Genomic DNA, 57164 nt, shown 5'->3' on the forward strand with positions numbered 1-57164 from the left:
CGCGGCACTGACCGCCTGAACCATCACAACGAAGAATCACACGACGACGTCGTACACCACGTCAAAGGACTTGACCCAGCTTGACGGTGGGCTGGCCCATCGACAGGGCACCGTCTTCGGCAAAGCCTATCGAGAGGTTGCCAATCTGTAAGTCCCCCGATGGTTCGTACGCCCCGCGACATTTTGGGCTGCTCGTCTGGCACATCACAAAGTCTTCCAGCGTGTCAACGTCGGTGCGCACATCATCTCTGGGACACGCCGAGGGGATTCATGCCGGGGCACGCTCGGAATCAAGGTTGGCCAGACGAGCATGCAAGGCGGTCATTGGCACATTCTGCACCGCCGAGACCGCGGTGGTGGACAAGCCCGTCGAGGTCGATCCGCACGCCGGCCACGGTCACGCGCACTAGACGCGGAGCCACGCGAAGCGCCCCCGGCGGGGGCGTTTTCGTTCGGCCTGCGTGAGCCGGCCGGTACATGATCGCGGCTCGTGCTGGCGTGCCGAAGACGTTCGCTGGCAGGATCGAGACGTCCCAAGCTGCGCGAGCACGCGATCACCGCAGCGGCAATCGAGTGAGGTCGACGCGATGGAAGAACCGCTGCTCTTGCAACACCGCGATGATCGCGGCGTCGTGACAGTGACCCTGAACCGCCCGCAGTCCTTCAACGCGCTCTCGGAGGCGATGCTCGCCGCCCTGGCCGAATCCGTTGCGGCGCTTGGCAACGACGCGGCGGTTCGCGCGGTCGTGCTTGGGGCATCCGGCAAAGCCTTCTGCGCCGGCCACGACCTGAAGGAGATGCGGGCCGAGCCGTCGCTGGAGTACTACCAGCGCCTGTTCACACAGTGCACCGACGTGATGCTCGCGATCCAGCGGCTGCCTGTCCCGGTGATCGCGCGGGTCCAGGGTCTGGCCACTGCTGCGGGTTGCCAGCTCGTCGCGATGTGCGATCTCGCGGTGGCCGGCCAGGACGCGCGCTTCGCGGTGAGCGGCATCAACGTCGGGCTCTTCTGCGCGACGCCGGGGGTGGCGCTCTCGCGCAACGTGCCACGAAAGACCGCCTTCGAAATGCTCGTCACCGGCGACTTCGTCACCGCTGAGCAGGCCCGCGTCATGGGGCTGGTCAACAAGGTGGCGGCACCCGAGGCGCTGGACGACGAGGTCGAGGCGCTGGTGGCCGGAATCGTCGCGAAGCCGGCTGCCGCCATCGCCATGGGGAAGGCCTTGTTCTACCGCCAGGTCGAAACCGGCATCGAGTCGGCCTATGCCGACGCGGCCGCGACGATGGCCCGCAACATGATGGATCCGAGCGCGCTCGAGGGCGTCGCGGCCTTCATCGAGAAACGCCCGCCCAACTGGCCGGTGCAGGCGCCCAAGACATAGCCCGGTCGGCGGGCACAGCGGGTTGGCGCGAGTACAACTAACGCCCGTAGGGGCCGAATCGGCTGAGGCAGGGATCGAACACGTCGATCCACCCGGCACCCGGGCAGTACTGCTCGACCAGGTGGGGACCGTCGCCGTCGGGCACCAGCCGACACTGGCGCACCGACGGCATGATGCAGTCGGATCCGTAACCCGGCGCTGCCCAAGCGGGCGGTGCGAAGACCGCCACGACCACACCGACCGCCGCGAGGATGGCGCCTACGTTCACGGCAGGGCCTTTGCGGAGTCCATCAGTTGCCGTTCTCCTTCGGTTTCATCGCTCTCGGCGGGGATTAAACCGCGCCGTACCGACAGCACGCCGGTCACGGCCACCGGCACCGGATGGTTCGCGGCTGCTGACCTGCGGCCGCGCAGCCACTAGCGTCGCTGAACATGGACGCCGTCTGGCAGTGGGTGTGGGACCGATTCAGAGCGCATTACTCCTGGGCGGTACTCGCTGTCGGGATCCCGATTTCGCTGCCGTCCTACCTTCTCTGGTCGTGCCTGATCGTCGCGGTGGAGCAGTCCCACAAGTACGTCGAAGCGGCCGTCCTCACCACGGTTGCCGTGCCGTTGCTGGCCTATCTGAACACCCTCCCCGGCCTGGGTTGGAGTGGTGTGCTGGATCGATGGGCTGCCGGCCGCGATGTCGATCCGGCCAGGGCGCTGGCTGCCACCTACGCCTGGACCCGGGGAGCGGTCGCCCGAATGGTGGTGGGCAACGGGGTGTGCGTGGGCCTGTTATCCGTCGGCGTTGCGGCGGTCGCTGAAGCGACGGGGTGGCGCCTGGCGCAATACGGGATTCTGGGCGCGTTCGTGGGTGTGGCCATGGGGCTGAGCGCGATGCACAGTCTGGCCGAGGCGACGGTCCGGCCGGCCAGGCTGGCCATCGCCGGTGACACCGATATCGGCGACTCGCTGCCTCGCTCGCGTCCGACCTTCGCTGCGTGGTCAAACGTATTCGTCATCGCGATCGTGTTCCTTTTCGCCGTTGACGGTGCAATGCTGGCGGCCGCATTCGATCGAGCACGTGAGCATCCGCTTCTCCCGGTTGCGATCGCGGGTGCGTTGACGCTGTGCTTTGCCGTGCCGATCAGCATCGGCACCAGTTTCTTGCCGTCCCTGCGGCCGATTCGTGACCTCGCCGAAGGGACCGAACGCGTTGCTGCCGGCGACTACAGCCGACGTCTGCCGGTGGTGCAAGACGACGACCTCGGGGCGCTGGCGGCGTCATTCAACCGAATGCAGGCGGGTTTGGCTGAGCGGCAACGACTTCAGGCCGCTTTCGGCACATACGTCGACCCCGCCCTGGCGGCTCGGCTGCTCGAACAGGGTGACGACGTATTCACCGGTGAGCGTCGCGAGGTGACGGTGATGTTCGTCGACATTCGTGACTTCACGCCGTTCGCCGAGGCGAATACCGCCGAGGACACCGTCGCGCGCCTCAACGCCCTGTTCGAGATCGTGGTGCCCGCCGTCGTGGACGCCGGCGGGCACGTGAACAAGTTTCTTGGCGACGGCGCGCTGGCCGTCTTCGGTGCGCCCAACGACCTTGCCGATCACGCCGACGCCGCGCTGGGGGCGGCGCTGTCGATTCATCGCCTGGTGGCCGAGCGCTTCGGCGCCACGCTGCGGATCGGCATCGGCATCAACACCGGCCAGGTGATCGCCGGCACGATCGGCGGTGGCGGCAAGCTGGAGTTCACCCTGATCGGCGACACCGTCAATGTCGCAGCCCGCGTCGAGCAGCTCACCAAGACCACCGGTGATGCCATCCTGTTGACGCAGCAGACCGTCGACGCCTTGGTGCGACCGCACGGACTTGCCGACCGTGGGGCTTACGCGCTGAAGGGCAGGTCCGCCCCCACAACGGTCTTCGGTGCTGGTCCGATGGGATCAGCGGGCGAAGTGGGACGCGGTTCTTCTCCGCGACGGTGACTGCGACGACGGGCCGCCGACGCGTGCCTTGACGCCCCGCCCCGGTGAGGCGCAGTGTGATATCCGTCATAAGACGACGGCTGAAGGCGGCAAGCTCATGACCACCAGGGATAAGTACACGACGGTGCCCGAACCCTATTCGTGGCAGGTCGCCAGCGCCGGCGACGCGTGCTTCACGTGGGAATACGACGAGGGGCGGTCACGGCTCCTGTCGCTGTACCAGAAGGGCAAGGACAAGCAGTGGGATGCCCAGTCGCGCATCGACTGGAACCAAGACGTCGACCCGCTGAATCCGCTCGGGTTGCCTGACGACTTCCATCCGCTGTTCGGCAGCCCCATGTGGGACGCCGCAGACGAGGCGCGTCGCGCCGAGATGCGTCAGCACCACCAGTCCTGGCAGTTCTCGCAGTTTCTGCACGGCGAGCAGGGCGCGATGGTGTGCGCAGCCAAGATCGTCGAGGTCGTTCCGGACTTGGATGCGAAGTTCTACGCGGCCACCCAAACCATGGATGAGGCCCGGCACGTCGAGGCCTTCTCCCGATTCTTGCAGGACAAGGCCGAGATGGTCTACCCGATCAACACGCACCTGACCGCCCTGCTGGACGACACGTTGCACGATTCACGTTGGGACATGCCCTATCTGGGCATGCAAGTCCTCATCGAGGGGCTTGCGCTGGCCGCGTTCGGCGTGCTGCGTGACGTGTCGGCGGAGGGCTCGCTGGCCAAGCAGATATTGGCCTACGTGATGCAGGATGAGGCACGCCATGTCGCCTTCGGCCGGATCTCGCTGAAGGACTACTACGCTGCGCTGACCGAGGCAGAACGCGACGAGCGCGAAGAGTTCGTGGTGGACGCGTGCTACCTGATGCGCGACCGGTTCCGCGGTGAAGAGGTGTTCGAAACCCTGGGCCTGAACGTCAAGGAGTGCGCCGAGTGGGTCGACGCGTCACCGTTGATGATCCAGTTCCGCTCACATCTGTTCAGCCGGATCGTGCCGATCGTCAAGGACATCGGGTTGTGGGGCCCCAAGGTGCAGAGGGCGTTCCGGGACATGGGTGTGCTCGACATGGCCGGATTCGACATCGACGCGCTGATGAAGGCCGACGAGGACCAGGCCGAGGCCCTCGACAGGGCGCATGCCGAAATGGCCGAGCGGGCCGTCGAGGTCGACGAGGTGATCGCCGCGGGCGCGGGCTGACCCTAGCCGGAACTGGCCAGTAGGCCGGTCGAGGCGAACTTCAGGCCGGCGCGCAGCTCGTCGAGCGAGATGGGATCGTCGGACTCGATGTAGCGCATCGTGGTCGCGACGGCCATGTTGAAGAACAGCCAGGCCAGCGCGCTCGGGCTCAGTTCGCCGCGGTAGTGGCTGCGGTAGTGGCTCATGTGCAGGGTGGTCATCGCCAGCAGGGTGGCGTTGAGCCCGGAGACGTTCGCGAAGGCCCGCAGGTTGTCGGGCCGCTGGGCCAGATAGCGGATCAGCCGGCGGTTGGCGATCGTGTAGTCGATGAGGATGTCGATCGAGGCTTCCATCGCCGCGGCCGGCCGGTCCAGGGTGATCGCCCGGAGCATGCCCTCGATCGCGGGTGCCTGTTCGGCGGCCAGCCGCTCCACCGCGGCATCGATGATCTGCTCTTTGTTCGCGAAGTACTGGTAGATCGAGCCCTTGCTGACATCAGCCGTCTCGGCGATCAGGTTGGTGGTGATCTCCTCGGGCGGATGACGGTGCAGCAGGGCGGTCGTCGACGCCACTATTTTTGCGACCATCTCACGGGAGCGTGCCTGCTGCGGGGATTTGCGACGCTTTGAACTGGGATTATTTGGGTTCACCGAAGTTCCTAACGCGACTTGTATGCGACCGTATGTGCACATTAGCGTCGGCGCGCCAGCACGTCGACGACAGGGGATGCCGATGACCTCCACGCCCGATCTCCAGGCCGACCGGCCGGCAGCCGACCTCGAGGAGCGTGTGGAGATCGAGCTGGTTCCGCCGGATTCACTGGCCGCCGAGCACACCGGGCGCTGGACCTACCTGATTCTCGAGGGCGCGGCGTTCATGATGCAGGCCATGCATCCGATCATCGCCGAGGTCACCGGCCGCTATTCGGCGGCCTTCCACGGCGATTCGGCCGGCCGGGCGATCCGGTCTGTCGACTCGGTATTGCGCTGGACCTACGGCGGAACCGAGGCCAGGGCCGAAGGGGACCGGGTCCGGGCGCTGCACAAGCCGATCACCATGAAAAGCGCCGAAACCGGCAAGCAGATCAGCGCCTTGAACCCGGAGGCCTATCAGTGGGTGATCGCCACCGCCTACATCATCAACGCCCAGGCAGGCCGCTTATTGATCGGCCGCGAGTTCACCGACGCCGAAAAGGATGAACTGCTGCGCGACAACCGCAGGTTGGCACGGCTGCTACACGTGCCAATGCAGGGTTACCCCGAGTCGCAGCGGGAAATGGCCGATTACTTCGAGCGCATGGTCGAGCGATTGCGCGCTACGCCCGAGGCGCTGCGTTTGCTCGCCGACATGCAGGCCGGTGCCCCCGAGCTGCCCCCGACGGTGCCGAAATTGGTGGCACCGCTGATTCGAGCCGCACTGCGGCCCGTGATGCGGTTCAACTACCTGTCGGTGGTCGGGCTGCTGGACCCGCGGCTGCGCGCGAAGCTCGGTGTCGGCTGGAGCCCGGCAGAAGAGCGCAAACTCACCCGTATCTACACCGTCATTCGGATCGCCTACCGCGTGCTGCCCGACCGCCTCACCTACTTCCCCCTGGCCTATCACGCCCGCAAACACCACCAGTGCCTGGAGAAGATGAAGCAGCGCCAGGAGAAGTCCTTCGCCTACCACCTGCCCAAGGCAGCCGAGTAACTGCGCGGACACTGCTGAGGCCGTCCGGCGACAGCTCCCGCAGGACGTCCTTGTTAACGCCGCACCCGGGACGGCGAATGCATTGCATTGATTATCAATTTATTTTTTGGCCCGGTACGACGCACTCATGTGACCGGCGATTAGCCGCCGACGAAATGGGGTATCAATCCACCGCGGCGCCGACCACGGCGGCGCTCACGGTGTTGAAAAGGAGATCACCATGGACGCAATGGCGGCCACCGAATTCCTGGCACGTTCCACAACGTTGACCAGTGTGGGGTGGATCGGCTATATCGTGATCGGCGCTATTGCCGGCTGGATCGCGGGCATTGTGATGAAAACCAAGTATGGCCTGCTCACCGATGTGGTCGTGGGTGTCGTGGGAGCCCTGATCGGCGGATTCCTGCTCAGTTTCGTCGTCGACACCGCGAGCGGCGGCTGGTGGTTCACCTTGTTCACCGCGGTCCTCGGAGCGATCATTCTGCTCTGGCTGCTGCGGCTCTTCGGGCGCGAGGCGTAAGGAGCCGCCATGATGAAAAACGTTGCGTTGGCAGCCCTTGCGCTGGGAGTCATGTTCTCCGGTGCGTGCTCGGCCTCCGAGGTGATCAACACCGGCGGCGACACCCGATGCAAGGACTTCGTCGATCACGACGAGAAGAAGCAGGACGACGAGATCACCAAGATGCTCAAAGACCGCAGCGGCACCGATCCGGCCACGCTGGAGGTCTCGGCAACGCGGCTGTCGGTGTCGACCTACTGCAAGACCCTGGGCAAGCCGGACAGCAAAATATCCGAGGCGCCGCACGGCTGAGCTGACGTTTGCACCACACGGCACGGTAATTGCGCCGTGTGGTGCGAACGTTTTGGCCGGTGCCGTCGCGGCGGGCCGCGTCGCGACGACGTGCGCGCGGGGCGGTACCCGCTTCGCCGAGACGCGACCGGTTCACCCGCACTACCGGGGGGCGAACAGCCCCCGGGAAATCCGGGGGCTGCTCGGGGATACCCACGGGCCGCGGACGTGAGGCCGCCGCACCGGTTGGGGAAGTAGTTAGCCGCTGGGCCGCAAGTTGCAGCGCAACGCCGCGTGCCGCTCGGCTTCGGACATGCCGCCCCAGATGCCATAGGGTTCGCCCACGGCGAGCGCGTGCGCGCGGCACTGCTCGAGCACCGGACAAGCGCGGCACCACTTTTTGGCATTCTGTTCCCGCTGTGCCCGCGCACGGCCCCGTTCTCCGTCGGGCGGGAAGAACACCGAGGAGTCGACTCCCCGACATGCGCCGCGGAGCTGCCAATCCCAGACGTCCGCGTTGCGGCCGGGCAACTGCTCAACCTGTGGCATGGGGAACCCCTCTCCAAACGCTGGTCGGGCCGGGTCCAGCGACGGACGGCCTGGCGAGCGTTCTCTTCAGGTGCTGCGCGTAAAACAGCGCCGGCTGAATTCCGGCGCCGTGGGGACGGTAACGAAACGATCTGAAGTAATACCAACGCGAGGATTAAGAAAGGCTGGCCTAAAAGGGTGGACATTCCGTGAGAGTGGATGTTATTCCGTATTCTGTGGATTGGTGAAGCTATGTCACCTGCGCGTAACGTCGCGCATCGATGATCGAAGACTCAGAAGCCGTTCTGGCCGCAGCCGCCTTCGGAGATGAACCTGGCCGCTGGCCCTTGCCCGAAGCGGCCAATCCGCGCCAGCGGTGGCTGCGTGCCGTCGCCGCCGGCGGCCAGGGTCGGTACGCCAGCGCCGCGGCCGATCTGGACGCGTTGTTACGCGCCGTTCCGGCGGGGCCGCTGGCCTCCCACGCCCACAGCACGCGAGGTTCTTTCCTGCGCCAGCTCGGCGGCCACAATCTGGCCCGCGGCTTCGACGGCCGGGCATTGGCGCTGGCCGGCGACGATCCCGTCGCCCGCGCCGACGCGCTGGTGGGGTTGGCGGCCGACGCCCTGGGTGTCGGGCGGTTTGCGGCATCGGCGGCACTGCTGGCCCGGCTGGCACCCGAGCCGGCCGCCGCGCCGCCGCGCCTGGCGGTCCGCCGACACTGGGTGACCGCGGAACTGGCGATGGTCACCGGCGATGGGTCGGCCGCGGTGCGCAATGCCGAGCGGGCCGTGGCGCTCGTCGGCGACGGCATGGCGCGACACCGGGTGAAAAGTCAGGTGGTGCTGGCCGGGGCGCTGTGCTGCGCGGGCAACGTCGACCGGGCGCGGGTGGTGGCCGAGGACGCGATTGCAGAGACCGGGCGGCTGGGGCTGATCCCGTTGCGGTGGGCGCTGGCCTGCATGCTGGCCGACATCGGCAGCCCTGGGTGGACCGCTGCGGAACTGCGGGAGTTGCGTGAAGACGCCGCGGCGCTGGTGGGCCACCGGGGCGGGAACTGGCAGCCGCGCTGATCAGCGGTAGCCGTCGGCTTCCGAGGTCGCCCCGTTGAGCGACGCGTCGGCGTAGCCGCGGCAGTAGTCCCACGTCACGTAACTGTCGGGCTCGGGGTCGTAGGCCGGCTCGTGCGGGCGGACGGTGCCGTCGATGAGCAGCTGCAGCAGGTTGGCGCGCAGCATGTCCCAATCGTGGTAGTGATCCTGCTGGCAGTCGTCGCAGCACACCACCAGACCGCGAATTCCCCTGTGGGCCAGCAACGCTTCGTAGACCGCCAGATCGGCGAGGTCGGCCTCGACCGCGCTGCGCTCCTGCGGATCCAGCGGCTGGCCCGGTTCCACCGCGTCCAGTGCGGCAGACGGGTCGTGAGGATCGTCGGCGAACGGGTCCGGTGGCAAACCGGGTGGCAGGTGGTCACGCACGCCCATCAGGGTACGCAGTCGCCATGACCGAACGCCAGCGGCAGGTCGCGGCGCACCCGGCGCGGCGGTCAAGGTGGTGGCGGGCGAAGCCGCCGGCGCGCCGCGATTAGGATGGTCTTCTCACCCCGGCTTTGTAGTGGAGGCTCCCAGATGGCCGTTGGTTGTCCAAACCGGAAGTCAGTGCCCAAATGACCGGCCAGTACGCCGCCGGACCGATCGATGACGCGGTGTACGCCGGCGGTGCGCTCGACGGGCAGGCCCCGAAGATCGCCATGTTGGGGCTGACCTTCGACGATGTGCTGCTGCTGCCGGCGGCCTCCGACGTGGTGCCGGCCACCGCTGACACCGCCAGCCGGCTGACCCGCAACATTGAGCTCAGGGTGCCGCTGGTCAGCTCCGCGATGGACACCGTCACCGAGGCGCGCATGGCGATTGCGATGGCCCGTGCCGGCGGCATGGGCGTGCTGCACCGCAACCTGCCGGTCACCGAGCAGGCCGGCCAGGTCGAGACGGTGAAGCGGTCCGAGGCGGGGATGGTGACCGACCCGGTGACCTGTACCCCGGAGAACACCCTGGCCGAGGTGGACGCCATGTGCGCCCGCTTCCGCATCTCCGGGCTGCCGGTCGTCGACAAGCAGGGTTCGCTGGTCGGGATCATCACCAACCGCGACATGCGCTTCGAAGTCGACCAGGCCAAACCGGTCGCCGAGGTGATGACCAAGGCGCCCCTGATCACCGCGCAGGAAGGGGTCTCCGCCGATGCCGCGCTGGGCCTGCTGCGCCGGCACAAGATCGAGAAGCTGCCGATCGTCGACGGTCACGGGAAGCTGACCGGGCTGATCACCGTCAAGGACTTCGTCAAGACCGAACAGCACCCGTTGGCCACCAAGGACAGCGATGGCCGGCTGCTGGTCGGGGCCGCGGTCGGTGTCGGCGACGATGCCTGGATACGGGCCATGACCCTGGTGGACGCCGGGGTCGACGTCCTGGTGGTCGACACCGCCCATGCTCACAACCGCGGTGTGCTCGACATGGTCGGCAAGCTCAAAGCCGAAGTCGGCGAGCGCGTCGAGGTGGTCGGCGGCAACGTCGCCACCCGCGGGGGAGCCGCCGCGCTGGTCGAAGCCGGTGCCGACGCGGTGAAGGTCGGGGTGGGCCCCGGCTCCATCTGCACCACCCGGGTGGTCGCCGGGGTAGGTGCCCCGCAGATCACCGCCATCATGGAGGCAGTGGCCGTCTGTGCGCCGGCCGGAGTGCCGGTGATCGCCGACGGCGGGCTGCAGTACTCCGGTGACATCGCCAAGGCGCTGGCGGCCGGCGCGTCGACGACGATGCTGGGCTCGCTGTTGGCCGGCACCGCCGAATCGCCCGGCGACCTGATCTTCGTCAACGGCAAGCAGTTCAAGAGCTACCGCGGCATGGGTTCGCTGGGCGCCATGCAGGGCCGGGGCGGCGCCAAGTCCTACTCCAAGGATCGCTACTTCCAGGACGACGCGCTCTCCGAGGACAAGCTGGTGCCCGAGGGCATCGAGGGCCGGGTGCCGTTCCGGGGGCCGCTGAGCACCGTCATCCACCAGCTCACCGGCGGGCTGCGGGCGGCGATGGGTTACACCGGTTCGGCGACCATCGAGCAGTTGCAGCAGGCGCAGTTCGTGCGGATCACCGCCGCCGGCTTGAAGGAAAGCCACCCGCACGACATCACCATGACCGTCGAAGCGCCGAACTACTACGTGCGTTAAGCGCCGAAACCGATGTTTGCGGGTCGGCACCAGTGCTTGTGCTGCAGAATGTCGGTTTCGCGGAAAGATAAGGGTGATCCCGCATGCGTGACATGGTTGAGATCGGCATGGGCCGCACCGCCCGTCGCACCTATGAACTCGACGACATCAACATCGTGCCGTCCCGGCGTACCCGCTCCTCCAAGGACGTGTCCACCGCCTGGCAGCTCGACGCCTACCGGTTCGAGATGCCGGTGCTGGCCCACCCCACCGATGCCCTGGTCTCCCCGGAGTTCGCCGTCGAGCTGGGCCGGCTCGGCGGCTTGGGCGTGCTCAACGCCGAGGGCCTCATCGGCCGGCACGCCGACGTGGAAGCCAAGATCGCCCAGGTGATCGAGGCCGCCGCCAAGGAGCCCGAGCCCACGGCGGCGATCCGGCTGCTGCAGCAGTTGCACGCCGCGCCCCTGGACCCCGAGCTGCTCGGCGCCGCGGTGGCGCGCATCAGCGAGGCCGGAGTGACCACCGCGGTACGGGTCAGTCCGCAGAACGCCGCGGCGCTGACCCCCGCGCTGGTGGCGGCCGGGGTCGACCTGCTGGTCATCCAGGGCACCATCATCTCCGCCGAGCGGGTCGCGGTGGATCGCGACGGCGCCGGCGAACCGCTCAACCTGAAGACCTTCATCTCCGAGCTGGACATCCCGGTGGTGGCCGGCGGGGTGATCGACCATCGCACCGCACTGCACCTGATGCGGACCGGCGCTGCCGGGGTGATCGTCGGCTACGGCTCCACCTCCGGGGTGACCACATCCGATGAGGTGCTGGGCATTTCCGTGCCGATGGCCACGGCGATCGCCGATGCGGCCGCCGCGCGCCGCGAATACCTCGACGAGACCGGCGGACGCTACGTGCATGTGCTCGCCGACGGCGATATCCACACCTCCGGCGACCTGGCCAAGGCGATCGCCTGCGGCGCCGACGCAGTCGTGCTGGGCACGCCGCTGGCCGTGGCGGCCGAGGCACAGGGCGACGGCTGGTACTGGCCGTCGGCTGCCGCTCATCCATCCTTGCCGCGTGGTGCGCTGATGCAGGTCGCCTACGGCGACCGCCCCAGCCTCGAGCAGGTGCTCGAGGGCCCCTCCGACGACCCGTTCGGCTCGCTGAACCTGGTCGGCGGACTGCGCCGCGCGATGGCCAAGGCCGGCTATTGCGATCTCAAGGAATTCCAGAAGGTCGGCCTGACGGTCGGGAGCTGACGAGCCGGTCTTCGTCTCCGGACGACGAAAATCGCCACGAAATATGGCCGCAAAGACCCTGCTACCGCCGGTACCGGCTGGGGCATACTGATGCGATGGAGCCTGATTACGACGTTCTGATCATCGGCTCGGGTTTCGGCGGCAGCGTGAGCGCGCTGCGGCTGACCGAGAAGGGATATCGCGTCGGCGTTCTGGAAGCGGGACGCCGCTACGCCGATGAGGACTTCGCCAAGAACTCCTGGCACCTGCGCGAATTTCTGTGGGCGCCGAAGCTCGGGTGCTACGGCATCCAGCGCATCCACCTGCTCAACAACGTCATGGTGCTCGCCGGCGCCGGAGTCGGCGGCGGCTCGCTGAATTACGCCAACACCCTCTACGTGCCGCCGGAACCCTTCTTCGCCGACAAGCAGTGGGCACACATCACCGACTGGCGCGCCGAGTTGATGCCGCATTACGACCAGGCGCAGCGGATGCTCGGTGTGGTCAAGAACCCGACGTTCACCGACGCGGACCGCATCGTCAAGCAGGTCGCCGACGACATGGGGGTCGGTGACACCTTCGTGGCCACCCCGGTCGGCGTGTTCTTCGGCCCGGACGGCGCCCGCGGGGGCAAGGCGCCGGGCAAGACGGTGGCCGACCCGTACTTCGGCGGCGCCGGTCCGAAACGCACCGGCTGCCTCGAATGCGGCGAGTGCATGACGGGCTGCCGATGGGGCGCCAAGAACACCTTGGTGAAGAACTACCTCTACCTCGCGGAGTCCGCCGGCGCACAGGTGCATCCGATGACCACCGTGACGGCGTTCGAGCAGGGCGCCGACGGGCTGTGGCGGGTGCGGACAGTGCGCACCGGTCCCGGACTTGTGCGGCGACGCAAGACTTTCACCGCGCGCCACCTGATCCTGGCGGCCGGCACCTACAACACCCAGCGGCTGCTGTTCAAGATGCGCGACCGGGGCAAGCTGCCGAAGCTGTCCGACAAGCTGGGAGTGCTCACCCGCACCAACTCCGAATCCATCGTCGGCGCGGCAACGTTGAACGTCAACCCGGAGCTGAACCTGACTCACGGCGTGGCGATCACGTCCTCGATTCATCCCACCGCCGATACCCATGTCGAACCGGTGCGCTACGGCAAGGGCTCGAATGCCATGGGGCTGCTGCAGACCCTGATGACCGACGGTACCGGCCCGCAAGGCACCGATGTGCCGCGCTGGAGACAGCTGCTGGACCAGGCCGGTGAAGACCCGCGCCACATGCTGCGCCTGCTCAACCCGCGACGGTGGAGCGAGCGCACGGTGATCGCCCTGGTCATGCAGCATCTGGACAACTCGATCACCACGTTCACCAAACGTGGCCGGCTGGGCTTGCGCCGCTACAGCAGCAAGCAGGGCCACGGCGAGCCGAACCCGAGCTGGATTCCGGTCGGCAACGAGGTCACCCGCCGGATCGCCGCCAAGATCGACGGAGTGGCCGGCGGCACCTGGGGAGAGTTGTTCAACATCCCGCTCACCGCGCACTTCTTGGGCGGCGCCGCGATCGGGGACAGCCCCGAGCACGGAGTCATCGACCCCTACCAGCGGGTGTACGGCTACCCGACCCTGGCGGTGATGGACGGCGCGGCGGTGTCGGCCAACCTCGGCGTCAACCCCTCATTGTCGATCACCGCGCAGGCCGAGCGGGCCGCATCGCTGTGGCCCAACAAGGGTGAGGCCGATCTGCGGCCGGCCCAGGGCGAGGCCTACCGGCGACTGGACCCGATCGCGCCGAAGAACCCGGTGGTGCCGGACAGCGCCTTCGGCGCGCTGCGCTGGTCCTCCGGTAACGCCTGAGGCGTCACCGCGCGACCTCTCGGCGGTGCATCGGCTCCCGCCCGGGCGGCTGAGTCGGGGTGGGCAGCAACGGTTCACGTCGATGGATCGGCAGCGTCGTCGGGGACTGCGTGCTCAGTTCGATGTCCTCACCGGCATGGCGAATAGTCAGCTGACTGTCGGGGCCATCGCGCAGCGTGTAGGTGACTTTGCTGTGGTTGGCGTCGACCGTCAGCCGATTTCCCCGCCAACGCAACCCGAACCGTAGCCGTGAGATCCCGTCCGGCAGCGCGGGATCCAACGACAGCACACCGGCGTCGTCACGCAGACCGCCGAACCCGGCCACCAAGGCGAGCCACGTTCCCGCCAGCGCCGCCATATGCAGGCCGTCGCGGGTGTTGTCGTGCAGATCGCGCAGGTCGACGAAAGCCGTCTCGTAGGTGTAGTCGTGAGCCAACTCCAGGTGCCCCACTTCGGCGCACATCACCGCCTGGGTGCACGCCGACAGCGAGGAGTCGCGTACCGTGCGCCGCTCGTAGTAGTCGACGTTGCGCGCCTTCTGTTCGGCGGTGAACGCGTGGCTGCGCCAATGCATGGCCAACAGCAGGTCGGCCTGCTTGACCACCTGTGCCGGATACAGCCGCACATAGGGCTCGTTGAGCAGCAGCGGGTAGGTGTTGCGGTTCTCGAAGTCCCATTCGGCGGCCGAGGTGAAGCCCTCGCACTGCGGGTGCACCCCCAGCTCCTCGTCGTAGGGGATGTGTGCGGCATCGGCGGCGTCGCGCCAGCCGGCCATCTCCTCGGTGGTGACCCCCAGCTCGTGGGCGGCATCGGGGTGGCGGGCGCAGGCGTCGGCGGCGGTACGCAGGTTGTGGGCGGCCATCAGGTTGGTGAACACGTTGTCCCGTACGACGGCGGTGTACTCATCGGGTCCGGTGACCCCCGACAGGTGCCACACCCCGTGCCGGTCGTGATGCCCCAGCGATCGCCAGAGCCGCGCCGTCTCGACCAGCACCGCCAGCCCGCATTCCTGCTCCACTGTGGTGTCGCCGGTGACCACCCGGTACTGCTCGAATGCCGCCGCGATGTCGGCATTGATGTGCCAGGCGGCGGTGCCCGCGGGCCAGTACCCGGAGCATTCCTGGCCGCGGATGGTCCGCCACGGGAAGGCCGCCCCGGACAGCCCCAGCTCGGTGGCTCGCCCACGCGCGAGGTCCAGGGTGGTAGCCCGCCAGCGCAGCGCGTCGGCGGCGGCTTGCGGGGCGGTGTAGATCAGCACCGGCAGGATGAAGCTCTCGCTGTCCCAGAAGGTGTGGCCGTCATAACCAGTGCCGGTCAGCCCCTTGCTGGGGATGGCGCGGCGTTCGGCGCGGGCGCTGGCCTGCAGCAGATGGAACAGTGCGAAGCGGACCGCCTGCTGGCAGTCCGGATCGCCGTGGACTTCCACGTCGGCGCCGTCCCAGAATTCGTCGAGGTACGCCCGCTGGGCGTCGAGCAGTCCCTGCCAGCCGCTGTAGCGGGCACCGGTCAGCGCGGCGACGGCCTGGTCGCGCAACGCCGGGCGGGACCGTTCACTGGACCAGCCGTAGGCCAGGTACTTGACGATGCGCAGCTTCTGCCCCGGGCGTAACCCGCACACGATGGTGGTTGCCGCCACGTCGGGGATCGTCATGGTCGTGACCTGGACCCGGCCGGGCACTTCGACCTCGTGGTCCATGGCGGCGGCCATCATCAGCCCGCTCGCACGGGTGCGGTGTACCAGCACCGCGCCGGTGTTGTTGTTCTCGCGTTCGACGGCCTCCAGCGGGTTCTCCAGGATGGCCGCCACCCGCGGATCGTCGGAGGTCGGCGGCTGGTCCTCATTGGCGACCAGCTCCGATTGCACGGTGACCCGGACGAACTCGTCGACCGCCTCGACGACGTATTCGATCGCCGCGACGCTGCGGTGGGCCAGCGACACCAGCCGCGTCGAGTGCACCTTGACCTGTTTTTTCGCCGGAGAGCGCCAATGAATGTGGCGGCGCAGGGTGCCTGCGCGCATGTCCAGGATGCGCTGGTGGTCGATCAGCTCGCCGTAGCGCACGTCCAGGGGCTCGTCGTCGACCATCAGCCGGATGATCTTGCCGTTGGTCACGTCGACGACGGTCTGCCCGGCCTGCGGGTAGCCGTAACCGGCCTCGGCGTGCGGCAGCGGGCGCACCTCGTAGAAGGAGTTCAGATAGGTGCCGGGCATGCCGTGCGGCTCGCCCTCGTCGAGGTTGCCACGCAGACCGATGTGTCCGTTGGACAGCGCGAACAGCGACTCGGTCTGTCCGAGCAGGTCCAGGTCGAGCCGGGTCTCGCGGATCTGCCACGGCTCGATCGGGAAGTAGTCCTGCGGGATCATCGGCGCTCTCTCACAACAGTTCCTCCAGATCGGTGACGACCACGTCGGCACCATGGCTCAGCAGGTCGTCGCGCTGGCCCACGCGGTCGACGCCCACCACGAAGCCGAACCCGCCGGCCCGCCCGGCCGCCACGCCCGCCAGCGCATCCTCGAACACCGCGCACGCGGCGGGCGTGACGCCCAGCAGCTGCGCGGCCCGCAGGAACGAATCGGGGGCGGGTTTGCCCGCGATGTGTTCGGTGCGCAGGGTCACGCCGTCGACGCGTTCGCCGATGAACCTGTCCAGACCGGTCAGCGCCAGAATCTCACCGGCATTGGCGCTGGCCGACACCACCGCGGTGGCCAGGCCCGCCCGGGTGACCGCCGCCAGGTAGCGCCGGGACCCCTCGAAGACCTCCACACCGTCGGCCCGCAGCGTCAGCTGGAACGCCTCGTTCTTGCGGTTGCCCAGCCCGTGCACGGTCTCGGCGTCCGGCGGGTCGTCGTCGGTGCCGTCGGGCAGTGTGATGCCGCGGCTGGCCAGGAATGCGCGCACCCCGTCGTCGCGTTTGCGGCCGTCGACAAAGCGCCGGTAGTCGCTGTCGGGGTCGAACGGCGTGAATGCGCCGCCGGTGCGCTGGGCACGCGCCGCCAGGTAGGCGTCGAACATGGTTTTCCAGGCGCGGGTGTGCACGCTTGCGGTATCGGTGAGCACGCCGTCGAGGTCGAACAAGCAGGCTCGCACCGTCTCGGGCAGGCCCAGCACCGTGTTCTGCGTTCGGCTGATGCGGCGATCTCCTTCCGCTTGCGGTGTATCTCCATTCCCACCATGCGCGCCGTTGGTTCGTTGACTCTAACCGCCACTAGACTCCTTGCGGTGTCGTCACCATCGTCGCGCCCCGTGTTGGTCATCGACTTCGGCGCGCAATACGCCCAATTGATCGCCCGCCGGGTCCGCGAAGCGCGGGTGTTCTCCGAAGTGGTCCCGCACACCGCGACCGTCGAAGAGATCGCTGCGCGCGACCCGCTGGCGATCGTGCTGTCCGGCGGACCCGCCAGCGTCTACGCCGAGGGCGCCCCTCAGCTGGATCCGGCGCTGTTCGACCTCGACATTCCGGTGTTCGGGATCTGCTACGGCTTCCAGGCCATGGCGGCCGCCCTCGGCGGCACCGTCGAGCGCACCGGCACCAGTGAGTACGGCCGCACCGAGCTGACGGTGACCGGTGGGGAGTTGCACGCGGGCCTGCCGGCCACCCAGCCGGTATGGATGAGCCACGGCGATGCGGTCACCCAACCGCCGCAGGGGTTCACCGTGGCGGCTCGCACCGCCGGTGCGCCGGTGGCCGCGTTCGAGAACCGTGCCCGCCGGCTGGCCGGGGTGCAGTACCACCCCGAAGTGCTGCACACCCCGTACGGGCAGCGGGTGCTCAACCGGTTCCTGCATGAGTTCGCCGGCATCGACGCGTCCTGGACGCCCGCCAACATCGCCGATGCGCTGATCGAGCAGGTGCGCGAACAGATCGGCGAGGGCCACGCCATCTGCGGGCTCTCCGGCGGGGTGGACTCCGCGGTGGCCGCGGCACTGGTGCAGCGTGCCATCGGCGACCGGCTGACCTGTGTGTTCGTCGATCACGGGCTGCTGCGAGCCGGGGAACGCGAGCAGGTGCAGAACGACTTCGTCCTGGCCACCGGAGCCAAGCTGGTCACCGTGGACGCCGCAACGGTGTTCCTGGAGGCGCTGAGCGGGGTGTCCGACCCGGAGGGCAAGCGAAAGATCATCGGGCGCCAGTTCATCCGGGCGTTCGAAGGTGCGGTGCGAGACACGTTGGGCGACCACGACGTCGAGTTCCTGGTGCAGGGCACGCTGTATCCCGACGTGGTGGAATCCGGCGGCGGCGCCGGCACCGCCAACATCAAGAGTCACCACAACGTCGGGGGGCTGCCCGACGACCTGAAGTTCAGCCTCGTCGAGCCGCTGCGGCTGCTGTTCAAAGACGAGGTGCGCGCGGTCGGGCGTGAGCTGGGACTGCCGGAGGAAATCGTTGCCCGCCAACCGTTCCCGGGTCCCGGTCTGGGTATCCGGATTGTCGGCGAGGTGACCGCCCAGCGGCTGGCGACGCTGCGGCAGGCCGACGCGATAGCCCGCGAGGAGTTGACCGCCGCGGGCCTGGACCACCAGATCTGGCAGTGCCCGGTGGTGCTGTTGGCCGATGTCCGTTCGGTGGGAGTGCAGGGCGACGGCCGTACCTACGGCCATCCGATCGTGCTGCGGCCGGTGTCGAGCGAGGACGCCATGACCGCCGACTGGACCCGGGTTCCCTACGAGGTGCTGGAACGGATTTCTACCCGGATCACCAATGAGGTGGCCGAGGTCAACCGCGTAGTGTTGGATGTCACCAGCAAACCACCCGGCACTATTGAGTGGGAGTAGCCACGATGATTGCTGAGCTTTCGGCCGACAACGTTCAGCGCCGCGAGTTCTGGGCGCAACTGTGCCCGGAGATGTCGATCGAGACCGGGGGTCCCGGCCCGTCCATCGCGGTCGGCGAGCTCGACACCCAGTTGGCGAACTTGAAGCGGGAGGGCTACGTCCAGGTTCCCGACGCCTTTCCCGAAGCGGCCATCGCGCCTATTCGCAGGACCGTCTCCACGCTGTTCCGGCAAGGGATCCCACTGCCTTTCGCCTTCGTCTACGACGAGCTGTGGCTGGCTTTCCAGGGGCTGTCGGAGTTCCTGGCCGGCGTTCTGGGCCAGGGGTATCAGGCGTTGCCGGACTTCTGGGTCTGGCACGTCAATCCCAGTGACAACGCCGTGGGCTGGGGACCGCATCGGGACAAGTTGGTCAACACCCTCGACGACGACAACTCGCCGCGGACGCTGACCGTGTGGCTCCCGTTCACCGATGCCACCCCGCTCAACGGGTGCATGTACATGCTGCCCGCACATCTCGACGATCGCTTCGTCGAGCGTCGCTGGGACGGGCCGGACAACACGCTCGTCCGCAATCTTCAGGACATTCGGGCGCTGCCGGCCACGGCGGGCACCATGTTCGCCTGGAATCAGGCGGTGCTGCACTGGGGCGGGCGCGGCAGCCGTCTGGGGGCCGCGCCGCGGATCAGCGCCGCTTTCGAGTTTCAGCGCGCCGACTGCGCGCCGTACAACAGCCCGTTGCTGGAGCCGGGCCGCACGCCGACCTTCACCGAGCGGCTCGGGCTGATCGGCAAACAAGTTCTGCAATATCGCCACATGTATCCATTGACCGGTGATGTGGAGGCCGTCGCGACCCTGCTCGCGCAGCGCTACATGCCTGAGGTGGCCGCCTCGGCGGGAGTCGGTGCGCCGATCTGAGGCGAGGAGGCCGCTAGATCGGTGTGGAGCGCAGCGCCGCGGGAAGGCTCGGCAGGAAATGCAGGGTCGCGAATCTGCGGACGTCCTCGGCGGAGTCCAGCGGTTCGCGTGCGGGCAGCAACAGCGCCATCGCCGCGTAGCGCAGGATGGTGTCGGCCAGATCGGTGACCACCTGCGGGCCGATGCGCTCGGCGAAACCGGCCGGGAAGATCACCTGCAGTGCCTCGGACATCCGTTCCACGATCGCGCCATAGTGCCGCCGTGCCAGTTCCAGCGCCAGCGCCGGCTCGTCGGTGATCATCCGGTTGAGTACCCGATGCCGGCGAAACTGCATGATCGCCGAGGTGAATGCCTCGACATAGTAATTTGACTGGGCGCCAGAGTTTTTCAGCTCGGCTGCGATATCGGCGTAGAGCGCGGCGTTCTCCCGGTCGATGACCGCGGCGACCAGTTCGTCGCGGCCGGCGAACCGGCGGTAGATGGTGGTGCGGCTGACCCGGGCGCGGCGGGCCACGTCGTCCAGGGCCACCCGGCGAAAGCCGTGCTGTTCGAACTCGACGACCGCGGCGTCGAGGATGGCGGTGGTCGCCGGGTCAGCCCCGGGCGTAGCCGGCATAGGCGAACTTGTTGTAGCGCAGTCGCATCGGCAGATGATCCCATGCCCAGTTGACCGGCCGCGATCGGCAGACCGCGGCGAACCGCTGATAGCGCCGCTCCTGCCGGTCGCTCCAGGGCAGGCCCAATTGGGCGCGGGTGCTCGGCGGCATGCCGCCGGTGGTGAGAAACGCCGCGATCGGATTGAAGATCACCGAGATCGCCCGCCACAGCACCGGCGGCACCCCCTTGGGGCAGGGGAAACCCTTGGTGACGTAGCCGACGCCGTACTTGGCGGTCGGGTGGGCGACGAGAACCTTGTCCAGCATCTGGTTCCAGTAGCGCTCGAATTCGGCGTAGTCGGCCGGCATCACCCGGTCGCTGACGCCGTAGCGGCGATACCAGGTCTTCGACTCGAGGTAGATCCGCTCCTTCTCGTCCGGGGTGAGCCGTTTGACGAAGGTGTCGGCGAAGTACAGCACCTGCTCGACGAAGGTGGCGTGCGCCCAGAAGTAGGTCTCGGGATCCAGCGCGTGATACCGGCTCCCGTCGGGCATATTGCCCTTGATGCTGTGGTGGAAGTCGCGCACCTGCAGGCCGGAGTTGCCGGACTCGGTGCCGTAGACGGTCATGAAGATCGGCGGCAGCGAGCGTTTGATGCGGGCAGCGGTGTCGGCGAAGAACACCGAGTGGTCCAGCACGCCCTGGCCGAGCTCGGCGAGCATGTTCTGCAGCACTGCCGGGCGCGGCCCGATCAGGTACATCCGGTTGTCGCCGAAGTAGCGCCATACCAGGGACTGCGGTCCCAGGGGCAGGGCATCGGTAGCCGCGTCGGTCTCCACGGATTGGGTCATGCGGCACAGTGTTACATGTTTTGAACTGTGTACCAAAGCGGGAGATCAGCGGCTTCCTCGCGGTACGGATGTGGCCTGCGAGGCCGTTGGTGCAGCGCTGAAGAGCCCGGCTTGACGTTTGTCGGCGGGGGAGTGTTCACTCGGGTGAATCGAACATAGTTTCGAATCGAATTTGAGTCATCCCGGAGGCGATCATGACGGCGGCGGTGCGTGTGGGGGAACGTCATGTCATTCCGGAAAGCCGTGTTGAGCAGCTCAAACAACTGCGCCTGCAGATGGCGGCGGTGTCCGGGAAGGTGGGTGCCGGCCGACCGGGGCCCGGCGCGGTCCCCGGCGCTGCGGTCGCCCCGGCTGCCGACGCCGTGCTGCCCGTTCCGCCGCTGCTGGCCGAGGTGCTGCCCGCCGGATTGCCCCGGGGCACGGTGGCGGTGCTCTCGGGGGCCCGGTCGCTGACGCTGGGCGTGGTGGCCACGGTGACGGCGGCCGGGGGGAACGCGGCGATCGTCGGCCAGCCGGAGCTCGGGTTGTTGGCCGCGGCGGAGATGGGCGCAGACCTGAGCCGGCTCGCCGTCATCCCGGATCCCGGCAACGACCCGGTGGAGGTGGCCGCGGTGCTGATCGACGGCATGGATCTGGTGGTGCTCGGCCTGGGCGGCCGCTGCGTTCCGCCGTCGCGCACCCGGGTCGTGCTGGCCCGTGCCCGCCACCGCGGGTGTGCCCTGCTGGTCTCCGGCGGCGACTGGCAGGGGTCGGCGCTGCGACTGGACGCCCGGGTGAGCGGTTATGAGACCACCGGCCACCCGGCGGTGGGCTGCGCGGCCGTTGGCGGCTTCGGCCGGATCGGCGCGGTGCGCCTCGAGGTGCGGGCCGCTGGGCGGGCGGCCGGGCGGGCCCGGATCGGCTAGCGGGTCCTGGCATGCCCGACTCCCGAGTACTGGCGCTGTGGTGCATGGACTGGCCCGCGGTCGCCGCAGCGGCCGCAGCGGGGTTACCGCCCACCGCGCCGGTTGCGGTCACCCTGGCCAACCGGGTGATCGCGTGCTCGGCGGGCGGTCGCGCGGCGGGGGTGCGGCGTGGGTTGCGGCGCCGCGAGGCGGCGGCCCGCTGCCCGGCGCTGCACGTGGTGGCCGCCGACGCCGATCGTGATGCCCGGTTGTTCGAGCCGGTCCTTGCCGCGGTGGACGAGTTGATACCGGCCGCCGAGGTGTTGCGGCCCGGGCTGCTGGTGGTGTCGGTGCGCGGCGCGGTGCGGGCCTTCGGTTCCGAGGAACAAGCTGCCGAACGCCTCATCGACGCGGTCGGCGCGACCGATGTCGAATGTCAGGTCGGGATCGCCGACGGCCTCTCCACCGCCGTGCTCGCCGCGCGTGCCGGCGCCGTGGTGCCGCCCGGGAAAGACGCCCGGTTCTTGTCAGCGCTGTCGATCCGGCAGCTGGCCGCCGAGCCCAGCCTGTCCGGACCGGGCCGGGACGCTCTGATCGACCTGCTGTGGCGCTTGGGCATCCGGACCATCGGGCAGTTCGCCGCGCTGCCCCGTTCGGATGTCACCTCGCGATTCGGCCCGGACGCGCTCGCCGCGCACCGGTTCGCCCGCGCCGAGCCGCAACGCGGACCGTCCGGGCGCGAGCCCGAACCGGACCTCGAGGCGGTGCTGCCGTGCGATCCGCCGATCGAGCGGGTGGACGCCGCGGCGTTTGCCGGGCGCTCGCTGGCGGCTGCCCTGCACCGGACGCTGATGGCCGCCGGCGTCGGCTGTACCCGGCTGGCCATTCACGCCGTCACCGCAACCGGAGAAGAGCTGACCCGGGTGTGGCGGTGCGCCGAGCCGTTGACCGAGGAGGCCACCGCGGATCGGGTGCGCTGGCAGTTGGACGGTTGGCTGAACCGCCGTGTCGCCGCCGACCGGCCCACCGGCCCGGTGACGCTGCTGCGGCTGCAGCCGGTGGAGGTGCTCTCGGCGGCCGAGGCGCTGCAGCTACCGCTCTGGGGTGGCCCCGGTGAGGAGGATCGGCTACGGGCCCGGCGTGCCTTGATCCGCGTGCAGGGCCTGCTCGGCCCCGAAGCGGTCCGGGTGCCGGTGCTCTCCGGTGGTCGCGGTCCCGCGGAGCGAATCACCTTGACCCCGCTGGGGGATGAGCCGGTGCCGCTGGCCGACCCGCGCCAGCCGTGGCCCGGTCGGCTCCCCGAGCCGTCGCCGGCGGTACTGCTCGACGATCCCGTGGAACTGCTCGATGCCGAACGTAATCCGATCCGGGTGAGCAGCCGGGGATTCTTCTCCGCCGATCCGGCGTGGTTGGTTGCTCGGGGGCGCGACGACGGGGTGCGCTGGTGGGCCGGCCCCTGGTTGGTCGACGAACGGTGGTGGGACCCGCAGCGGGAGGGGCCGGGGTCGGGGCGCACCGCCCGGGTCCAGGTGCTGCTGGCGGGTGGGCCACCGAGCGCGGGGTCGGGGCAGGCGCTCCTGCTGTGCTACCGGCTGCGGCGGTGGTACCTGGAGGGGGCCTACGAATGAGCGCGGCGCCGTCAGTGCGGCGGTGCGCTATCGGCCCACTGTGCCCCACTGCGCCGAGCGTGTAACCACGGCGAGAATCCGCCCCGAAAATCGGCGTGGTTACACGCTCGGCGCGGGACGGGAGGGTCAACCTCGCCGGCGGGCGAATGCGCTGACCCGCGACACGAACCGGTCGAAGAACGCCGCCGGGTCCACTGCGACCCCGATCAGCGCGTTGGGCCGGCGCGCGTCCCAGTCGGGAATCGTTCGCCCGCGCGCATCGGGCGAGAGCTCGACCCGCAATGCGGCAGGGTGGGTGGTCACGAGCGCGGGTTCCAGAGCGACCGCCGCGGCCAGCGGGTCGTGCAGATACGCCAGGTAGCCGTGGCCCCGCGCCTCGTGGGCCTCGAAATAGAAGCGCAGTGCGTCACTGAGCATCCGGGTCACCGAGCCCTCGGCCAGCCGCGCCAGGATTGTCGGCGTGATCGCGATCTGCCGGGTCAGATCCAGGCCGCACACGATCGGGAGTCGTTGCGGCGCAACCGCTCCCCATGCCGAGAACACCTGCTCGGCCGCCTCCGGATCGAATCCGATGTTGAACTCGGCCTCGCCGGACAGCTCGCCGGAGAACGCGCCGCCCATGATCACCAGCCGACGCAGCAGCGTAGGCAGTGCCGGTTCGGTCTGCAGCGCCAACGCCAGGTCGGTCAGCGGACCGGTGGCCAACCCGATCAACTGCTCCGGGTGTTCCCGCGCGGCAGCGACCCAGGCTGCTGCGGCGTCGTATCCGGTGAGCCGTCCGGTGCCGGGCGGCAACTCGGCATACCCAAGTCCCTGCGGGCCGTGGCTGTTCGGCACGGCGCCGCTGCGCGGTGAGTCGGCGCCCCGGGACACCGGGACACCGGCCGCCCCGCACAGTTCCAGCAGGGCCAGGTTGTTGTGGCAGACCTGCTGCACCGCAACGTTTCCGCCGGTGGCGGCGATCCCGACAAGCTCGGCATCCGGGCTGGCGAGCAGGTACACCAGCGCCACCGCATCGTCGACGCCGGTATCGAAGTCGGCGAAGACGGGCAGGGTCACGAGCGCGGGCTCACCAGTACACGCCCGGAACCAACCGCACCGCCCGTTTGACCGGGCGGGGCACCCGCACCCGGGGGATCGCTCGCGACGGCCGCTTCGGCCTGCGTGCCACCTGCCGATTCCGTTGTGCCACAGTGGTTTGTGCCTCTTCGGGCAGTGCCACACCGCGGGCCGCGGCCGAGTCCGGGTAGCCCAGGTAGACCTGGTGCAGCACCCGGCGCGCCAGCCGGGGGGTGAAGTAGTTGCCGGCTTCGGCCAGCGTCCCCAGCGGAGTGTCGATCCGGTCCGGCTTCTCGATCAGGCCGCGTATCACCATGGCTGCCGCGCGCTCGGCGCTGATCGCCCCGACCGGGAGCAGCTTGCCCGTCGGCGCGATCATCGGAGTGGCCACCAGCGGCATGTGGATGGTGGTGAAGGTGATGTGCTCGGACAGTGTCTCGGTCGAGAGCACGTCGGCGAACGCATCCAGCGCCGCCTTGGTGGGCACGTAGGCGCTGTAGCGCGGACTGTGCGCCAGCACACCTTCACTGGAGACGTTGACGACGTGGCCGAACCGTCGTTCCCGCCAGTGCGGCAGCAACGCCAGCACCATGCGCACCGCCCCGAAGTAGTTGACCGCCATCGTGCGCTCGTAGTCGTGCAGCCGCTCGGTGGAACTGGCCACCGAGCGGCGAATGGACCGGCCGGCATTGTTCACCAGATAGTCGACATGCCCGAACCGGCCCAGGATGTCCTTGACGGTGTGCTCCACCGATGCCGAATCGGTCACGTCACAGGTGAAGGCGTGCGCCTGCCCGCCGCCGGCCCGGATCTCGGCCACCAGCTCGTCGAGCGCTGAGCCGCTGCGGGCCAGCGCGAAGACCGTGCCGCCGCGCTCGGCCACCGCGATCGCCGAGGCCCGGCCGATACCGCTGGAGGCCCCGGTGATGACGACGTGCCGACCGACCAGCGGCCCCGCCGGATCGTCGCGGCGAGCGCGGTCGGGATCCAGATGCTGCGCCCAGTACCGCCACAGCCTCGGCGCATAGTCGCCGAACTCGGCCAGCCGGACGCGCTGACCCAGCGCCGCGCGGGTGGCGTCGGCGACGAACGTCGGCCGCAGCTCCACCAGATCGAGCACCTCGGCGGGAAGCCCCAGTTGGGTGGCCACCATGTTGCGCCACACCCGGGTGCGGCCGCCGACGTTGAGCACCGGGGCCGCCACCGCGGCGGGCAGCGTGGCGCGCAGCGGCGGAAGCCCGGCCTCGGCCGCGATGGCCCGGTAGATGTCGGGCAGCCCGATCGACCTCGGAGCGGTGAGGTGGAAGGTGCGCCCGTCGTACCCGTCGGCGTGCATCAGCTCGACCAGCGCATCGACGACGTAGTCGACCGGGACGACGTTGGTGCGTCCGGTGTTGGGTACCGCCATCGGGGTCAGCCGGGGCAGTGCCGCCAGCTTGGCCAGCAGCGGGAAGAAGTAATACGGGCCGTCGACTTTGTCCATCTCGCCGGTGCGGGAATCGCCCACCACCACCGCCGGACGGAACACCCGGTACCGCAGTCCCGGTGCCGCGCGCACCAGCGCTTCGGCCTCGAACTTCGTCTGGTGGTACGGGGTCGGCAGCTGTTGGCCGACGTCGAAGTCGTCTTCGGTGAATTCACCGGAGAAGTCACCGGCCACCGAAATCGAGGACACGTGCGACAACGTGGCGTCCAGTCGCTCCGCCAGCCCGATCACTGCGCGCGTGCCCTCGACGTTGACCGCCTGCTGCTCGGCCGCGCCGGCGGTGATGTCGTAGATGGCCGCACAGTGCAGTACGTGGTCGATATCGCCGAGTTCGGCGATCGCCGTGTCGTTCAGCCCGAGGTTCGGCGCCGCCAGGTCGCCGACCAGCGGTTTCACTCGCTCGTCCCACTCCTGCGCGGCCAGCGCCTCAAAGCGGCTCAGTGAGGCGCGGCGTACCAGCACCCATATCTGTGCCTGGGGTCCGGTCGCCAACAGGCGGGACACCGCGCGTCGCCCAATAAACCCGGTACCGCCGGTAACGACATAATGCATACCGGTCATGGTTACCGGTCGCGGGGGCTACGTCAACAGCGGAATCAACAGCGGGGTCGGCAGCGGCTCGGCGCCGATCACCGCCGCGCAGCCGCCGCGGGGGAGAACGCGCGAATGCCGTCCCACTCCACGAGCGTCCAGCCGGTCGTCGGGCTGCCGGTGATCACCACCTTGGCGATGTTGGGCAGCGGGTGGTCGATCAGCAGCTCGTCGCGGGGGTTGCGGACATTCATCAGCGTCCAGGTGGCGATGGACGCCCCGTGCGAGAACGCCACGGGGTTCTTGTCGCCGGCGTCGTACATCTGCTGGACGGCGGCACTGAACTCGTCGTTGAACTGGTTGCCGTCGATGGAGCCGGGAATGGTCGCGCTGCGGTCACCGTGGAGCCAGGCCTGCGGGGCCAGCCAATACACCGAATTGACCATGGATCCGGGCTTGTCGCTGAACCAGCCGGCGTTGATCTCTCGCAGGCCCGGCAGGATCTCCACCTGACGTCCGAGCTCACGCGCCAGCGGGGCGGCGGTCTGCTGGGTACGCACCATCGACGAGGCATACACACCGTCGTGGCGGTTGCCCGAGAGCTGGTTTGTGATCTCCTGAGCCTGGACGCGCCCCTTGTCGGTCAGGCCCGGGCCGGGCACCGAGGTGTCCAGGATTCCCGCGGCATTGGCCTCGGACTCGGCATGGCGGACCAGCGTCAGGGTCATGATCCGCGGTTGCGGTGTCGTGGAACAGCCGCCCAGCCCCAGAGCGCAGGCCAGCGCCGCCGCCAGCATCGCGAGCACAGTGACAACGCGGTTCCCGGTGTGCTTCCTCATGCCGACAGCCTGCCCTAATCGATGGTCCCGACACGAATGCTTCTGCTGAAATGGTGGGACCAAATCGCCTCCGACGTGAAGGAGAACCCGTGGCGCTGGACCCAACAGCCATCGGCGTGACCACCGATCCCGTGCGGGTCGAATGGACCGATCGCGACACCATGCTCTATGCGCTGGGGGTCGGCGCCGGAACGGCGGACTTGGCGTTCACCACCGAGAACAGCCACGGCATTGCCCAACAGGTGCTGCCCACCTACGCCGTGATCTGCTGCATGGGCTTCGCGGCCGCCGGCAAGATCGGCACCTTCAACCCGGCGCTGCTGCTGCACGGCTCGCAGCAGGTGCGGTTGTTCGCGCCGCTGCCGCCCGCCGGAAGCCTGCAGGTGGTGGCCGAGGTGGCCGACATCCAGGACAAGGGCGAGGGCAAGAACGCCGTGGTGGTGCTCCGGGCGCGCGGCACCGACGTCACGACCGCCGAACCCCTGGTCGAGACGCTGACCACCTTGGTCATCCGCAAGGCCGGTGGCTTCGGTGGGGCCCCGGGGCAGCGGGCCATCGCCCCCGAGATCCCGGAACGCGATCCGGATTCCCGCATCTCGTATGTGACCCGCGAGGATCAGGCTTTGCTGTATCGACTCTCCGGTGACCGCAACCCCCTGCACAGCGACCCGTGGTTCGCCACCACCCTGGCCGGCTTCCCCAAGCCGATCCTGCACGGGCTGTGCACCTACGGTTTCGCCGGCCGCGCGCTGGTCGCCGACCTCGGTGGTGGCGACGCGAACCGGGTCAGCGCCATCTCGGCACGGTTCACCGACCCGGTGTTCCCGGGCGAGACGCTGACCACCTCGATCTGGCGGACCGAGCCGGGCAAGGCGGTGTTCCGCACCGAGGCCGCCGGCCCGGACGGCGCCAACGCGCGGGTGGTGCTCGACGACGGCGCGGCGGAATACCAGCCCTGAGCGGGGATCAGCCGCCGCTCAGGCGCTTCGCCAGTCGCGCGGTGAACTCGGCTGCCTGCGCCGGACTGTCCAGGGCATACCGGGCTGCGGTCGCGCGGTCGCCGTCGTCGTTGTGCCGCACCACGATTCCGGCACCGGAGAGCTGTGCTGCCGCGTCGAAGGCGTCTTCGTCGGTGATGTCGTCGCCGAGGAACAGCGGCGCAGACACCGGAGCCGCCTGGTTCATGCGGTCCAGCAGCCAGTGCAGCGTACGGCCCTTGTCCCAGTCGATCTCGGGACGCAGCTCGATCACCTCGCGGCCGGTCGTGACCCGCAGACCGGTGCGCCGGCCGGCGTCGCGCACCGCCGCCATCGTCTCGCCGACGCGGTCCCGGGCCGCGTTGCGGTAGTGCACCGCAACCGCGAATCGCTTGTGCTCCACCACGATCCCCGGGATCTTGAGTCGATCGCGCAGCGATGCGGCCGCGGCGGCCAACACCGGCACCGCATCGGCGGCGGCGTCGTTCTGGTGATGGGCACCGTCCGGACCGGTCAGCTCGAAGCCGTGACTGCCCGCATACCAGATCCCGTCGAGGCCCACCCGGGCCCGGACGTCGGCCAGGTCGCGACCGGACAGCACCGCCACCGGGCACCGGGCGGCCAACGCGGCCAACGCATCCACCGCGCCGGCCACCGGCTGGGCCGCGTCGGGATCGGCGACGATATCCGACAAGGTCCCGTCGAAGTCGAAGAACACCGCCGGGTGGGCGAGGTCGGGCAACGCTCCGGCGTCCAAGGCCGTCATCGCATCCGGCAAGGCCGACATCGGGCGGTCGCCGAGACGCACCCCCACCGCATCCGGGCCGTCCACCACCGCATCGCCGCCGTCGCGCCCCACCCCGATCACCAAGGCGAATCCGGCACTGCGAGCGGCGACCACGCCCGCCTCCGAATCGGTGATCACCACGCAGCGGCCCGGCCGCACCGCCAAACCGGCGGCCGCGGGCACCAGGTCGGCGTCAGATGCCGCCACCCCCACCCGCACGCCGGCCCGGTGCAGGCGCTCGGTCAGCGCCGCCGGATCCCAGCCCGGGCCGAGGTGCAACAGCACCGCGTCATGCCGACGCGGGTCGACCGTGACCGACATGCCCACCATGTCCACCACGGTGCCACAGCCTCGTCGGCATTAGCGTGGTAGGTGTCAGGTCCCTGAGCGCAAGGAGAGCCCCGATGTCGTCCACTTCCGGAATCCTGGTCGGTGTCGACGGGTCGCCGTCGTCGGTGAAAGCCGTCGATTGGGCGGCGCGCGACGCCGCGCTGCACAACCTGCCCCTGACCCTGGTTCACGTGCTGGCCTCCCCGGTGGTGATGACATTCCCCGAGACGCCGATGCCGTCCGGCTACACCGAGTGGCAACGTGAACAGGGCGAACGCCACCTGCGGGAGGCCGCCGAGATCGCCGCGGCGGCCGGGGCGACGCACGTCTCCGCGGAGATCGTGGTGGGTTCCACCATCCCGATGCTGGTCGACATGGGCCGCGAGGCGGCCTGCCTGGTGGTCGGGTCCCGCGGGTACGGGCGGATGCGCCGCCTGCTGCTCGGCTCGGTCAGCTCGTCACTGGTCCGGCACGCACACTGCCCGGTCGCGGTCATCCACGAAGACCATCAGCGCTCCGACACCGCTCCGGTGGTCGTCGGCATCGACGGCTCGCCGGTGTCGGAGGCCGCAACGGCGCTGGCGTTCGAAGAGGCATCGCTGCGCGGGGTGGAACTCATCGCGGTGTATGCCTGGCACGACACCGGGCTGATGGACTTTCCCGGCCTCGACACCGCCGAGATGGCCTCGGAGAGCGAATTGGCGCTGGCTGAGCGGCTGGCCGGCTGGCGCGAGCGCTACCCCGACGTCACGGTGCGCCGGGTGGTGGTCGATGACCGGCCCGCCGACCAGCTGATCGACCAGTCGCGGGAGGCTCAGCTGGTGGTGGTGGGCAGCCACGGCCGCGGCGGCTTCACCGGCATGCTGCTGGGCTCGGTCAGCCAGGAGGTGGTGCAGTCGGCGCACGCCCCGGTCATGGTCGTGCGGCCGGTCTGACCGACCGTCAGCTCACCGAGACCGGTTTGGTCTCCGGGCGCGCCGCGATCTGCTGCGCCGCCGGCGACGGCCGTAACGGCACCCGCTGCGGCCACCAGAACCAGCGGCCCAGCAGGGCGGCGATCGACGGCGTCATGAACGACCGGATCACCAGGGTGTCGATGAGCAGACCGAGTCCGATGGTGGAACCCACCTGGCCGATCACCCGCAGTTCGGAGACCAGCATCGACATCATGGTGAACGCGAACACCAGACCCGCCGAGGTGACCACGGAGCCACTGCCTCCCATGGCCCGGATGATGCCCGTCTTGAGGCCGCCGTGCAGCTCTTCCTTCATCCGGGAGACCAGCAGCAGGTTGTAGTCCGAACCGACCGCCAGCAGGACGATCACCGACATCGCCAGCACCATCCAGTGCAGGTGCAGGCCCACGATGTGCTGCCAGAGCAGCACCGAGATCCCGAATGATGTGCCCAGCGAGAGCAGCACCGTACCGACGATCACCGCCGAGGCCACCACGGCCCGGGTGATCAGCAGCATGATGACGAAGATCAGACACAGCGAGGCGATACCGGCGATGATCAGGTCGTAGTTCGACCCGTCCTTCATGTCCTTGAACATGGCCGCCGTGCCGCCGAGATAGACCTTCGAGCCCTCCAGCGGGGTGCCCTTGAGCGCCTCGTGGACGGCGTGCTTGATCGGCGCGACGTGCGAGATGCCCTCCTCGGACATCGGGTCGCCCTCGTGAGAGATGATGAACCGCACCGAGTGCCCGTCGGGGGACAGGAACATCTTCATGCCGCGCTTGAAGTCCGGATTGTCGAACGCCTCCGGGGGCAGATAGAACGAGTCGTCGTTCTTGGACTCGTCGAACGCCTTACCCATGGCGTTCTGGCCTTCCATCATCTTCTCCATCTGAAGCTGCAGGCCCTCCATGGTGGACTGCATCTTCAGCTGCGTGACGCGCATGTTCGACATCGTCTCGATCATCGGCGGCATGATCTCGAGCATCCGCGGCATCAGCCGGTCGAGGTTGTCGATGTCGGGCAGCACCTTCTCGAAATCCTCGGTCATCTGGTCGAGGCCGTCCATCACGTCGAAGATCGACCGGATCGACCAGCAGATCGGGATGTCGAAGCAGTGCGGTTCCCAGTAGAAGTAGTTGCGCATCGGGCGCCACATGTCGTCGAAGTCGGCGATCGAGTCGCGCATCTTCTGGATGTCGTCGAGCATTTCGTGCATCTTGAGGTCCATGCTGTGCGTGGTCGCCGACATCTCACGGGTGACTTCGAGCATCTGTTTCATGCTGTCGATGGAGACCTGCATGTCTTCGCCCATCTTGAGCATGTCCTTCATGCTGTCGAGCATGTACTTCATGTTCAGCTGCTGCGTGGTGCCCTGCATGCTGATCGCGAACGGGATCGTGGTGTGTTCGATCGGGGTGCCCAGCGGTCGGGTGATGGTCTGCACCCGGCCGATGCCCGGCACCTCGAACACCCGCTTGGCGATCCGGTTGATCACCAGGAAGTCGGCCGGGTTGCGCAGGTCGTGGTCGGTCTCGATCATCAGCAGTTCCGGACTCATCCGGGCCTGGGAGAAGTGCCGGTCCGCGGCGGCGTAGCCGATGTTCGCCGGCACGTAGTCCGGCAGGTACTGCCGGTCGTTGTAGTTGGTCATGTACCCCGGCAGCGTGAGCAGGCCGACCAGGCAGACACCCGTGGTGGCCACCAGCACCGGTCCCGGCCAGCGCACGATCAGTGCGCCGATCCGCCGCCAGCTGCGGATCCGCATCGCCCGCTTGGGTTCGAGCATGCCGAACCGGCTGGCCACCGCGACCACCGCCGAGCCGAAGGTGAGCGCCGCCAACACCACGACCATCATCCCGATCGCCAGCGGAACGCCCAGCGACTGGAAATAGGGCAGCCGGGTGAAGTGCAGACAGAAAGTCGCACCGGCGATGGTCAGTCCCGAACCCAGAATCACGTGCGCGGTGCCGTGATACATGGTGTGGAACGCCGATTCCTTGTCCTCGCCGAGGGCTCGGGCCTCTTGATAGCGGCCCAGGAGGAAGATCGCGTAGTCCGTCGAGGCGGCGATGGCCAGCGTCACCAACAGGTTCACGGCGAACGTGGACAGGCCGATGATGTTGTAGTAGGCCAACACGGCCACGATGCCGCGGGCGGCGCTCAGCTCGAAGATCACCATGCCCAGCACCAACAGCACCGTGCCGATAGACCGGTAGATGCTCAGCAGCATCGTGATGATCACCACGAACGTCAGTGCGGTGATGACCTTCAGGCTTTGGTCGCCGGCGATGTGCTGATCGGCGTTGAGGGCGGCCCCGCCGGTGACGTAGGCGTGCAGCCCTTCGGGGGCCGGCGTCTCGGCGATGATCTGCTGGATGGCCTCGACCGACTCGTTGGCCAGGGTCTCGCCCATGTTGCCGGCCAGATACACCTGAACATAGGCGGCCTTGCCGTCCGGGCTCTGCGACCCCGCCGCGGTCAGCGGGTCGCTCCAGAAGTCCTGGATGTGCTCGACGTGGGTGTGGTCGGCCTCCATCTTGGCGACCAGCTCGTCGTAATACCTGTGCGCCTCGTCGCCGAGCGGCTGGTCGCTTTCGAGGACCACCATCGCCGAACTGTCCGACTTGAACTCCTCGAACACCTTGCCGATCCGCATCATCGCGATCATCGACGGAGCGTCTTTGGGGGCCATCGAGACCGCGCGCATCTTCCCGACTTCGTCGAGCTGCGGCACGATGACGTTCACCAGGACGGTGATCGCCACCCAGGCCAGGATGATGGGCACCGCCAGCCGGCGGATCCACGCCGGGATCCCGCCGCGTTTGGGCGGTTGGGCGGCCGGCAGCGTGTCGGTCGGGGTGTCGGAACCGGTGTGGTCGCTCATGCGGATTTCACAATGCAGAAGGTCTGGGCGCTGACGGGGCTGCTGGAGATGCGTTCTTCTTTGAGCTCCCCGTCGATGGTGACGCGGCAGCCGATGGTGGTGCCGTCACCTTGCGCGACGATGGTAGGGCTGACCGCGGGGTTGGTGGTCGACAGGGTCAGCGACCACGGCAGGGCGGCGCCGTCGAGCCGCTGCGGCGTGGCGTCGAGGTCGAGGTAGTTGATGTCGGCGTAGGTCCCGTCCGGGCTGAAGATGTCGTAGACCACGACCTTGGGATGGAACGGTTTGGTGTCTTCGAACGGCACGGTTGAACTACTGCTGTCGTCGGCTCCGAAGAAGCCCCGGACTCGCTGCACAGTGAACCCCCCTACCGCGAGAACTACGACGATGAGCAGGGGTAACCACGCGCGTCTGACAGCGCCGAACATGAATGCAGTGGCCCTTTCACATCGTGCCGGAATCTGACACAGATTAGTGCATCAAAGTTCTTTTTCACACCCAGCGGGTCGGTTTTCGCACGTATGTTCGATATCCTGGGGCGTGTGGGCTGGAGCAGTGGGCCGCCGAGCTGGGCGGAAATGGAGCGGGTGCTCGATGGTAAGCCTCGTCACACCGGTGATAAGGGTGGTCTGCCGACCGATGGCGGCGCGCCGGCTCCGCAGCGCGAGCCGCTTCGGCCGGCTGGGCCGGCGGTGCCCTATGCCGAGTTGCACGCGCATTCGGCATACAGCTTTCTCGACGGCGCCAGCACCCCGCAGGAGCTGGTCGCCGAGGCCGCCCGGCTGGGCCTGCGGGCGATCGCGTTGACCGACCACAACGGTTTGTACGGGGTGGTGCGGTTTGCCGAGGCGGCTGCCGAGCTGCAGGCCGCGGGCCTGGAGATCGGCACTGTGTTCGGTGCCGAGTTGTCACTGGGGTCCACCGCTGGCTCCTCTTCTTTCAAGGCCCGTACCGACGACCCGGATCCACCCGGCCCGCACCTGCTGGTGCTGGCCCGCGGTCCAGAGGGTTACCGGCGGTTGTCGCGGCAGATCGCCGCCGCGCATCTGGCCGGCGAAAAGGGCAGGCCGCGTTTCGATCTGGACGCGCTGACCGAGGCGGCAGGCGGGCATTGGCACATTCTGACCGGTTGCCGTAAAGGGCACGTTCGTCATGCGCTGGCCACCGGCGGCCCGGACGCGGCCGCCGCTGCGCTGGCCGACCTGGTGGACAGGTTCGGCGCGGCGCGGGTCAGCGTGGAGCTGACCCGGCATGGGGAACCGTGCGACGACGAGCGCAACGCCGCGCTGGCCGGCCTGGCGCCCAGGTTCGGGGTGGGCCTGGTTGCCACCACCGGCGCGCATTTCGCCCGGCCGGACCGGGGCCGGCTGGCGATGGCGCTGGGCGCGGTGCGGGCGCGCCAGTCGCTGGACGCCGCCGCCGGCCGGCTGGCTCCGCTGGGCGGCTCGCACCTGCGCTCCGGCGCGGAGATGGCCCGATTGTTCGCGGCGCATCCGGGGGCGGTGCCGGCGGCGGCCGAACTCGGCGAACTGTGCGCCTTTCCGCTGACGCTGATCGCCCCGCGGCTGCCGCCGTTTGCCGTACCGGACCCGCACACCGAGGACAGCTGGCTGCGGCAGCTCACCCTGGACGGCGCCGCCGGGCGCTACGGCCCGCCCGGGCGCGCGCCGGCTGCTTACGCCCAGATCGAACGTGAGCTGGAAGTCATTGCCCAACTGGGATTTCCGGGATACTTTCTGGTGGTCCACGACATCACCCAGTTCTGTCGGCGCAGCGGAATCCTGTGTCAGGGCAGGGGATCGGCGGCCAACTCCGCGGTCTGTTACGCCCTGGGCATCACCGCGGTCGATCCGGTGGCCAACGGGCTGCTGTTCGAGCGTTTTTTGTCCCCGGCCCGAGACGGTCCGCCCGACATCGACATCGACATCGAGTCCGACGAGCGCGAAAAGGTGATCCAGTACGTCTACGACAAATACGGTCGTGACCACGCCGCTCAGGTGGCCAACGTCATCACCTACCGGGGGCGCAGTGCCGTGCGGGACATGGCTCGCGCGCTGGGTTATTCGCCGGGGCAGCAGGACGCCTGGAGTAAGCAGCTGAGCCGATGGGGCCGGCCTGGCCGGGAGGACTCCGATCTTGCCGGCATCCCCGAACAGGTGATCGAGCTGGCCGACCAGGTCGCCGATCTGCCACGGCACCTGGGCATCCACTCCGGAGGCATGGTGATCTGTGATCGCCCGATTGCCGACGTGTGCCCGGTGGAGTGGGCCCGGATGGCCGGGCGAAGCGTGCTGCAGTGGGATAAAGATGACTGCGCGGCAATCGGTTTGGTGAAGTTCGACCTGCTGGGCCTGGGAATGCTGTCGGCATTGCACTATGCGATCGACCTGGTGGCGCAGCATTGCGGTGTCGAGGTGGATCTGGCCGCCATCGATCTGTCCGAGCCGGCGGTGTATGAGATGCTGGCGCGCGCCGACACCGTCGGGGTGTTCCAGGTCGAGTCGCGCGCGCAGATGGCCACCCTGCCACGGCTGCGCCCCAGGGTGTTCTACGACCTGGTGGTGGAGGTGGCGCTGATTCGCCCCGGGCCGATCCAAGGCGGTTCGGTGCATCCCTATATCCGTCGCCGCAACGGTATCGACCCGGTGACCTATGAGCATCCGTGTATGGCGCGAGCTCTGCACAAGACCCTGGGAATTCCGCTGTTTCAAGAACAGCTGATGACGCTGGCGGTCGATTGCGCCGGGTTCACCGCGGGCGAGGCCGACCAACTGCGCCGGGCCATGGGCTCCAAACGATCACCGGAGCGGATGCGCCGGTTGCGCGACCGGTTCTACGCCGGCATGGCGCAGTGCCACGGCATCACCGGCGAGGTGGCCGACCGGATTTACGAGAAGCTGGAAGCCTTCGCCAACTACGGATTCCCGGAGAGCCACGCGATGAGCTTCGCATCGCTGGTGTTCTACTCGGCCTGGTTCAAGCTGCACTACCCGGCGGCGTTCTGCGCCGCGCTGCTGCGGGCCCAGCCGATGGGTTTCTATTCGCCGCAGTCGCTGGTCGCCGACGCCCGCCGGCACGGCGTGGTGGTGCACCGCCCGGATGTCAACGCCAGCCTGGCGCACGCCACCTTGGCTGAGGCCGGAACGCAGGTCCGGCTGGGGCTGGGCGCTGTGCGGGGCATCGGTACCGAGCTCGCCGAGCGGCTGGTGGCCGACCGGGAGGCCCACGGTCCGTTCGCGTCGATGCTGGATCTCACTGCGCGGGTGCAGCTTTCAGTGCCACAGGTCGAGGCGCTGGCGACCGCCGGGGCGTTCGCGGGGTTCGGGGTGTCACGCCGGGAGGCGCTGTGGGCAGCCGGGTCGGCGGCGGGGCAGCGTCCCGACCGGCTGCCCGGGGTGGGTGTCGCGACGCGCACCCCGGCCCTGCCCGGCATGAGCGAGATCGAGCTGTCCGCCGCCGACGTATGGGCCACCGGGATCTCCTGCGACAGCTTCCCGACCCAGTTCCTGCGCGCCGATCTCGACGCACTCGGGGTGATCGCGGCCGGGGGCCTGAGTGCCGTCGCGGACGGTACCCGGGTGCTGGTGGCCGGAGCGGTGACCCACCGGCAACGGCCGGGGACCGCCCGCGGGGTCACGTTCATCAACCTCGAGGATGAGACCGGGATGGTCAATGTGCTGTGCACACCGGGGGTGTGGGCCCGGTATCGACGGCTGGCCCAGACCGCGACGGCGCTGCTGATCCGCGGCCGGGTGCAGAACGCCAGCGGGGCGGTCACCGTGCTGGCCGATCGGCTGGGCGCCCTGGAGCTGGCCGTGCGTTCGCGGTCCCGGGATTTCCGGTAGGAGTGCGAAAAAGGGCGGAAAATCTCGCAGCCACTACATGTTCGGCCCCTGACGGTAGTCTGCCGACATGAACCTGAACTTGTCCGCAGACGAAGTCCTGACCACCACGCGATCGGTCCGCAAGCGCCTCGATCTCGACAAGCCGGTTCCCCGTGAGGTGCTGATGGAGTGCCTGGAGATCGCGCTGCAGGCGCCCACCGGATCCAACGCCCAGGGCTGGCAGTGGATGTTCATCACCGACCCGGTCAAGAAGCAGGCGATCGCCGACATCTACCGCGCCAACGCCCTGCCTTACCTGGACCGGATAAAGCCCGACTACGGCGACGGCGATGTGCGCAGCGAGCGGATGGGACTCATCAGCGACTCGGCCCGGTACCTGGCCGAGAATCTGCAGGACGTGCCGGTGCTGATGATCCCGTGCCTGGAAGGCAAACCGGACACCGCTTCGCTGGGTTTCGGCGCCTCATTCTGGGCGTCGCTGTTCCCGGCCGCGTGGAGCTACTGCCTGGCGCTGCGCAACCGCGGACTCGGCTCCTGCTGGACCACCCTGCACCTGCTCGGCGACGGCGAGCAGCAGGCCGCCGAGATCCTCGGCATCCCGTACGAGGGCTACAGCCAGGGTGGGCTGTTCCCGATCGCCTACACCAAGGGCACCGACTTCAAACCGGCCAAGCGGCTGCCGGCCGAGCAGGTGGCGCACTGGGACACCTGGTGATGCCCGGCCTCACACCCCGCCGGTGAACCCGTGCTGGCGCCACGCCTCATAGACCGCGACCGCGGCGGCGTTCGACAGGTTCAGTGACCGCCGCCCGGCCAGCATCGGGATGCGCAGCCGCGCGGTGATGCGGGGGTCGGCCAGCGTCGCCTCGTCCAGCCCGGTGGGCTCGGGGCCGAACATCAACACGTCGCCGGGCACGTAGCGCACGTCGGTGTAGGCGGTGTGGGCTCCCGCGGTGAACGCGAACACCCGGGCCGGCCCCAGCGCCTCCCATGCCGCCGGCAGCGAGGGGTGAACCCGAACCCAGGCCAGGTCGTGATAGTCCAGACCGGCCCGCCGCAGCTTCGGCTCGGACAGGTCGAAACCCATGGGCTCCACCAGATGAAGTTCGGCACCGGTCGCCGCCACCATCCGGATCGCGTTGCCGGTGTTGGGCGGAATGCGGGGCGAATAGAACAGCACCCGGATCATGGCGTTGATCATGACAGCCCGTCGGCCTGTTTGCTCGACCGGATCGGGGCATGACACGCGCAGGTCTCGGCCAGTGTTCTGTTCAGTAAAAATTCTGGTCATGCCTACGGCTGACTGTCATACTCGACCAATTGCTATGCCGTGAATCACACCGCAACCCCGTTGGGCGGGTGCGATGTCCGGAGAGTCCGATGAATGAGGCGCAGACGGTGAATCTCAGCCGAGCGGCCGGCGAACTGGCCGCCGACCGGTGACACTCTTTGACCACCCGGACGGGGTGGGCCAGACCCAGGAGGAATCAGCCGAGGGCGGTCACACGCTGCAGGCCGCGGCGGTCAAACGCCCGTCGCGGTGGTCGGTGCGCAACTGGCCGGTGCGGTGGAAGGTGTTCGCGATCGCGCTGCTGCCGCTGGCCCTGGCCGGGCTGTTCGGCGGGCTGCGGGTCTCCGACGCGCTCGCCGAGTCCAGCGGGCTCCGGCTGGTCGCCGACCGCGCCCAGATGATCCCCGCCATCACCAACTACATGTCGGCGCTGGGCGAGGCGCTGGTGGCCGCATCCTCCGACGGGGACACCGAGGGGGCCCGGAAGAACTTCGAGAACCGCAAGTACGAGCTTGGCTCGCGGCTGGCGCACACCGACGTGGCGACCGATGTGCGGTCCGGGGTCCAGACGCTGATCGAGCGCGGCCAGGCGTTGCTGAGCGAGGTGTCGACCACCGGTATCGGGCTGCGCGACGAGGTGACCGGTTACGCACCGATCCTGCTGACCGCCGAGGAGACCATCAACGGGTCGGTGCGCGTGGACAGCGAGCGCATCCGGGCCCAAACCGCGGCGCTGAGCCGGGCCGTGGGCGCGCGCGGCCAGATGATGCTGCAGGAACTGCTGCTCAACCGCGGTGGCGAGCTTCCCGACCCGGAGCTGCGCAGCTCGATGATGACCCTGGCCGGCACCGAGCCGTCAACGCTGTTCGGCATGACTGAGGTGCTCGGCGTGGACTCCCCGGACGCCAAGTCGCTGCAACAGCAGCTGGTGACCCGGTTGTCGATCATGTCCGACCCCGAGCAGGTGCTGCCCAACAACCCGGTGCTGCGCGACTCGATCCGCACCACCGACGAGATCGCTTCCCGGCTGATCAGCCAGAACACCGTGGCGGTGACCTCGGCGGTGCAGGATCGGGCCGCCGACCGGCGCGCCGCCGCCGTGCGCGACATCGTGCTGGTGCTGGCCGCGATCGCCGCCACGCTGCTGGCGGTGTGGCTGGTGGCCCGCTCGCTGGTGCGCCCGCTGCGCACCTTGCGCGACAGCGCGCTCAAGGTCGCCCACTCCGATCTCGAGCAGGAGATCGCCCGGCTGCGGGCCGGTGAGTCCGGCTCGGAGCGCGACCCCGACCCGCTGCCCGTCTACACCACTGAGGAAGTGGGGCAGGTGGCCCATGCCGTCGACGAGCTGCACGCCCAGGCACTGCTGCTGGCCGGCGACGAGGCCCGGCTGCGGCGCCTGGTCAACGAGATGTTCGAGACGATGTCGCGGCGCAACCGGTCGCTGGTGGACCAGCAGTTGGCCCTGATCGACCGGCTGGAGCGCAACGAGGACGACCCGGACCGGCTCGAGAGCCTGTTCCGACTCGACCACCTGGCCGCCCGGATGCGGCGCAACGGCGCGAACCTGCTGGTGCTCGCCGGTGCGCGGGCGCCGCACGAACGGGGCCGGCCGGTTGCGCTGGCGACCCTGATCAGCGCGGCCGCCTCGGAGGTGGAGGGCTACGAGCGGGTGCAGACGGTGCTGGTGCCCGACGCCACCGTGATCGGCGCCGCCGCGGCCGACTGCGTGCACCTGCTCGCCGAACTGATCGACAACGCGCTGCGATACTCGGCGCCCACGGAGCCGGTGCGGGTGGTCGCCGGTTTCGAGAACGACGGCGGGGTGGTGGTCGAGGTGGTCGACGCCGGATTGGGGATGACCGACGCCGACCTGCGGATGGCCAACATGCGCCTGGCGGCCGGCGGGGACTTCAGCCCGGAGAACGCCCGCCACATGGGCCTGTTCGTGATCTCCCGGCTGGCGGCCCGGCACCACATCGAGGTCCGGCTGTTCCCGGCGTCGCAGGGGGCCCGCGGCATCACCGCCGAGGTGTACCTGCCCCCGCACCTGCTGACCCCCCGAGCCGTCGAGGAACCCGCGCCGGCCGCACCGCAGGACCGCTTCGCCGAGCCGCCGCCACCCCCGATGCCCGCCGAGCCGGACGAGCCCTACGAGCCGGACGAGCACCGTGCGCCGGTCGCGGTTGCCGAACCCGGCCCGTCGTTGTTGCCGCAGCGCAGCCCGGGGTCCAGCGGTATCACCGCGGGGCAGCCACCGCCGGCCGCCGCACCGCAGGCGCGCCGTGAGCCGCCGCAGACCTGGTGGGAACCCGACGAAGAAGCCGCGGCCGAAGCGCCCGAGCCGCAGCACCCACCCGAACCGGCCGGCGAAACGTTCACTCCGGCCGACACATCGGGATTTTTTGCGGCCCGGGCCAAGGCCGGCGGAACGGCCCCCGAATCCGATTCGATCTATCAGAGGATGCTCGCCGAATCCGCGGGCATCGACCCGAACGAGCCCGGGCTGCGCGCCGACCTGGACTGGCAGACGGTGTGGGACCACGGCTGGTCGGTGGCGGCCGATGTGGAGAACGTGCCGGTCACCGCCCACACCGAACACGGCCTTCCGGTCCGGGAGCCCGGCGCCCGGCTGGTTCCCGGCTCGGCCGCGCCGGACGAGCCGCCGACGGCCGCCGCCGGCACCCCTGCCCCGGCACCCGATCCCGGTGATCCCGAACAGCCGGTAACATCCAACGGCGCGCCCGCCGCACCCGCTGATGCGCCACCGGAACGCGACCCCGCGGCGATCCGCGCTTCGATCAACAGCCACTTCGGCGGGGTCCGGGCCGCACGATCGCACGTCCGGGACCACGGTCCCGGCACCGACCAGGGACAGAACCAGCAATGACTTTCCCCACCGAGCCCACCGGACACCGCCGTAGCGCCGACGTCTCCCTGGACTGGCTGGTGTCGAACTTCGCCCGCGAGGTCCCCGGGGTGTCGCACGCGGTGCTGGTGTCCGTCGACGGCCTGACCGTCGCGGCCAGCGAGCACCTGCCCACCGAGCGGGCCGACCAGTTGGCCGCCGTCGCGTCCGGCCTGGCCAGCCTGGCAACCGGTGCGTCGCAGCTGTTCGAGGGTGGCCGGGTACTGCAGTCGGTGGTGGAGATGGAGCACGGCTATCTGCTGCTGATGCGGGTCGGGGACGGCTCGCACCTGGCGACGCTGGCGAGCACGACCAGTGACATCGGGCAGATCGGTTATGAGATGGCGATCCTGGTGGAACGGGTCGGAGCAGTGGTCCAGTCGTCGCGTCGTGCGGCCCCGTCGCGGGGAACCCCCGCGGGAGGTGCCGGTGAATGATGACGGACAGCCCCGCGGGGTGGGCGCGCCGGGACGCGCCGCAGCCGGCGGAACCTGAGGCCAACTTGGTGCGTCCCTATACGCTGACCGCCGGCAGAACCCACACCGACGTTCCGTTGCCGCTGGAAGCCCCGGTGCAGGCGCTGCCGACGGCCCAGCCCCATCAATGGCCGCTCAGCGATCCCCGTGGGCGGATCGTCGAACTGTGTCAGGCGGCTCCGTCGGTCGCCGAGATCTCCGCTCGGCTGAACCTGCCCCTGGGCGTGGCCCGCGTCCTGGTGGGGGACCTGGTCACGTCGGGATACCTTCGGGTGCGTGCCACACTGACCGAGTCATCCACCCGCGACGAACGCCGAGACCTGATAGGAAGGACGCTTCGTGGCCTACGAGCGCTCGGATAGGCTCCCGGACAGGCCGGCAGCCCCGAAAGGCGCGGCCTCGACGAAGATCGTCATCGCGGGTGGATTCGGAGTCGGCAAGACCACGTTCGTCGGCACGGTCTCCGAGATCATGCCGCTGCGCACCGAGGCGCTGGTCACCGACGCCTCGCTCGGTGTCGATGGCCTGGAGGCCACGCCGGACAAGCGGACCACCACGGTGGCGATGGATTTCGGCCGCATCACGCTCGCCGACGACCTGGTGCTGTACCTGTTCGGCACACCCGGCCAGCGCCGATTCTGGTTCATGTGGGACGACCTGGTCCGCGGGGCGATCGGCGCCGTCATTCTGGTGGACTGCCGCCGGCTGGAAGACAGCTTCGCCGCGGTCGACTTCTTCGAGCACCGCAATCTGCCTTTTCTGATCGCGGTCAACGAGTTCGACGGCGCGCCGCGTTACCCGGCCGCCGCGGTGCGCCAGGCCCTGGCGCTGCCCGAGGCCATCCCGGTGATCAGCGTGGACGCGCGCGACCCGCGCTCGGCCCGCGACGCCCTCATCGCGATCAGCGAATACGCGTTGTCCACCCTGGCGCCGCAGGCTTGAGCGCGGCCCTGGAATGGTCCGGGCGCGAGTTTTCCGGCCACGACTTTCGCGATGCGGATCTCGCGGAGTTGCGCACCGAGCGGGTGGTGTTCGACGACTGCGACTTCACCGGCGCCGACCTGCGCGCTTCGGTGCACCGGGGGTCGGCGTTCCGCAATTGCCGTTTCGAGCGGACCTCGTTGTGGCACGCGCAGTTCTTCGGCTGCAGCATGCTCGGCTCGCAATTCGTGCAGTGCCGAATGCGCCCGCTGGTGGTCGAGGAGGTGGACTTCACCCTGGCCGGGCTCGGTGGCGCCGACCTGCGGGAGCTGGATCTGAGCGGCTGCCGGCTGGCCGAGGCCAACCTGGTGGAGGCAGATCTGCGCAAGGCGGTGCTGCGGGGCGCCGACCTGAGGGGGGCACAGACCTTCGGGACCCGGCTGGACGAGGCCGACCTGCGGGGCGCGCGGGTGGACCCGACCTTGTGGACCACCGCAACACTGACCGGAACGCGGATCGACCTGGTGCAGGCGCTGACCTATGCGGCTGCCCACGGGCTGCGCATCGACGGCGAGCAGGACCCTGCGGCTAGCGCTTGAGCCGGATCTTCCACCACACCCCGGTGGTGTAGAGCACCGAGAGCAGGCAGATCATGCCCATGTCGCGCAGCCAGGTGCCCGTGGTGTGGTTCCACAACTGGTCCTTGGGCACCTGCGGCACATTGACCACCGTGTTCAAATCGACCGTCGAGGCGCCCGCCGCATAGCCCCAGCGCGCCGGGGTCAGCCAGGACAACTGGTCGAGCCCCATCCGGCCGCCGACGGGGATCATGCCGCTGGACAGCACCAGCTGCGACATGATCGACACCACCAGCATCGGCATGATCTGCTCGTTGGACTGGGCGAACGACGACAGCAGCAGCCCGAGCAGCGCTGAGGCCACGCAGGTCCCGGCCACCGTCAGGAACAGCTCGAAGTTCGCGCTGCCGAACAGCAGCGCACCCTGGGTCGGCCCGCCCTTGCCCAGCACCACGATGGTGGTCGCGATCGCGGCCTGCACCGTGGCGAACGCGCAGAACACCGCGACCTTGGCCATGAGGTAGGCGGTGGTGGACAGGCCCACCGCCTGTTCTCGCTTGAAGATGGGCCGTTCGCCGATCAGATCTCGGATGGTCAGCGCGGTGCCCATGAACACCGCGCCGATATTGAGCAGCACCATGACGTAACGCGGTTCGGTGGGTGCGTCAGGCCCGGGCATCCCCAGCCCGTGGCTGCCCTCCACGGTCAGCGACAGCAGTCCGACGATGAACGGCAGCAGCGCCAGGAAGACCGAGTAGCCGCGATCGGAGATCACCAGGCGAATCTGGCGGCGCGCGATCGTCGACAGCTGTTTGAGCACGTTGGTGGCCGGTGGGCTGCCGAGATCACTGGGGGGCGTGGCCGGGTCCGGGGCGGCGCGCCGATTGCCTTCGCGCTCCAGGAAGCGCCGGTTGGCTTCGTCGGGGTCGGCGCCGACGTTGGCGAAGATGTCGGCCCAGTTGCGGGTGCCCAGCGCGCTTTCCACCTGGTCGGGCGGGCCGATGAACGCGGTCTTGCCGCCGGGTGCCATCAGCAGGATCTGGTCGCAGACATCGAGGTAGGAGGTCGAGTGGGTGACCACCAGCACCACGCGACCGGCGTCGGCCAGGGACCGCAGCATCAGCATCACCTGGCGGTCCAGGGCGGGGTCCAGCCCTGAGGTGGGTTCGTCGAGGAGCAGCAGCGACGGTCCGGTCAGCAGCTCCAGGGCCACCGACGCGCGCTTGCGCTGACCGCCGGAGAGCTTGTCGACCCTGGTGTCGGCGTGCTTGGTCAGTTCGAGTTCTTCCAGGACCCGTGCCACGGCCTGGTCGCGGTCGGCCTGGCTGCTGTCGGGCGGCAGCCGAAGCTCGGCGGCGTAGCCCAATGCCTGGTTGACCGTCAGCTGGCGGTGCACCACGTCGTCCTGGGGCACCATCCCGATCCGGCTGCGCAGCGACGCGTATTCGGTGTGGATGTTGTGACCCTCGAAGGTGATCGATCCCTTGCTGGGGCGCGTGTAGCCGGCGATCAACCGGGCCAGCGTCGTCTTGCCCGCCCCGGAGCCGCCGATGATCGCGGTCAGGGTGCCCGGCCGGGCGGTCAGCGACACGTCGTTGATCAGGCGCTTGCCGCCCTCGACGTCGAAGCACAGGTCGCGGGCCTCCAAGCCGCCCGCGCGGCCGGCGGCCTCGGTGCGCCGCTGCAGGGTGCCGCCGGTGAACTCCAGGTCGACGTTGCCGATGGTGACGATGTCGCCCTCGGTCAGGATCGCCGAGCCGATCCGGACACTGTTGACGAAGGTTCCGTTGATGCTGCGGCTGTCCCGGATCTCGGTGCCCAGCGGGGTGGGAACCAGCATGGCGTGGTGCCGGGAGGCCAGCACATCGGAGATCACGATGTCGTTGTCGGTGGCGCGGCCGATGGTCAGCGCCCCGGCCGGCGCGTTCGGCGCCGAGGCCGACGACGGGCGCAGGATGTCGACCATCCGGGTGGCGATGTTGCCCGCGTCCGGGGGTGTCGACGACACCGGTGCCATCCGGGTGGCCGGCTGGTGCGGCGGGAACACCTCCGCCGGGGCTGCCGCCGGCGCATAGCCGGGGCGCAGCGCCGCGTCTGCGGCCGGGCCCAGCGGAGCGGGCTGGTAGGCCGGTGGCCGCGGCGGTGCCGGCGGTGGCGGCGGTGGCGGATACGGTGCCGGTCCGGTCGGCGGCCGGTACGGCGGCGGCTGCACGTGCCCGGCCGAGCGCGGCTCGGCGGCCGGCACGGGGCGGCTCGGCGGCGGGGCCGGCCGGCCCGGGCGCGCGATGCCCGGTTGCGGAACCTGGATCGAGACGGTCTGCGGCGGCCGGCCGGCGTGGCCCTGGTGCCGGCCTATTTCGAAGGACAGCCGGGGCCCGTCCGGGTTGCCCAGGTTGACGGCCTGTCCGTCGCGGATATCCACGACCGGCACCCGCTGTCCGTTGACGTAGATCCCGTTCAAGGAGCCGTTGTCGATCCCGAGCCACCGGCCCTGTTCGAAGCGCAGCAGCAGGTGCGCCCGCGAGACCAGCGGATGGGGGATACGGACGTCGGCCCGCAGATCACGCCCGATAACCACGTCGTGGCCAGCGGAGAACGTGCCTTGCGACCCGTCGTAGCGGACGGTCAGCACCGGCGGGGCTGGGTGACTCATCGAGTCAACTCTAGCGAGTTGCGTCCGGTGCGCCGGTAATGACGCATTGCGTGCGTCGGTAGATCGTCGGCATGCACCGGTTGCAGTGGATGCAGTGCGACTGCGTCGACGGCTCCGCGGCGATCCGGTTGACCAGGTCCGGCTCGGCCAGCAACGCCCGGGCCATCGCGACGAATTCGAAGCCCTCGGCCATGGCCTTATCCATCGTGGCGCGGTTGGTGATGCCGCCCAGCAGGATCAGCGGCATCGAGAGCTCGGCGCGGAACAGCCGGGCGTTGTCCAGCAGATAGGCGTCGGTGTAGGGGTAGTAACGCAGGAACTTCTTGCCGGTCAGGCGCATACCCCAGCTCAACGGCGGGGGAAAGACGCCGGCGAATTCCTTCACCGGGGCGTCCCCGTGGAACAGGTACATCGGATTGACCAGCGAGCTGCCGGCGGTCAACTCCAGCGCGTCCAGGCCGCCGTCGTCCTGCAGCCACTTCGCAGTGGTCAGCGCCTCGTCGAGGCTGATACCTCCGCGGACCCCGTCGGTCATGTTCAGTTTGGCTGTCACCGCGATCTGTCCGCCGACCGCGCGGTGCACCGCCGCCACGATGCCACGGGCGACCTTGGCCCGGTTGGCCAGCGATCCGCCGAACTCGTCGGAGCGCCGGTTGATCAGCGGACTGAGAAACGAACTCGCCAGATAGTTGTGGCCGAGATGGATCTCGACGGCGTCGAACCCGGCGTCGAGGGCGTAGCGGGCGGCGTCGGCGTGCTGGGCGATCACCTCGTCGATGTCGTCGCGGGTGGCCTTCTTGGCGAAGCGCATGCCGATCGGGTTGAAGAACCGCACCGGGGCCAGGGCGCGCGCGCCGTTGGAGCGCGCGTCGGCGACCGGTCCGGCGTGGCCGATCTGGGCGCTGGCCAGGGCACCCTCGGCGTGCACGGCGTCGGTGAGCCGCCGCAGTCCGGCGACCGCCTCGGGGCGCATCCACAGCCCGTCGTTGGAGGTGCGTCCGCCACGGGAGACCGCGCAGTAGGCCACCGTCGTCATGCCGACCCCGCCGGCGGCCGGCAGCCGGTGGTATTCGATGAGGTCGTCGGAGACCAGCGCATCAGGCGTGCGGTTCTCGAACGTCGCGGCCTTGATGATCCGGTTGCGCAGCGTTATCGGACCGAGTTTGGCGGGACTGAAGACGTCGGGAGCAGCCATAGCGGGAGCCTACAAGCGGCACGCCGGCGTGGCCGCTCTGGTGGTGCCCAAGACGTGGGGTGGGCGCATACGACGGGCCGCAACCCGGCGGCTCCATGCCACAATGTGCGGCGTGGGTGCGATGACGTTGGACGGCAAGGCCACGCGCGACGAGATTTTCGTCGACCTTCAGGCTCGGGTGGCGGCGCTGTCCGCCGCCGGGCGCACACCCGGGCTGGGCACCATCCTGGTGGGCGACGACCCCGGCTCGCAGGCCTACGTACGCGGCAAGCACGCCGACTGCGCCAAGGTCGGCATCAATTCGATACGCCGCGATCTGCCGGCCGATGCCAGCCCGGCCCAGCTGAACGACACCATCGACGAGCTCAACGCCAACGACGAGTGCACCGGCTACATCGTGCAGCTGCCGCTGCCCAAGCACCTGGACGAGAACGCCGCACTCGAGCGCGTCGACCCGGCCAAGGACGCCGACGGGCTGCACCCGACCAACCTGGGCCGGCTCGTGCTCGGTACCCCGGCGGCGCTGCCGTGCACGCCGCGCGGGATCGTGCACCTGCTGCGCCGTTACGAGGTGCCGATCGCCGGCGCCCACGTGGTGGTGATCGGACGCGGCGTGACGGTGGGGCGGCCGTTGGGGCTGTTGCTGACCCGACGGTCGGAGAACGCGACCGTGACGCTGTGCCACACCGGAACTCGTGACCTGCCGGCGCTGACCCGCCAGGCCGACATCATCGTCGCCGCGGTCGGGGTGCCGCACATGCTGACCGCCGACATGGTGCGCCCGGGCGCGGCCATTGTCGATGTCGGGGTGTCGCGCACCGACGCGGGCCTGGTCGGCGACGTTCACCCCGACGTGTGGGAGGTGGCCGGCCACGTGTCGCCCAACCCCGGCGGGGTGGGGCCGCTGACTCGGGCGTTCCTGCTGACCAACGTCGTGGAACGGGTCGAGAGCACGCTATGAAGCTCGCAGCTGTCCGCAGGGTGATCGCCGCACAGTGGCCGATCCTGCTGGTCGGCCTGATCTTCACCGCCGCGTTCGTACTGGTCGGAGCGAATTTCTGGCGGCGCGGTGCGCTGCTGATCGGGATCGGGACCGGGGTGGCGGCCATGTTGCGACTGGTCCTTTCCGAGGACCGCGCGGGTCTGCTGGTGCTGCGGGACCGGGGCCTGGACTTCGCCACGATGACCACGGCGGCCACGGTGATGCTCTACGTGGCCGCGACGATCGACCCGCTCGGGACCAGCTAGCCCTTTTATTTACCGCCCCCGACAATTGTTGTCGCCGCGGGTAATTCGGCCACCGCCGATCTCAATTTGAGTGCCGGTGGCGGGTTTGACTGTTTCGTCGCCGGGGAATCCGTGTCTCCGGTCGTCCGGTATCGGTCGGCCGTGTTGGCGAGGGTGCCGGGGCCCACGATCACGGCGCAACGACATCCCGCCCAGACCGGACGCCCGCACCCCCGCGGAGGAAAAGATGAGCGACGTCGAACTGGCCCCGGATATCGACCACATCAAGTCGCACTATGACCGTTCCAACGAATTCTTTCGGCTGTGGCTGGACCCCACCATGACGTACAGCTGCGCATACTTCGAGCGCGACGATATGACGCTGGAAGAGGCCCAGATGGCCAAGGTGGACCTGGCGCTGGGCAAGCTGGGGCTGCAGCCCGGGATGACCCTGCTCGACATCGGGTCCGGCTGGGGATCCACCATGCGCCGGGCCGTCGACACCTACGACGTCAACGTCATCGGGCTGACCTTGAGTGAAAACCAAGTGGCCCATTGCGAACAGAAATTCGCCGAGATGGACAGTCCGCGCTCCAAACAGGTGCGTCTGCAGGGCTGGGAGGAATTCGACGAACCGGTGGATCGCATCGTGTCGCTGGGAGCCTTCGAGCATTTCGCCGACGGAGTCGGCACCTACGAGCGCTACGACGACTTCTTCACCATGTGCCACCGCGTCCTGCCCGACGACGGTGTGATGCTGCTGCACTCGATCGTGGTGCCCACCGCCGAAGAGGGGGAGCAGCGCGGACTGAAGAAGACGATGTCGCTGCTGCGTTTCATCCACTTCATCCTGACCGAGATCTACCCCGGCGGGCGACTGCCCCAGATATCGACGGTGGACGAGCACGCGACCCGCTGCGGCTTCTCGATCACCCGCCACCACCTGATCGGCTCGAACTATGTGCGCACCCTCGACACCTGGGCCAAAGCGCTCGAAGCGCACAAAGACCAAGCCGTCGAACTCAAAGGCGAGCAGACCTACGAGACGTTCTTGAAGTACCTGACGGGCTGCCGGGAGTTGTTCCGGGACGGCTACACCGACGTGTGCCAGTTCACGATGGAAAAGGCAGCGGTATAAGAGATCTAGCGAAGGCAAGGTGACGCAGATGGTCGATCTCAGGCCGTACTACGAAGAATCCCAAGCGGCATACGACATCTCCGACGACTTCTTCTCGCTGTTCCTCGACCCGACGATGGCCTACACGTGCGCCTACTTCGAGCGCGACGACATGAGCCTTGAGGAAGCCCAGAACGCGAAGTACGACTTGGCGTTACGCAAACTCGACCTCGAACCGGGAATGACCGTGCTGGACATCGGCTGCGGGTGGGGGGCAGGCCTGGTGCGGGCGGTGACGCAATTCGACGTCAACGTCATCGGTATCACGCTCAGCCGCAGCCACTGCGCGTGCAGCGCCGCCAAGCTGGCATCGCTGGATACCGAACGCCGTGCCGAGGCCCGCCTGCAGGGCTGGGAGGAGTTCGACGAGAAGGTCGACCGGATCTTCACCATCGAGGCGTTCGACGCGTTCAAAAAGGAGCGCTACGCCGCGTTCTTCGAACGTGCCCGGGAGATTCTGCCCGACGACGGCCGGATGCTGGTCCACAGCATATTCACCTACCCCCAGACCCATTGGCGCGAGCACGGCATCAAAGTGACGATGAGCGACCTGCGCTTCGTCCGGTTCCTGGGCCGGGAGATCTTTCCCGGCGGACAGATGGCCGGCCTCGACGACATCTACGAATACTCCCGGGACGCCGGCTTCCATTTGGCGGACACGTTTTTCATGCCCGAACACTACGTGCGGACCCTGGACATCTGGGCGGGCAAGCTGCGCGACAATCGCGAGCGCGCCATCGCCGTGCAGTCCGAAGAAGTCTACGAGCGCTATCTGCGCTACCTGACCGGCTGTGCCGACCTCTTTCGCAGGGGAATCAGCAATGTCGGCCAATTCCTCTTGACCAAGTAGCCGTTCGGAAGCAGAGGCGCTCACATGGCCCGACACACCCGGCTTTCCACCGGAAACGGCCTCCCCGAGGTCGTCGTCACCGGTGTCGCGATGACCACCGCGCTGTCCCCGGACGCCGAGGAGACCTGGAAGAAACTCCTGGACGGCCAGAGCGGCATTCGCAGACTCGACGACCCTTTCGTCGAGCGGTTCGACCTCCCGGTGCGTATCGGCGGGCATCTGCTGGAGGACTTCGACCACGAACTGAACCGCAAGGAACTGCACCGGCTCTCCTACCTGCAGAAGATGGCGGTCATCCTGGGCCGCCGGGTCTGGGCGAATGCCGGCGCGCCGGAAGTGGACCCGCGCCGGCTGCTGGTGTCGATCGGCACCGGTCTGGGCTCACCGGAGGAACTTGTCTGGGGATACCAGGGCATGGTCGAAAGCGGCATGAGGGGCGTTTCGCCGCTGGGGGTGCAGAAGTACATGCCCAATGCCGCCGCCGCCGCCGTCGGGCTGGAGCGCGGCGCGAAAGCCGGTGTGTTCACCCCGATCTCGGCGTGCGCCTCCGGCGCCGAGGGTATCGCCCAAGCCTGGCGCAACATCGTCCACGACGAGGCCGACATCGCGATCTGTGGCGGAGTCGAGACCAAGATCGAGGCCGTTCCCATCGCCGGATTCGCCGCGATGCGCATCGTGTTGTCGACCACCAACGATGACCCGGCGGGCGCCTGCCGGCCGTTCGACGCCGAGCGCAACGGGTTCGTCTTCGGCGAGGCGGGGGCGTTGCTGGTCATCGAGACCCTGGCGCACGCCAAGGCGCGTGGCGCCACGATTCTGGGCCGGTTGATGGGCGCCGGGATCACCTCGGACGGCTACCACATCGTGGCGCCCGATCCGACGGGGGAGCGGGCCGGGCACGCCATCAGCCGGGCGATCGAGCTTGCCGGGCTGGACCCCACCGATATCGACCACGTCAACGCGCATGCGACCGGAACCAGAATCGGCGACCTCGCCGAGGCCCAGGCGATCAACAACGCCATGGGAGCCCACCGGCCCGCGGTGTACGCACCGAAGTCGGCGCTGGGGCATTCGGTCGGCGCGGTGGGGGCGGTGGAGTCGATCCTCACCGTTCTGGCGTTGCGGGACGGCGTTGTCCCGCCGACGCTCAACCTGCGCCATCTGGACCCGGAGATCGACTTGGACGTCGTCGCCACCGAGGCACGAACCGGCGACTACCACTTCGCGATCAGCAATTCCTTCGGGTTCGGCGGGCACAACGTGGCGCTGGCGTTCGGAAAGTACTAGGGACCTAAGAAAGTACCGGGGAGGGGGACGCTTTCGGCTGCCAGCCGAGGGCGCATTGCTATGGGAAAGAAGCTGATACCGCATTTCGAGGACGTGCAGGCCCATTACGACCTGTCCGACGATTTCTTCCGGCTGTTTCTCGATCCCAGCCAGACTTACAGTTGCGCCTACTTCGAGCGCGACGACATGACGCTCGAGCAGGCGCAGCTCGCCAAGATCGATCTGGCGCTCGGCAAGCTCGGCCTGCAGCCCGGCATGACGCTGCTCGACGTCGGCTGCGGCTGGGGTGCCACCATGCGCCGTGCCGTGGAAGCATACGACGTCAACGTGACCGGGCTGACCTTGAGCAAAAATCAAGCGGCCCATGTGGAGTCGATGTTCGCGTCGATGGACAGCGGGCGTAGCAGGCGAGTGCTGTTGGAGGGTTGGGAGAACTTCGGCGAACCCGTCGACCGGATCGTGTCCATCGGTGCCTTCGAGCACTTCGGCCACGAACGTTACGACGACTTCTTCGCTATGGCCTACGCCGCTTTGCCGGACGACGGGGTGATGCTGCTGCACACCATCACCGGGCTCACCGGGCAGCAGATGGTCGATCGTGGCATGCCGCTGACGTTCTCGATGGCCCGCTTCATCAAGTTCATCGTGACCGAGATCTTCCCGGGTGGGCGGCTTCCCACCATCGAGATGGTCGAGGACCATGCGGCCCGAGCGGGATTCACCCTGACCCGGAGGCATTCGCTGCAGCCGCACTATGCCAGGACCCTCGACTGCTGGGCGGCGGCGCTGGAGAGCAACAGGGACCGGGCCGTGCAAATCCAGGGCCAGGAGGTCTACGACCGCTACATGCACTATCTGACCGGTTGCGCCAACGGCTTTCGCACGGGATACATCGACGTCAATCAGTTCACGTTGCAGAAGTAGGCCGGCGATGACGGACCCTTCCGGCGCCAGGACGTTGCGGCCGCACTTCGCCGACGTCCAGGCCCACTACGACCTGTCCGACGACTTCTTCGCGTTGTTCCAAGACCCGACACGCACCTACAGCTGTGCCTATTTCGAGCCGCCGGAGCTGTCGCTGGAGCAGGCCCAGACCGCGAAGATCGACCTCAATCTCGAAAAGCTCGATCTGCGGCCGGGCATGACGCTGCTCGACATCGGCTGCGGCTGGGGATCGACCATGAAGCGCGCGGTGGAGGCCCACGACGTCAACGTCATCGGCCTCACGCTGTCGAAGAACCAGCACGCCCACACGCAGCGACTGCTCGACGCCGTCGACACCGAGCGCGAGCGCCGGGTGCTGCTGCACGGGTGGGAGGAGTTCGACCAACCCGTCGACCGGATCGTCTCCATCGAGGCGTTTGAGCATTTCGGTCACGAACGCTATGACGACTTCTTCGCCCGCTGCTTCCAGATGCTGCCGCCCGACGGGCGAATGACGATCCAGAGCAGCGTCAGCTACCACCCGTATGAGCTGAACGCGCGGGGCAAGAAGCTCACCTTCGAGACCGCGCGGTTCATCAAGTTCATTCTCACCGAGATATTTCCCGGGGGGCGGTTGCCCACCACGGACATGATGGTGCAACACGGCCAGAAGGCTGGTTTCGTGGTGCCCGAAGCACTGTCGCTGCGGCCGCACTACATCAAGACGCTCGGGATCTGGGCCGATGCGCTGGAAGCCAACAGGGCCGCGGCCGTCGAGATCCAGTCCGAAGAGGTCTACCAACGCTACCTGAAGTATCTGCGCGGCTGCGAGCACTACTTCATCGACGAAGTTCTCGACGTCAGCCTGGTCAGCTACCTCAAGCCCGGGGCCGAGCCCGGTTAGGCCGGGGGAGTCGGCGCTATCGGCCCGGGAAGGCCGGGAACGCCCCGGCGAGGCCGGGGATGCCCATCGGCAGACCGGGGATCTGGGGCAGGTCCGGAATCTGACCGCTGGCCAGCTGGGACAGCATCTGCGGGCAGTAGATCTGAACCGCGATCTCGGTGAACATCTGCGCCATCTGCGGGGACATGGCGGGCCCGCCCCCCAGGCCGGTGACCGGAGCGGCCACCGAGGCCGCCCTGCCGGCGGGTTCGGTGAGTTTCGGGCACACTGACTGCCCCAGCGCCGCCGTGGCCGCCGGGTCGCCCACCGGGATGCCCGCCACGGACAGATCCGTCAAAAACGTGGTGTCGACCGGGCTGGCCTGCGCCGGGGCCGCCAAGCCCGCGGTGGCGATCAAGCCCGCTAAGCCGGTCACCGCACCCGCCCTGATCCCGAAGCCTGGCATAGGTCCCCCGTCCGGTCGTTCGGCGCCGAGCGGTGCGCGGAAAGTATCCGAACGTTGTTGTTGAAATCCTGCATCAAAACCGTCACAGCCACGAGACGCCCCGGTCACGGTTTGCCTACGGCCTGCGGAGGGCGACTCGGGAGGGGGCCTAGTGCGAGCGGCCTAGTGCAGCGTCGCCCGCGTACACACGGTGATGTAGGGCAGGGCGAGGCCGGTGGACCCGACCAGCGCGGGATGGGTGGCCAGCAGGTTGCGCACCTGGTCCAGGGTCTTGGTGCGCACCGCGTCCGGCGAGGTGATGCAGTAACTGCGGGAGGCGACCAGGTCGATCAGGGCCTGCGGCGTCAGGTAGTTGGTCCACTCCACCTGATGGCTTTCGATGTCGCCGAACGGAGCGGGCAGGCTCACCCCCGCGTCGACCACGTCGCGGGCATCCTCGCGGCCGATGATCGTCCCCAGTTCCTTGACCCAGCCCAGCCGTTCGTCGCGGGTGTTCCACACCAGGCCGAGGCGGCCGCCGGGCCGCAGCACCCGGACCAGCTCCGGAATGGCCCGGCTGGGGTCGAACCAGTGCCAGGCCTGGGCCACCAGCACCGCGTCGACGCTGTTGTCGGGCAGCGGGATCTGCTCGGCGGAACCCAGCAGCGCCGGGGTCCCCGGCAGGGCGCTGGCCAGCACCTCGAGCATTTCGGCGATCGGGTCCACCGCCACCACGTTCAGGCCGCGCTCCACCAGGCGCGCGGTGAGCTTGCCGGTGCCGGCACCCAGGTCCAGGACGTCGCGGGCTCCCGGCGGCAGCAGCCAGTCGATCGCCTCCGGGGGATACGACGGGCGGCCCCGCTCATAGGCGGCGGCTTGGGAGCCGAACGACAGGGAGCGGTCGCGGCGGCCCGGCTCAGACGGGCTCACCGGCGGCGGTCCCGGGACGTGCTCGCCAGATCCAGGGTGTGACGGATCAGTTCGCCGACCCGGCCGGTCTCCAGCAGGAAGCCATCGTGCCCGGCGTCGGACTCCACCACCTGCAGCCCGTCGCAGCCGGGCAGCAGCTCGGCCAGCTCCGCCTGCAGCCGCAGCGGATACAGCCGGTCCGAGGTGATTCCGGCGACCACCGCCGGAACGGGACAGCCGCGCAATGCCGCGGCCACCCCGCCGCGTCCGGCCCCCACGTCGAAGCTCGACAGGGAATCGGTCAGGGTCACATAGCTGCCCGCGTCGAACCGCGCCACGAGCTTCTCGCCCTGATGTTCCAGGTAGCTCTGCACGGCGTAGCGGCCGCCGGCGGCTGGGTCCTCACCGTCCTGGGCGGCATTGGCGAACCGCCGGTCCAGTTCGGTCTCGCCGCGGTAGGTCAGATGCGCGATCCGACGGGCGATCGCCAGCCCGGTTTCGGGACTGCGGCCGGTGCCGTGGTAGTCGCCGCCCTGCCAGTCCGGGTCGGCCTTGATGGCCGCGATCTGGGTGCTCTGCGTGCCGATCTGGTCGGCGGTCGCGCGAGCACCGACGGCCAGCAGCAGGCCCGCACCCACCCGATCGGGGTGGCCGACCATCCACTCCAGCCCGCGGGCGCCGCCCATCGAACCACCCAGCACGGCGGCTACCTCGGTGATGCCCAGTGCCCCCAGCGCGGCGATGTCGGCCCGGACCTGGTCGCGAATGGTGATCGCGGGAAACCGGGAACCCCAGGGCTTCCCGTCGCGGGCCAGCGATCCCGGCCCGGTCGACCCGCGACAGCCGCCCAGCACGTTGGTGGCCACCGCGCACCAGCGGTCGGTGTCTATCGGGGCGCCGGGACCGATCACGCCGTCCCACCAGCCCGCGGTGGGGTGCCCCGGCCCGGCCGGTCCGCTGACATGAGAATCCCCGGTCAGCGCGTGGAGCACCATGACGACGTTGTCGCGCTGGGGCGACAGCTCGCCCCAGCGCTGCACCGCGATGTGCACGTCATCGAGCACCGCGCCGCTGTCCAACGTCAGCGACCCGATGGCGACCACGCCGGTCTCACCCTCGGCTGGCAGGAGCTGCCGGGGCACGTCGGAGACCGTCACCGGGGACCGCCTCAACGGGCCGCCAGCGACGCGCCGTCCAGCTGCGCCGAGGCCGCCGCGAAGCCGAGCTCCAGGTCGGCCAGGATGTCCGCGATGCCCTCGATGCCCACCGCCAGCCGAACCAGGCCGGGGGTCACACCGCTGGCCAGCTGCTCTTCGGCGCTGAGCTGGGCGTGGGTGGTCGACGCCGGGTGGATCACCAGCGAGCGCACATCGCCGATGTTGGCGACGTGGCTGTGCAGCACAAGTGCGTCGACGAACGCCTTGCCGGCCTCGACACCGCCCGCGAGCTCGAACGAGAGCACGCCGCCGACGCCCTTGGGAGCCAGCTGCTGGGCCCGTGCATGCCACGGCGAGCTGGGCAGTCCGGCGTAGTTGACGCTCAGCACGTCGTCGCGGGCTTCCAGGAACTCCGCGACCTGCTGGGCGTTGGCCACGTGCCGTTCCACCCGCAGGCTCAGCGTCTCCAGGCCCTGGGCGATCAGGAAGGAGTTGAAGGGGGAGATCGCCGAACCCAGGTCGCGCAGCAACTGCACGCGGGCCTTGAGTGCGAATGCCGGCGCGCCCAGGTCGGCGAAGACCACCCCGTGGTAGCTCGGGTCGGGTGTGGTGAAACCGGGGTGGCGGCCCTGGGTCCAGTCGAAGTTCCCGCCGTCGACGATCACGCCGCCGATCGCCGAGCCGTGCCCACCCAGGTACTTGGTGGCCGAGTGCACCACGATGTCGGCGCCGTGGGCCAGCGGCTGGATCAGATACGGGGTGGCGACGGTGTTGTCGACGATCAGCGGCACGCCGTGCTCGTGCGCCACGGCCGCCACGCCCGGGATGTCGAGCACGTCGATCTTCGGGTTGGAGATGGTCTCGCCGAAGAACGCCTTGGTGTTCGGCCGCACCGCCGCCCGCCAGGAGTCCAGGTCATCCGGGTCCTCGACGAACGTGGTCTCGATGCCCAGCTTGGTCAGCGAGTAGTGGAACAGGTTGTAGGTGCCGCCGTAGAGCCGCGGGCTGGACACGATGTGGTCGCCGGCACCGGCGAGGTTGAGGATCGCGAAGGTCTCCGCGGCCTGCCCGGAGGCCACCAGCAGGGCGGCGACCCCGCCTTCGAGCGCGGCGATGCGCTGC

Annotated in this window: 51 protein-coding genes (1 of these 51 running past the window's edge); 30 read left to right on the forward strand and 21 right to left on the reverse strand. The window is 68.7% G+C overall.

Annotated features, from left to right (window positions below):
- Positions 1-587: 587 nt before the first annotated feature.
- The gene (locus AWC02_RS01350) at positions 588-1382 is read left to right on the forward strand and encodes an enoyl-CoA hydratase (protein ID WP_085126511.1); all 795 of its coding nucleotides are present in this window, start codon (positions 588-590) and stop codon (positions 1380-1382) included.
- Between the two features lie 37 nt (positions 1383-1419).
- On the opposite strand, the gene AWC02_RS01355 is transcribed toward AWC02_RS01350, so the two are convergent.
- Positions 1420-1650, reverse strand: a complete 231-nt coding sequence (locus tag AWC02_RS01355; protein WP_085126513.1) for a hypothetical protein — start codon at positions 1648-1650, stop codon at positions 1420-1422.
- 164 nt (positions 1651-1814) lie between these two features.
- Between AWC02_RS01355 and AWC02_RS01360 the strand changes: the two genes are divergently transcribed.
- Both AWC02_RS01360 and AWC02_RS01365 read left to right on the forward strand, forming a co-directional pair.
- A complete protein-coding gene (locus AWC02_RS01360; RefSeq protein ID WP_085126515.1) occupies positions 1815-3359 on the forward strand; it encodes an adenylate/guanylate cyclase domain-containing protein in 1545 nt (514 codons plus the stop codon).
- Between the two features lie 97 nt (positions 3360-3456).
- A complete protein-coding gene (locus tag AWC02_RS01365; protein WP_085126517.1) occupies positions 3457-4557 on the forward strand; it encodes a ferritin-like domain-containing protein in 1101 nt (366 codons plus the stop codon).
- 2 nt (positions 4558-4559) lie between these two features.
- Here the strand turns inward: AWC02_RS01365 and AWC02_RS01370 are convergent, their stop codons facing one another.
- A complete protein-coding gene (locus AWC02_RS01370) occupies positions 4560-5123 on the reverse strand; it encodes a TetR/AcrR family transcriptional regulator (protein ID WP_085126518.1) in 564 nt (187 codons plus the stop codon).
- Between the two features lie 145 nt (positions 5124-5268).
- On the opposite strand from AWC02_RS01370, the gene AWC02_RS01375 reads away from it, so the two are divergent.
- From AWC02_RS01375 to AWC02_RS01385, 3 genes are all read left to right on the forward strand, one after another.
- Positions 5269-6225 carry an oxygenase MpaB family protein gene (locus AWC02_RS01375; RefSeq protein WP_085126599.1) on the forward strand — a complete coding sequence of 319 codons (957 nt, stop codon included), beginning with the start codon at positions 5269-5271 and terminating at the stop codon, positions 6223-6225.
- A 220-nt stretch (positions 6226-6445) separates the two neighbouring features.
- Entirely contained in the window at positions 6446-6745 is a 300-nt protein-coding gene (locus AWC02_RS01380) for a GlsB/YeaQ/YmgE family stress response membrane protein (RefSeq protein WP_085126520.1), read from the forward strand.
- A 9-nt stretch (positions 6746-6754) separates the two neighbouring features.
- A complete protein-coding gene (locus AWC02_RS01385; protein ID WP_085126522.1) occupies positions 6755-7036 on the forward strand; it encodes a hypothetical protein in 282 nt (93 codons plus the stop codon).
- Between the two features lie 237 nt (positions 7037-7273).
- Here the strand turns inward: AWC02_RS01385 and AWC02_RS01390 are convergent, their stop codons facing one another.
- Positions 7274-7564, reverse strand: coding sequence for a WhiB family transcriptional regulator (locus tag AWC02_RS01390; protein WP_085126524.1), 291 nt, complete (start codon positions 7562-7564; stop codon positions 7274-7276).
- A gap of 260 nt (positions 7565-7824) precedes the next feature.
- Between AWC02_RS01390 and AWC02_RS01395 the strand changes: the two genes are divergently transcribed.
- Positions 7825-8613, forward strand: a complete 789-nt coding sequence (locus tag AWC02_RS01395; protein WP_085126526.1) for a hypothetical protein — start codon at positions 7825-7827, stop codon at positions 8611-8613.
- Here the strand turns inward: AWC02_RS01395 and AWC02_RS01400 are convergent, their stop codons facing one another.
- Entirely contained in the window at positions 8614-9018 is a 405-nt protein-coding gene (locus tag AWC02_RS01400; protein WP_046189125.1) for a DUF5319 domain-containing protein, read from the reverse strand.
- Positions 9019-9206: 188 nt separating this feature from the next.
- Between AWC02_RS01400 and guaB the strand changes: the two genes are divergently transcribed.
- The 3 genes from guaB (at position 9207) to AWC02_RS01415 (ending at position 13815) form a co-directional block, all read left to right on the forward strand.
- Positions 9207-10757 carry an IMP dehydrogenase gene (gene guaB, locus AWC02_RS01405; protein WP_085126528.1) on the forward strand — a complete coding sequence of 517 codons (1551 nt, stop codon included), beginning with the start codon at positions 9207-9209 and terminating at the stop codon, positions 10755-10757.
- Between the two features lie 83 nt (positions 10758-10840).
- Positions 10841-11989 carry a GuaB3 family IMP dehydrogenase-related protein gene (locus AWC02_RS01410; RefSeq protein WP_085126530.1) on the forward strand — a complete coding sequence of 383 codons (1149 nt, stop codon included), beginning with the start codon at positions 10841-10843 and terminating at the stop codon, positions 11987-11989.
- 95 nt (positions 11990-12084) lie between these two features.
- The gene (locus AWC02_RS01415) at positions 12085-13815 is read left to right on the forward strand and encodes a GMC oxidoreductase (protein WP_085126532.1); all 1731 of its coding nucleotides are present in this window, start codon (positions 12085-12087) and stop codon (positions 13813-13815) included.
- A gap of 4 nt (positions 13816-13819) precedes the next feature.
- Here the strand turns inward: AWC02_RS01415 and AWC02_RS01420 are convergent, their stop codons facing one another.
- Positions 13820-16180, reverse strand: coding sequence for a glycoside hydrolase family 65 protein (locus AWC02_RS01420; RefSeq protein ID WP_085126533.1), 2361 nt, complete (start codon positions 16178-16180; stop codon positions 13820-13822).
- Between the two features lie 10 nt (positions 16181-16190).
- The gene (locus AWC02_RS01425; RefSeq protein ID WP_085126535.1) at positions 16191-16925 is read right to left on the reverse strand and encodes a beta-phosphoglucomutase family hydrolase; all 735 of its coding nucleotides are present in this window, start codon (positions 16923-16925) and stop codon (positions 16191-16193) included.
- A 63-nt stretch (positions 16926-16988) separates the two neighbouring features.
- Between AWC02_RS01425 and guaA the strand changes: the two genes are divergently transcribed.
- Both guaA and AWC02_RS01435 read left to right on the forward strand, forming a co-directional pair.
- Positions 16989-18590: a glutamine-hydrolyzing GMP synthase gene (gene guaA, locus AWC02_RS01430; RefSeq protein ID WP_419179190.1), complete on the forward strand. Its 1602-nt coding sequence runs from the start codon at positions 16989-16991 to the stop codon at positions 18588-18590.
- Positions 18591-18595: 5 nt separating this feature from the next.
- Positions 18596-19507 (forward strand): phytanoyl-CoA dioxygenase family protein, encoded by a 912-nt coding sequence (locus AWC02_RS01435; RefSeq protein WP_085126539.1) that lies wholly within the window; start codon positions 18596-18598, stop codon positions 19505-19507.
- Positions 19508-19520: 13 nt separating this feature from the next.
- Here the strand turns inward: AWC02_RS01435 and AWC02_RS01440 are convergent, their stop codons facing one another.
- Together AWC02_RS01440 and AWC02_RS01445 are read right to left on the reverse strand one after the other, a co-directional pair.
- Positions 19521-20123, reverse strand: coding sequence for a TetR/AcrR family transcriptional regulator (locus AWC02_RS01440; protein ID WP_085126541.1), 603 nt, complete (start codon positions 20121-20123; stop codon positions 19521-19523).
- A complete protein-coding gene (locus tag AWC02_RS01445) occupies positions 20101-20955 on the reverse strand; it encodes an oxygenase MpaB family protein (RefSeq protein WP_085126543.1) in 855 nt (284 codons plus the stop codon). The genes AWC02_RS01440 and AWC02_RS01445 overlap by 23 nt, the downstream gene beginning before the upstream one ends.
- 194 nt (positions 20956-21149) lie before the next feature.
- Here AWC02_RS01445 and AWC02_RS01450 point away from each other — a divergent pair, with 194 nt between their 5' ends.
- Entirely contained in the window at positions 21150-21860 is a 711-nt protein-coding gene (locus tag AWC02_RS01450; protein WP_085126544.1) for a P-loop NTPase family protein, read from the forward strand.
- A gap of 11 nt (positions 21861-21871) precedes the next feature.
- Positions 21872-23467, forward strand: a complete 1596-nt coding sequence (locus AWC02_RS01455; RefSeq protein ID WP_085126546.1) for a DNA polymerase Y family protein — start codon at positions 21872-21874, stop codon at positions 23465-23467.
- Positions 23468-23593: 126 nt separating this feature from the next.
- On the opposite strand, the gene AWC02_RS01460 is transcribed toward AWC02_RS01455, so the two are convergent.
- The 3 genes from AWC02_RS01460 to AWC02_RS01470 all read right to left on the reverse strand — a co-directional run bounded on the left by AWC02_RS01460 (position 23594) and on the right by AWC02_RS01470 (position 27382).
- Positions 23594-24526: a nucleoside hydrolase gene (locus tag AWC02_RS01460; protein WP_085126548.1), complete on the reverse strand. Its 933-nt coding sequence runs from the start codon at positions 24524-24526 to the stop codon at positions 23594-23596.
- A gap of 10 nt (positions 24527-24536) precedes the next feature.
- Positions 24537-26564, reverse strand: a complete 2028-nt coding sequence (locus tag AWC02_RS01465) for an SDR family oxidoreductase (RefSeq protein ID WP_085126601.1) — start codon at positions 26562-26564, stop codon at positions 24537-24539.
- A gap of 77 nt (positions 26565-26641) precedes the next feature.
- Positions 26642-27382 carry a histidine phosphatase family protein gene (locus AWC02_RS01470; protein ID WP_085126550.1) on the reverse strand — a complete coding sequence of 247 codons (741 nt, stop codon included), beginning with the start codon at positions 27380-27382 and terminating at the stop codon, positions 26642-26644.
- An 89-nt stretch (positions 27383-27471) separates the two neighbouring features.
- Between AWC02_RS01470 and AWC02_RS01475 the strand changes: the two genes are divergently transcribed.
- Positions 27472-28341, forward strand: a complete 870-nt coding sequence (locus tag AWC02_RS01475) for a MaoC/PaaZ C-terminal domain-containing protein (protein ID WP_085126552.1) — start codon at positions 27472-27474, stop codon at positions 28339-28341.
- 7 nt (positions 28342-28348) lie between these two features.
- Here AWC02_RS01475 and otsB read toward each other — a convergent pair whose 3' ends face one another.
- Positions 28349-29467, reverse strand: a complete 1119-nt coding sequence (otsB, locus tag AWC02_RS01480) for a trehalose-phosphatase (protein WP_085126603.1) — start codon at positions 29465-29467, stop codon at positions 28349-28351.
- An 83-nt stretch (positions 29468-29550) separates the two neighbouring features.
- Here otsB and AWC02_RS01485 point away from each other — a divergent pair, with 83 nt between their 5' ends.
- The gene (locus AWC02_RS01485) at positions 29551-30411 is read left to right on the forward strand and encodes a universal stress protein (RefSeq protein ID WP_085126554.1); all 861 of its coding nucleotides are present in this window, start codon (positions 29551-29553) and stop codon (positions 30409-30411) included.
- 7 nt (positions 30412-30418) lie between these two features.
- Here the strand turns inward: AWC02_RS01485 and AWC02_RS01490 are convergent, their stop codons facing one another.
- Together AWC02_RS01490 and AWC02_RS01495 are read right to left on the reverse strand one after the other, a co-directional pair.
- Positions 30419-33319 carry an MMPL/RND family transporter gene (locus tag AWC02_RS01490; RefSeq protein ID WP_085126556.1) on the reverse strand — a complete coding sequence of 967 codons (2901 nt, stop codon included), beginning with the start codon at positions 33317-33319 and terminating at the stop codon, positions 30419-30421.
- The gene (locus AWC02_RS01495; protein WP_085126558.1) at positions 33316-33747 is read right to left on the reverse strand and encodes an MmpS family transport accessory protein; all 432 of its coding nucleotides are present in this window, start codon (positions 33745-33747) and stop codon (positions 33316-33318) included. The genes AWC02_RS01490 and AWC02_RS01495 overlap by 4 nt, the downstream gene beginning before the upstream one ends.
- A 114-nt stretch (positions 33748-33861) precedes the next feature.
- On the opposite strand from AWC02_RS01495, the gene AWC02_RS01500 reads away from it, so the two are divergent.
- Together AWC02_RS01500 and AWC02_RS01505 are read left to right on the forward strand one after the other, a co-directional pair.
- On the forward strand, positions 33862-37164 hold the full coding sequence (locus AWC02_RS01500; RefSeq protein WP_085126604.1) for an error-prone DNA polymerase: 3303 nt from the start codon (positions 33862-33864) through the stop codon (positions 37162-37164).
- Positions 37165-37231: 67 nt separating this feature from the next.
- A complete protein-coding gene (locus tag AWC02_RS01505) occupies positions 37232-37879 on the forward strand; it encodes a nitroreductase family protein (protein ID WP_085126560.1) in 648 nt (215 codons plus the stop codon).
- Between the two features lie 9 nt (positions 37880-37888).
- Here AWC02_RS01505 and AWC02_RS01510 read toward each other — a convergent pair whose 3' ends face one another.
- Positions 37889-38353, reverse strand: a complete 465-nt coding sequence (locus AWC02_RS01510) for a tRNA (cytidine(34)-2'-O)-methyltransferase (RefSeq protein ID WP_085126606.1) — start codon at positions 38351-38353, stop codon at positions 37889-37891.
- Positions 38354-38603: 250 nt separating this feature from the next.
- Between AWC02_RS01510 and AWC02_RS01515 the strand changes: the two genes are divergently transcribed.
- Genes AWC02_RS01515 through AWC02_RS01535 form a run of 5 tightly spaced genes read left to right on the forward strand, consistent with a single transcriptional unit; the run spans position 38604 to position 43356 of the window.
- A complete protein-coding gene (locus AWC02_RS01515; protein WP_085126562.1) occupies positions 38604-41342 on the forward strand; it encodes a sensor histidine kinase in 2739 nt (912 codons plus the stop codon).
- Positions 41339-41797: a roadblock/LC7 domain-containing protein gene (locus tag AWC02_RS01520; protein ID WP_085126564.1), complete on the forward strand. Its 459-nt coding sequence runs from the start codon at positions 41339-41341 to the stop codon at positions 41795-41797. The genes AWC02_RS01515 and AWC02_RS01520 overlap by 4 nt, the downstream gene beginning before the upstream one ends.
- A complete protein-coding gene (locus AWC02_RS01525) occupies positions 41797-42198 on the forward strand; it encodes a DUF742 domain-containing protein (RefSeq protein ID WP_109560817.1) in 402 nt (133 codons plus the stop codon). The genes AWC02_RS01520 and AWC02_RS01525 overlap by 1 nt, the downstream gene beginning before the upstream one ends.
- The gene (locus tag AWC02_RS01530) at positions 42176-42778 is read left to right on the forward strand and encodes a GTP-binding protein (RefSeq protein WP_085126568.1); all 603 of its coding nucleotides are present in this window, start codon (positions 42176-42178) and stop codon (positions 42776-42778) included. Before AWC02_RS01525 ends, AWC02_RS01530 begins: the two co-directional genes overlap by 23 nt.
- Positions 42775-43356 (forward strand): pentapeptide repeat-containing protein, encoded by a 582-nt coding sequence (locus AWC02_RS01535; RefSeq protein WP_085126570.1) that lies wholly within the window; start codon positions 42775-42777, stop codon positions 43354-43356. The genes AWC02_RS01530 and AWC02_RS01535 overlap by 4 nt, the downstream gene beginning before the upstream one ends.
- On the opposite strand, the gene AWC02_RS01540 is transcribed toward AWC02_RS01535, so the two are convergent.
- A complete protein-coding gene (locus tag AWC02_RS01540; RefSeq protein ID WP_085126572.1) occupies positions 43346-45988 on the reverse strand; it encodes an ATP-binding cassette domain-containing protein in 2643 nt (880 codons plus the stop codon). The two genes, AWC02_RS01535 and AWC02_RS01540, sit on opposite strands and share 11 nt — an antisense overlap.
- 10 nt (positions 45989-45998) lie before the next feature.
- Positions 45999-47183 (reverse strand): NADH:flavin oxidoreductase, encoded by a 1185-nt coding sequence (locus AWC02_RS01545; RefSeq protein WP_085126574.1) that lies wholly within the window; start codon positions 47181-47183, stop codon positions 45999-46001.
- Between the two features lie 112 nt (positions 47184-47295).
- Here AWC02_RS01545 and AWC02_RS01550 point away from each other — a divergent pair, with 112 nt between their 5' ends.
- The 7 genes from AWC02_RS01550 to AWC02_RS01580 all read left to right on the forward strand — a co-directional run bounded on the left by AWC02_RS01550 (position 47296) and on the right by AWC02_RS01580 (position 53552).
- Positions 47296-48144, forward strand: a complete 849-nt coding sequence (locus tag AWC02_RS01550) for a bifunctional methylenetetrahydrofolate dehydrogenase/methenyltetrahydrofolate cyclohydrolase (RefSeq protein WP_085126608.1) — start codon at positions 47296-47298, stop codon at positions 48142-48144.
- Positions 48141-48431, forward strand: a complete 291-nt coding sequence (locus AWC02_RS01555) for a DUF3017 domain-containing protein (RefSeq protein ID WP_085126576.1) — start codon at positions 48141-48143, stop codon at positions 48429-48431. The genes AWC02_RS01550 and AWC02_RS01555 overlap by 4 nt, the downstream gene beginning before the upstream one ends.
- 226 nt (positions 48432-48657) lie before the next feature.
- On the forward strand, positions 48658-49548 hold the full coding sequence (locus tag AWC02_RS01560) for a cyclopropane mycolic acid synthase family methyltransferase (RefSeq protein WP_085126578.1): 891 nt from the start codon (positions 48658-48660) through the stop codon (positions 49546-49548).
- Between the two features lie 28 nt (positions 49549-49576).
- Complete coding sequence (locus AWC02_RS01565) at positions 49577-50437, forward strand: cyclopropane mycolic acid synthase family methyltransferase (RefSeq protein ID WP_085126580.1); 861 nt, start codon at positions 49577-49579, stop codon at positions 50435-50437.
- Between the two features lie 24 nt (positions 50438-50461).
- Positions 50462-51724: a KasA/KasB family beta-ketoacyl-ACP synthase gene (locus tag AWC02_RS01570; protein WP_085126582.1), complete on the forward strand. Its 1263-nt coding sequence runs from the start codon at positions 50462-50464 to the stop codon at positions 51722-51724.
- A 60-nt stretch (positions 51725-51784) separates the two neighbouring features.
- Positions 51785-52648: a cyclopropane mycolic acid synthase family methyltransferase gene (locus tag AWC02_RS01575; protein WP_085126584.1), complete on the forward strand. Its 864-nt coding sequence runs from the start codon at positions 51785-51787 to the stop codon at positions 52646-52648.
- Between the two features lie 7 nt (positions 52649-52655).
- Positions 52656-53552, forward strand: a complete 897-nt coding sequence (locus AWC02_RS01580; RefSeq protein WP_085126586.1) for a cyclopropane mycolic acid synthase family methyltransferase — start codon at positions 52656-52658, stop codon at positions 53550-53552.
- Positions 53553-53568: 16 nt separating this feature from the next.
- Here the strand turns inward: AWC02_RS01580 and AWC02_RS01585 are convergent, their stop codons facing one another.
- The 4 genes from AWC02_RS01585 to AWC02_RS01600 form a co-directional block, all read right to left on the reverse strand.
- Positions 53569-53967 carry a DUF732 domain-containing protein gene (locus AWC02_RS01585; protein ID WP_419179191.1) on the reverse strand — a complete coding sequence of 133 codons (399 nt, stop codon included), beginning with the start codon at positions 53965-53967 and terminating at the stop codon, positions 53569-53571.
- 192 nt (positions 53968-54159) lie between these two features.
- Complete coding sequence (locus tag AWC02_RS01590; RefSeq protein ID WP_085126590.1) at positions 54160-54906, reverse strand: class I SAM-dependent methyltransferase; 747 nt, start codon at positions 54904-54906, stop codon at positions 54160-54162.
- Entirely contained in the window at positions 54903-56042 is a 1140-nt protein-coding gene (metX, locus tag AWC02_RS01595) for a homoserine O-acetyltransferase MetX (protein ID WP_085126591.1), read from the reverse strand. Before metX ends, AWC02_RS01590 begins: the two co-directional genes overlap by 4 nt.
- 11 nt (positions 56043-56053) lie before the next feature.
- A protein-coding gene (locus tag AWC02_RS01600; RefSeq protein ID WP_085126593.1) for a bifunctional o-acetylhomoserine/o-acetylserine sulfhydrylase crosses the window boundary here: on the reverse strand, positions 56054-57164 show its 3' portion. The gene runs 227 nt beyond the window's last position; 1111 of the gene's 1338 nt are visible here — the last part of the coding sequence; the start codon falls outside the window, past its right edge; it ends in the stop codon at positions 56054-56056.

It is taken from the genome of Mycolicibacter engbaekii (assembly GCF_002101585.1).
GTDB classification, from domain to species: domain Bacteria; phylum Actinomycetota; class Actinomycetes; order Mycobacteriales; family Mycobacteriaceae; genus Mycobacterium; species Mycobacterium engbaekii.

Bases quoted from the DNA above. Each gene is read 5' to 3' on its own strand.
- AWC02_RS01350 (WP_085126511.1), top strand. From the start codon at position 588: ATGGAAGAACCGCTGCTCTTGCAACACCGCGATGATCGCGGCGTCGTG.
- AWC02_RS01360 (WP_085126515.1), top strand. From the start codon at position 1,815: ATGGACGCCGTCTGGCAGTGGGTGTGGGACCGATTCAGAGCGCATTAC.
- AWC02_RS01365 (WP_085126517.1), top strand. From the start codon at position 3,457: ATGACCACCAGGGATAAGTACACGACGGTGCCCGAACCCTATTCGTGG.
- AWC02_RS01370 (WP_085126518.1), bottom strand. From the start codon at position 5,123: ATGGTCGCAAAAATAGTGGCGTCGACGACCGCCCTGCTGCACCGTCAT.
- AWC02_RS01375 (WP_085126599.1), top strand. From the start codon at position 5,269: ATGACCTCCACGCCCGATCTCCAGGCCGACCGGCCGGCAGCCGACCTC.
- AWC02_RS01380 (WP_085126520.1), top strand. From the start codon at position 6,446: ATGGACGCAATGGCGGCCACCGAATTCCTGGCACGTTCCACAACGTTG.
- AWC02_RS01385 (WP_085126522.1), top strand. From the start codon at position 6,755: ATGATGAAAAACGTTGCGTTGGCAGCCCTTGCGCTGGGAGTCATGTTC.
- AWC02_RS01390 (WP_085126524.1), bottom strand. From the start codon at position 7,564: ATGCCACAGGTTGAGCAGTTGCCCGGCCGCAACGCGGACGTCTGGGAT.
- AWC02_RS01395 (WP_085126526.1), top strand. From the start codon at position 7,825: ATGATCGAAGACTCAGAAGCCGTTCTGGCCGCAGCCGCCTTCGGAGAT.
- guaB (WP_085126528.1), top strand. From the start codon at position 9,207: ATGACCGGCCAGTACGCCGCCGGACCGATCGATGACGCGGTGTACGCC.
- AWC02_RS01410 (WP_085126530.1), top strand. From the start codon at position 10,841: ATGCGTGACATGGTTGAGATCGGCATGGGCCGCACCGCCCGTCGCACC.
- AWC02_RS01415 (WP_085126532.1), top strand. From the start codon at position 12,085: ATGGAGCCTGATTACGACGTTCTGATCATCGGCTCGGGTTTCGGCGGC.
- AWC02_RS01420 (WP_085126533.1), bottom strand. From the start codon at position 16,180: ATGATCCCGCAGGACTACTTCCCGATCGAGCCGTGGCAGATCCGCGAG.
- guaA (WP_419179190.1), top strand. From the start codon at position 16,989: ATGCGCGCCGTTGGTTCGTTGACTCTAACCGCCACTAGACTCCTTGCG.
- AWC02_RS01435 (WP_085126539.1), top strand. From the start codon at position 18,596: ATGATTGCTGAGCTTTCGGCCGACAACGTTCAGCGCCGCGAGTTCTGG.
- AWC02_RS01440 (WP_085126541.1), bottom strand. From the start codon at position 20,123: ATGCCGGCTACGCCCGGGGCTGACCCGGCGACCACCGCCATCCTCGAC.
- AWC02_RS01445 (WP_085126543.1), bottom strand. From the start codon at position 20,955: ATGACCCAATCCGTGGAGACCGACGCGGCTACCGATGCCCTGCCCCTG.
- AWC02_RS01450 (WP_085126544.1), top strand. From the start codon at position 21,150: ATGACGGCGGCGGTGCGTGTGGGGGAACGTCATGTCATTCCGGAAAGC.
- AWC02_RS01455 (WP_085126546.1), top strand. From the start codon at position 21,872: ATGCCCGACTCCCGAGTACTGGCGCTGTGGTGCATGGACTGGCCCGCG.
- AWC02_RS01465 (WP_085126601.1), bottom strand. From the start codon at position 26,564: ATGCATTATGTCGTTACCGGCGGTACCGGGTTTATTGGGCGACGCGCG.
- AWC02_RS01470 (WP_085126550.1), bottom strand. From the start codon at position 27,382: ATGAGGAAGCACACCGGGAACCGCGTTGTCACTGTGCTCGCGATGCTG.
- otsB (WP_085126603.1), bottom strand. From the start codon at position 29,467: ATGTCGGTCACGGTCGACCCGCGTCGGCATGACGCGGTGCTGTTGCAC.
- AWC02_RS01485 (WP_085126554.1), top strand. From the start codon at position 29,551: ATGTCGTCCACTTCCGGAATCCTGGTCGGTGTCGACGGGTCGCCGTCG.
- AWC02_RS01490 (WP_085126556.1), bottom strand. From the start codon at position 33,319: ATGAGCGACCACACCGGTTCCGACACCCCGACCGACACGCTGCCGGCC.
- AWC02_RS01495 (WP_085126558.1), bottom strand. From the start codon at position 33,747: ATGTTCGGCGCTGTCAGACGCGCGTGGTTACCCCTGCTCATCGTCGTA.
- AWC02_RS01505 (WP_085126560.1), top strand. From the start codon at position 37,232: ATGAACCTGAACTTGTCCGCAGACGAAGTCCTGACCACCACGCGATCG.
- AWC02_RS01510 (WP_085126606.1), bottom strand. From the start codon at position 38,353: ATGATCCGGGTGCTGTTCTATTCGCCCCGCATTCCGCCCAACACCGGC.
- AWC02_RS01520 (WP_085126564.1), top strand. From the start codon at position 41,339: ATGACTTTCCCCACCGAGCCCACCGGACACCGCCGTAGCGCCGACGTC.
- AWC02_RS01525 (WP_109560817.1), top strand. From the start codon at position 41,797: ATGACGGACAGCCCCGCGGGGTGGGCGCGCCGGGACGCGCCGCAGCCG.
- AWC02_RS01540 (WP_085126572.1), bottom strand. From the start codon at position 45,988: ATGAGTCACCCAGCCCCGCCGGTGCTGACCGTCCGCTACGACGGGTCG.
- AWC02_RS01545 (WP_085126574.1), bottom strand. From the start codon at position 47,183: ATGGCTGCTCCCGACGTCTTCAGTCCCGCCAAACTCGGTCCGATAACG.
- AWC02_RS01555 (WP_085126576.1), top strand. From the start codon at position 48,141: ATGAAGCTCGCAGCTGTCCGCAGGGTGATCGCCGCACAGTGGCCGATC.
- AWC02_RS01560 (WP_085126578.1), top strand. From the start codon at position 48,658: ATGAGCGACGTCGAACTGGCCCCGGATATCGACCACATCAAGTCGCAC.
- AWC02_RS01565 (WP_085126580.1), top strand. From the start codon at position 49,577: ATGGTCGATCTCAGGCCGTACTACGAAGAATCCCAAGCGGCATACGAC.
- AWC02_RS01570 (WP_085126582.1), top strand. From the start codon at position 50,462: ATGGCCCGACACACCCGGCTTTCCACCGGAAACGGCCTCCCCGAGGTC.
- AWC02_RS01575 (WP_085126584.1), top strand. From the start codon at position 51,785: ATGGGAAAGAAGCTGATACCGCATTTCGAGGACGTGCAGGCCCATTAC.
- AWC02_RS01580 (WP_085126586.1), top strand. From the start codon at position 52,656: ATGACGGACCCTTCCGGCGCCAGGACGTTGCGGCCGCACTTCGCCGAC.